We start from the raw sequence: 56,580 nt of genomic DNA, 5'->3' as shown, positions 1-56,580 counted from the left end.
CCCGCACTACGCGCAGCAGGTTATTTTGCCCGCCATCCAGCCGGAACAAGGGGGGCGTAATGATAAAAGGGGCTTTGGTGCCGTCACCTTCCTGCGCGTCGACCCAAGACTGGATCAGATAAGGCACCGCGTCCGGATTATTGATATTCAAAGCGGACTCTTTTTTGGCGCCGTCATAAATCAGGCGAGTCCCCCCCACGATCACCCCCGCCTGCGCAGGCGTCAAAAACATTGCCAACAACGCTACAATCAGCGTGAAATAACCTGCTCTCATTTTCTTGTTGCTCCGTTCGTCCATGAATAAAGAGCCAGAGAAGACTTCCTCCGGCCCAGGTCTTTAGCCGCTAAATGTCGGCTGCGCGAGCTTATGGATAAACGATCGTAAAGTTGGTGGTGGCGTCAGCTTTACCGACAGAAACGGTGCCGAAAGCATAGTAACGGGCAAAGAATTTCAGGGTGTTAGCGCCGCTTGAAACCAGAGCGTATTCGCGGGAATCACTGCCCAGATTAATCGCATTATTGCTGTCGTCCAGCAATTGAACCCCTACGCCAGTCGCCTTATCGGCAACATCGGTCAGCGCCAGCAGGCCGACCGGGCCAGGAACCCGGGTCCCGTCAAAACGCACGGTGGCTTTGGTCACGGTGCTCGGGCAATCCTTCAGTACCAGACTGAACTCTTTGCCGCCCGCAGAGCTGCCGGCACCTGTGGCAAACGCAGTTTGAGAGATCGTGCCCAGAATAACGTCCTGGTTTTGTGAAGCCGTGTCGACGGTGCAAGATTTATCGGTAATCGAGCCTTTGAAATTCACGGTGCCATCGGCGGCGAATGCAGATGCGGTAAATGCTGATGCAGTCAAAACGGCTACGGCCAGTAAATTATTTTTCATCCTACTTTCCTTAAAAGGTATGCAAAATATGCATTGATTTATTTCCGACATAACCCTATGTCACTCCTTTCATTTAGCTCAGCAGTCAAGATGTACTCTTAGACAGAAACTATTAATTGTCGTGAGCCTACCCATCCAAACGATTCATTTTGAACTAAAGTGACTCCTTTGGTTTTTTTAACTAAAATTTTATTTATCTTTAGATTTTAATTCTTACGACAGGAAACTTATTAGCCACATTAAAGAGTAAAAAACCAACCTTTCGGCAAGGGTTCTCTTTCTGGCTTAAAAATGGATAGGATGATGCCTAGGGGAGGGTAACGTGAGGAATATGATGAAATGCCTTGCATCACATTGATTTAAAATAAAAATAACAATACATTAAGAAAATGCTGATACGAGTATTGACTTTGGATTACCTCATATTTACAGTATGTTTCAGTTTAGTTCAAAGTGACTCCTTAGTCATATAAACCTAAACGTTACTTACCAAATCTCCTTAAATCTCTGAGCGTTGCTGGCCGTATATATCACGGTGTTTTGAATGTTTTTGTGCCCCAGATAATCCTGAATTAATCGGGTATCTATCCCCCTGTCTGCCAGTGCAAAACCGCACCCGTGACGCAACATATGCGGATGGGCATTTACCTCCAGCCTGGCTGCCTTGCTGTAATTACGAATCAGCCAATAAATACGTTGCCGCGACAGGCGACCACCTCGATTGGAAAGAAATAACCATTCCCCCTCAGCCCCACGGTGCTCTTTACGCTTTTCCAGCCACCGCCGCAGGCATTGCCTTTCGCGCAAATATAATGGGTGAACGGTGGAAAAACCGTTTTTCAAGCGGTGAACATAAATATTCCCCCCTTCCAGGTCGATATCCGACAAACGCCAACCACCAATTTCGCTCGCGCGACAACCATGAATAAAACACATGTAAATCAAACAATAATCGCGTTCTGGATTCTTCCCTTGCAGCGTAACCTCAAGCATTCTTTCCACTTCGGAAGGCGTCAGGTGTTTACGATTGGACATGCTACCTCTATAACTTGATCAGAAAAATGTGGCTGTCATTTTCCTTTTACATCACCACAATGGATACCCGGAGCGCACCCCGGTTTACGGATAGGTTCCTGCATCCTGCGCGGAGTATAGCGGATTTAATTGTTGTGAACAGTCCAACGCCAGGCCGACCGACGAAGTATTCTCAGAAGGAAATCGAGACGGAAACCAATATAAAAAAAGTAAAAAACCAACGTTTTTAACGTATAGAAATGATCATGGACACCTAAAAAAACAAATATAAAAACTCTAATCAATCGATTTTAATCGTGTGGGAAATGATTATTCAAATGAAATTAAGGTTATTCCTAAACACAAACCACATCAAAACTGAATCACCACATACTTATTAGAATACAGTTTCCATTTATCTGAATTTATTATATTTATTTCAATGAGGTGCTAAAGATGGCATTGAGGCAAGTCGTCGCATAGGGTATTCAATCAGGCCCTGAGATAATTCGCCAGAGCCTGATGTCAATAGCCTATTGCATGGACATATAATGGCACAGTTCCCCTAATGTCATATCCGGCTGCTCGAGAAACATTTCCGCACTTAGCGAAATACCGAACTCTCGTCTCGCCAAAAGTATCAGTTCCACATAATCCAGACTGTCCAGGCCCAACTGCTGGAGCGGCACATCCGCAGACAGAGAGGTTAGCCTCAACTCCCTGGCCTCATACAGCATCGTGCAAATCCTTTCATACAGGATTTGATACTTTTCCATCATAGCTCCTTGTCCTCAATATCGTGCTTGCCGAATACCAGTACCGCGTTCGCCCCGCCAAAGCCAAAGCTGAGGTTCATGACATTCCTCAAACGCCCGTGGCGGTGTCCTTCAGGGATATAGTCGAGATCGCAGGCCGGATCTGCTTCATTCAAATGGCAGGTAGCCGGCATTATCTGCTGCTGCAATGCCAACAGGCAGATAATGGACTCAAAGCTGCCGGAGGCTGCAATCAGATGGCCGGTGTAAGATTTGGTGCTCGAAATCGGGGTTTGGTAGGCATCCTGACCCAAAGCCAGTTTAATCGCTTCCGTTTCGTTCAGATCATTGAGCAGCGTTGAGGTCCCATGCGCGTTGATATAATCGACCTCGTGATTGCGCAGGCCCGCCTGATCCAGTGCCTGGCATATGCTTTTCACCCTCGCCTGTTTATCTTCCGCCGGTGCGGTAAGATCAAAGGCATCCGAACAATTACCGTAGCCTTTGATTTCGCCCAATATCGCCGCACCACGCGCCAGAGCGGCATCACGCTCTTCCAGGCACAGTACCGCCGCCCCCTCCGCCAGTACAAAGCCATTGCGATCACGGCTGAACGGACAGCTGGCTTTGGTGACATCATGCTGTTCCTGAGCCAACACGCGCAACACATCGATATTCCAGAGTGCACCATTACCGCTCAGCGATTCCGCAGCGCCAGCCAGCATCACTGAGGCCCGGCCGCTGCGAATAACCTCAAACGCGTCGCCAATGGCGATACTGCCGGTAGCGCAAGCCGCCGCAGGTGAATTCTGATATCCCCTCAAAAGCCAGCGCTGGCTGCAGATCGCCGTCGCAATGTTGGGCATCGAGTGGAAGGCACCGAACAGTTGCCCCAATCCGGAACGCAAATAATCCGCATTGCTAAGTAATATTTCGTCCTGCCCACCCCATCCGCTGCCGATAATAACGCCGCAGTCCAGCGAAGGGTAAAAATGAGCCGGCCCAACCGAGGCCGAGGAGAATGCCATTTCGACCGCCTCCGTCGCCGCTGCCAACGCCAACCGGGCAAAACGCGGCAACCGCCGGCGAGTGGACTGAGAGATCCCATCCAGAGGCGGCTCTTGGTCCATCAGCGCAAAAAAGCGCGAGCGTATTCCCGCCGCCGACTTATCATGATAGCGATACGCCAGACGATATTCCATGATGGCCTGCCAGTTTTGCTGCACATTCATGCCCAGGGCAGTCACCGCACCATAGCCGGTGACTACCACCCGCTTCGGATGTATTTCCTTATCCATGCCGATCCCCTTTTTCTTTATCATCGCCGGATGCCACGCCGCCCAAAGCCAACCAAAGCTGCATGGTGGCGTTCAGATAACGGTACTGCAGCTCCGACAACGTATTTTCGCCGGACAGCAGCGCGTCCTGAGCATCCAGCAGTGTCTGCAGCGACACGGCACCAGACCGATACTGGCGCTGCGCTAAAAGCACCCCTTGCCGGCTCATCGCCAGCAGCTCTCGCTGATTGCCGATTTGCCGCTGCGCATCCAGACGCTGCTCCATAGCGTTATCCACATCTGCCAGGGCGCGATAGGCAGCATCACGAAACTGAATCTCCGCCTGCTGTGCCTGTAGCAACGCTTTTTCACCGGTCAGCCGCATCTTGCGCCACTCGATAAACGGCAACGTCAACGCGCCGCCCACCGTCCCCGTCGGATCGCCGAACCATTGCCTGAATACCTGGCTACCGGCGTCCAGAGCGGCAGACAGACTCAGTGCCGGATAGAAACTTAGCCTGGCCACTTCCGCTCCCGCCAACGCTGCTCGCAATCGGCGCTCTGCCGCCTGCACGTCGGGCCGCTGCGCAATCACCGCCACCGGCTGACGTTGAACAATCGCCACGCTTTCGATTGCCAGCGACTGCCGCTCCCAACGCCGCATCAACGGCGATTGGCCAAACAGCAGTGCCAGCGAATTGCGCGCATCCTCCCGCTGCCGGCGTAGATCGCTCAGTTGATTTCCCCGCTCCAGCACCCTTTGCCCGGCCTGCAACAGCTCAAATTGCCCGATGTCACCCGCGGCATGACGCGCCTTCACCAGTTGCAAGGTGTCTTGGGCGATCGTTAACGCAGCCTGTTGATTGCTGCTTTGCCGGTTTAGATTGGCTATCTGCCAATACAAACGGGCGCTGGAGCCGATCAGCACCAGCGCCGTGTTTTGCCGATCCAGCTCAGAGGCATTGGCCTGCCATTCCGCCTGTTCGCGAGCCCGCGCCAGTTTGCCCCATAAATCCAGTTCATAGCTCAGGGACAACGTGCCCCGATAACTCTCTTGCCGCACGGCGTTGCGTAATGCCTTACTGTGGCTACCGCTCAGGCTTGCCGTCAGATCCGGAGTCAGATTGCCGCTCACCAGCCCGGCATCCAGCAGAGCCATGCGCAATTGCAATCCGGCCAGCGCCAGGTCCTGATTGCTTGCCAGTACGCTGCCGATCAGCGCCGACAACTGGGGATCGTTAAAATTATCCCACCATGTCGCATCTCCACGCACCGCGCCGGCACTCTCGTCGTTAACGCGCCATTGTTGCGGTAGCGCAATCTGTTGCCGTGCTCCCACGCCCGGCGATCGCTGGCCACAGCCGCCGTTCAGCAGCATCACCAGAGCCAAAATTAAAAATCTGTTCATTCGCGCGCCAGCGCCTCTACAGGTTGCAAACGCGCTGCGGTACGCGCGGGGAAGAGGCCAAACCCAACGCCAATCAACGCTGAAAAACCGCAGGCGAGCAGCAATGGCGGCCAGGTGAACACCATGACCATCTGGGGTGCCAGCCAGGCGAGCGCCAGGCTGGCCAATGCAGAACAGGCAATACCCAACGCGCCACCCAAGCTGCAAATCACCACTGCTTCAACCAGAAACTGACGCTGGATGTCCTTTTCTCTGGCACCGACCGCCAGTCTGATGCCTATTTCATGGGTTCGTTCGGTAACCGATACCAGCATAATGTTCATCACGCCTACCCCCCCTACCAGCAGTGAAATGCCGGCAATGGCGGTAATCAGCCAGGTCATGGAGTCAGATGCACTCTGTATGGCCTTTGTCATCTGATCGTCGGTAAGCGTGAAGAAATCCCGTCGTCCATGTTCCAACATCAGACGTTGCGTCACGTCGCGCTGAGCATTCGTCAAGGAGAGTCCTTCACTCACCCGCAGCACGATCGACTCCAGCGGCGTATCGCCCGCAATACGACCTTTCAGGGAGGTATAAGGCAGCCAGGCAAGCGGCTGGGCACCGGCATAGTTGGCCCCCTTGCGCTCAGCCACGCCGATCACCCGATGGGGGATACCCGCTAACTGAACAACCTCGCCTGCGGGATCCTGTTGGGGGGAAAACAGTGCCTGCCTGAGCTGCGTATCGATAATCGCCACCGGCTCGCGCTCGTCCAGATCCTGCGGAGTAAAGATGCTGCCGGAAATCAGACGGATACCTTGCGTACGGAAATAACCGCTGCCTACGCCCATCACGGGAAGCTGTACCTGCTTCCCCTCCCGAACGGCCAACACCTGAGCGCTGGCAACAGGAGAGACGCTGTCGACGTAAGGTAATGTCGACAACAGCGTGACGTCCCGCAGGCTCAGTGAACGCTCGAAATCCGGCCGGGTTTTCTCCCATCCGAGACCCGGCCTAATTTCAAGGGTACTGGTGCCAAGCCGGCTTATTTCATCAAGAATATTTCGCCTGGCCCCTTCACCGATGGCGATCGAAGAAACCACCGCAGCGATACCGATGATAATACCCAGCATCGACAGTAGCGCCCGCACCCGATGCCCCAGCAAGGAACGCCACGCCATACGGATCGCCCCGCTCAATGCCGGCCCCAAATGCGCCCTGCCAAGCGGTGTAGGCAGAGTCGGTGGCGATTTACCGGCCAAGACCGGCCGCGCGCTCTTTCGATGATCGCCGACGATCTCCCCGTCACCAATCTCAATGATCCGTTGCGCCTGTTCGGCAATCTGACGATCGTGCGTCACCACGACAATGGTATGTCCGGCGGCATGCAACTCATGCAGGATACCCATCAATTCCTGACCGCTGACGCTGTCCAAAGCGCCGGTGGGCTCATCCGCCAGGATGATCTCCGCGCCGTTCATCAGTGCTCGGGCAATGCTCACTCGCTGCTGCTGCCCGCCGGAAATCTGGGCCGGGCGATGTTCAGTTCGCGCAAACAGCCCCAGACGGGCCAGCAGATGCCGCGCCCGCCGCCGACGCTCGGCGGCCGGCATGGCGGTATACAGCGCAGGGATCGCCACGTTTTCGCTGGCCGTCAGATAGGGCACCAGATGGTAACGCTGGAAAATAAAGCCGATATGGCGACTGCGTAACTGCGCCAACCGATCGCCGTCGGCCTGCTGAATCGCCACATCGTTGATACGCACCGAACCCTGAGTGGGCTGGTCCAGGCAGCCGATAATATTCATCAGCGTCGATTTTCCGGAACCGGAGGCGCCGACGATCGCCACCATTTCGCCGCGATCGATACGCAACGAAACCTGATTCAATACCCTTATCCTTTGCTCGCCGGCAATAAAATCACGGGAAACATTCTCCAGAACAATGACTGCGGCTGCGTTAGTGGTCATGGTTCTCCCCCGCATCTGCCTGCGGCGCCAGCAGCACCCACTCCCCTTCGCTCAGGCCCTGCACAACTTCAGCGTAACGACGATCGTGAATACCAATGAGCACCCGACGCGCCAGAACCTGCTTTCCCTGCCGTACCTGTACCAAATACCGATCGGTTCCCTGCGGTTCGCCAAGCGCCGCCATCGGCACCCGCACGACGCCCGTTGCACGGTCGGTAATAATAAACACCTGCGCCGTCATGGCGGTGCGTAGCCGACGATCGCCATTGGCGATGGCAAAAACGCCGTTGTAATACACTGCCGACGCCTGTTGGCTCAGATTTCTGCCCAGAGGATCCGCCTCCAGCGCTTCGGCCGGCGCCTGCTGTATAACCCCCATGGCACTGTCAAAGCGCCGTTTGGGATCGGCCGCAACGTAGAACCACAGCGGCTGCCCGGTACGCACCTTAAGGATGTCGGTTTCCGATATTCGCGTATGCACCATCATGGTATCTACGTTGGCCAGTACCAAAATGGTCGGCGCACTCTGCGAAGACACGATGGTTTGCCCTTCCTGAGTCACTATGCCCAGCACTTCTCCGTCAATCGGTGCCACGATGCGAGTGAAGGCCAGGTTGGCCTTGGCGGTTTCCAGCGCCATTTCCGCCTGGATGATTTGCGCCTCATTCACCTTGAGTTGAGCCAGTTGAGCATCCCGCTGCGCTCTGGCCTTCTCCAAATCGCTGGGCACCCCGGCGCGATCGCGATGCAGCGCGGTCTGGCGTATCAATTCCAGCCGATACTGCGTCAGTTGCGCCTCGCTCGCCAGTTTCTGCGCCTGCGCGCTTTGCAGCTCAGCTTGTGATTTACGGAGTTCGTTATGCTGCAAGGTCGGATCTATTTCAGCCAGCAACTGCCCCTGAACAACGCGATCGCCTTGTTTGACATACAGTTTTTTCAACTGCCCATTAACCTGTGCGCCGACGTTGACCTGCTGAACCGGTTTCAAAATGCCGGTGGCCAATACGTTTTTCTCTATGTCGCCGCGATCGATGCGTACCGCAGCCGGCAGCTCGACCGCAGTCGGCCGGCTGAGCAGCGCCAACATTCCGGCAATCGGTACCAAAATGGCTATCGCAATAACCAGACGCACAACCGTTTTTTTCCGCGGCATCTTACTCAACCGCCGCATGATGCTTCAACGCCGCCTCAGCACAAGCCACGGCTTCCAATCGCCCCTCAGTCATGTGCAAAACCCGATCAAACAAAGGGAGCAACCGCCGATTATGGGTCACGGTGATCAGCGTCTTGCAATGCTCCCGACAATGCGCCAGCAAGGCAGCCACCACCTGGCTGGCAGTCTCTTCATCCAGATTCGCCGTCGGTTCGTCCAGTACCAGTACCGGGTTATTGCTGTACATCGCCCGCGCCAACAGCAGACGCTGCCTCTGCCCCAGCGACAAACCGGCATGGCTCTCGCGCACCAGTGCATTCACGCCTCCCGGCAGCTTCGCTACCGCCGCAGCCAAACCCAGCACGCGCAGCACCTGCTCTACTCGAACCAACTGGCCCGGGACCGATGGCGCAAACAACGTAATGTTCTGCAGCACCGAGGCGTTGAATAAAATATCCTCCTGGCTTTGCAGGAAAAACAATCCCTGCGCCGCACTGCTCTCTATCGGCTGACCATCCAACTCCATCTGACCCTGCTGCGGCGTCAGCAAGCAGGAAATGACTTTCAGCAAAGTGCTCTTGCCGGCACCGGAACCGCCGGTAATGGCGATACACTCCCCGCGCGTCAACGCCAACGACATATCGCGCAGAACCGGCTGGCCGGCATCATAGGCGAAGGTCAGCGAGCTGTAGCGCAGCCGGGCGTTAAAATCCTTTAACTGGCAGGTACTGCGTCCTGCGCCGGCGGGGGGCGTGGGGAACAGATCGCGCGCACGCTCATCGATTACATGCAGTTGGTTTTTGTGCAGGACGGAAAAAAAGATCTTGCTGGTATAAGAAGTGAAAATCTCACGGATAAAGCTGTAGGCAAAAAACGCCCCCAGGCCAAGCGCACCACTTTTCAGCAGCGGCAGTGCCAACAGCATGAAAAGCACCATCTCCAGGCTGCCGATCAGTTGGTAAATACTGCCTTTCACCTGTTCATAGACCTTTTGCCGCTGCAGACAGGTAAACAGTGAAAGGGCGTGAGCGGCGAATCCTTCTCGCCGCTGGCCGGCAAGCCCGGCGGATTTGATGGTTGAAAACCCCTGGATGGTCTCCAGAATAAAGTCATTTTGCGCTGCGCCTTTCCCCTGTAACTGCTGGGTATAGTGACGATCGCGATAAACGGCCCAGATGCTGACCATGCCCATTAGCAACATGCCGGCCACCGGAACCAGTGCCAACATCGGGTTCAGATAACACATCGCCACCAGCGCAATCGCACCGATAATCCAGTCGGTGCGCAGGCTGTTATCCAGCTCTATCTTTTGCCCGGCGGCCATTTGCCAACTGACAAAACGGCTAAAAATTTCGCCAGGAGCGCGTTTATTAAAGAAATTCAATGAATTATCAAGTAAACGGGAGAAACCGGCCGCACTGTGCAACAGCACGAAATTCTTGATGAAACGCTCGATAACCATCCGAGCCGCCAGCGCCAGAACGGTGGAAACTACGAACGCCAGCAGATAATAGAAATAGGGGAAGTCCGTTTCTCCCGCAGTGGAAAATACCTGATTAACCGCATTGCCAACCATCACCGGCATGATGAATAACGTCAGCGAGATAAAGAACGTCATTGCCGCCAGACGGTAAATGCCGGCGATAGCGGCGGTATCTTTCATGCTCAGGCTGGAAAAAATGTGCCAACGCCCGCTCCGCTTGACGTGGGTAGCGGCGACCGGCGCGTTATCGCGATCCAACACCAGCGCGTATCCGCTGATTTCCGCTTTCAAAGCATCGAACGGCAAAAGTTGCTGACCCAGCGCCGGATTCATTACGCACACATAGTCGCCCTGCCGATAAGCCAGCAGCACATAGTGACCGGCACCGTAATGCAGGATCGCCGGCAAAGGCAACGCCGCCAGATCCTGATGCTCAAACGCGACCGGATAGGTGGGCACGGTCAGCTCCGACAGAATTTCGCACAGCGCCGCCAGCGAAGTACCGTGCTGAGAAGCCGGATAACGATCCCGCAGCTCCGTCAGTGGCGCGCTGATCCCTTGGGTTTCCGCCAACATAGCGATGCAGGCCAATCCGCACTCGTTGATTTCACTTTGAAAGACCGGCGTTGGAATAATATTTCCCATGCTTTTTCTACATCCCTGACTTATTCATTAATAAAAAACAATGAATGTGAATGCCATAACAACCAGTCGTCCGCGTGGCGAACCATTGCGCGTTCAACTATCCCTGGCAAAGCGTGACTGACATTTTCCGCAGAGACCGGTTCATCGATATGAATGTGGACCCCGTGGTCGTAATACAGCGAATAAAACACCACCTGCGCCCGCAACGCACGCGACAGACGGACAATGCCGCTGTGCAACTGCGCCGGACGTTCGAACAAAGGGCACGCCTGTTTGGCCGACGGATCCTTATTGCCGTGCAGGGTGTAATCCGGCGTGATATCCGGGAACAGAATGATATTGCGCCCGTGATCCGCAGCCTCCAGCACGGCCTGCGCCAGTTTGCCGGCAATCAGCCGCCGATCGTCGTGAATCGAGCAATAGTCGAGGTGTTGTTGCCATTGATGCGCCGGTGCCTGCCGCACATACTCTTGCGCATCCCCCGAAACAATCACCGTGGCCCGTCCCGGATAGACGCCTGCACCGACCAGCGTGGCAAGCACGTCGGAAACCGTATGCATAGGTGCCAGCAGCACCGGGTCGCCGGCCCGATGCAGTGGCTCCACCACCCGATTGAGCTGTGCTGAGCACCGGGCGATCTGGCCCAAAAGTTGGGCGTTGTGCGCATACACCGCGGCCAGATCCAGTAACCGTCGTCGTTGCATCAACCACGTAAAATCCTGTGGATTGCGGCTTCCCAGCAAGCTGTAGCGATTCGCTGCGGCCACTGCGCCTCGGTTGCGCAAACCGCGCGGCAATAGCCGGCGGCAGTGCAGCCGACGCCGAACGCCTAACCAAAGGCGGTAGTCGATATGTCGCAGTAGGAAGCACGACAGTCTGTCGCCCAGCCCGGTCACGGCCAGGGTATAGCGAGCCATACCGTCGAGAGCGTTTTTCCACGCCAGATACACCCGGACCGAAAACAGGCGCATCAGGGCTCCAGCGGCTTATCGTGCTGCAACAGGGACAGCAGTTGCTTGTTAAAAGCCGGGAACTCACGATCCTGCACCGCCAACCACTTCCTGTTGACAATAAAGCTGGGGGTAGCGTTAACCTGGTAATAGCGACTCACCGAGGTCAGGTACGCCAGCAGCGCCTTTACCTGTTCTGAATCATGGGCTTTATCATATTCGGCCTGATCGATGCCATTGGCCTTCAGCCAGCGGTTGAGGTAGTTTTTATCCGCCAGATTATTGTTTTCTTCGATGATTGCCTGGTAGGCGGCGGAACGGTGCTGCGCCTCAATCCCCATAACCGTCAGAGTGGCAAACAAGGGGGCAAACGCCGCCAGACCGGCTTGATCCTCATTATTGATATGCAACTGTATCAGCCTGGCACCGGCGGGCAGCGCTTTTCCCAACCCGGCAATATTCGCCTCATTCGTCTCGCAATAATGACAACCATAAGAAAATATTTCGACAATGACATTGTCGTCTTTCAGCGGGCTACCTATTACTTTTTCAGGCGAGATAAAGCTCAGCGTTTTCTCTTCGGGTTGAGGAATGACGTAATGATAAAAATATGCCGAGGTACAAAAGCAAGCCGCAACGATAATAAAAAGTGTATAACTGACAAGTAATAACAGGCGTTTATACATGAGCGCATCCTGCGAACGGACCAACATTCTCGCCAGTCAGGCGGACATGATTACCGGGGAGTTAATATCGGGAGGAACGACGAACGTGTAGGCACAGTGAAGTTCCATCGAATTCAAGGCGGGGCGGCGACCAGCACCGCCCCGCTTGATAACTGTTAACCTAAAAACGGGTGTTTAGCCCATCTCAGTTAGGGGTCACAGCCAATGGAGTGCAGCTGCCGACGGGGGCTGAACGGTAGGTTTTTTTCACATTACCGAATTTATCAGCACAGACGGTTACCAGATTACAGGTTTTGCTGCTGCCAGAACCCACCCACTCAAAATTCCGGGAGCAAGCAAAAGTACCACCGACAATTTTTCCTGCTTCAGACAGATTGATCTTTTTCATTACAATATCCTTATATACATTAAAATTAAAATCACAACACGTGCTCTGCATTAAAAACAGAGCAACTCTAAAATTGGAAATTACGACAGTAAATATTAATAACAATGAAAACGCCTGAAAAGAATAGCCATCTAAAAAAAATAGATCAATACAATTATTTACATTAATCCATAGCGTTAGTTGAACCTTCCAGTCAGAAAGGTAAGATTATTCCATTAATTCCCCCCATTAAAATTAAGAATTAAAATATAACCCAGTAAACACTCGAATTATGCGAAAGGAAATATCTCATATATGCCGTTTTAAAAGTCAGAAAAAATCAGATCTTACCAGTTACCACCTTGGTGCCAACGGACGAAAAGATTGCTTCCTGGCCAACTGGATTTACACTGATGGGCTTAACCGGCCTTTGCAATACAGGACGCTGATGCTAGCCACACACGAATACGCCAATGACCTGCTGCTCTTTGCCCTGATTGTTGACTGCGGCTCATTCAGCAAAGCCGCCGAAACCGCCGGCGTGACCGGTTCGGTGGTCAGCAAACGCATCGGGCGTTTGGAAAAGTCCCTCGGTGCACGCTTGCTGTACCGCACCACCCGGAGTCTGACGCTCACGGAAAGTGGCCAGGCACTCTACCTGCAGGCCAAGGACATCAGCGCCAAAGTGCAGGATGCGCTATACGCCATCAGTGAAAAAAGTGAAGAGCTGACCGGCACCATCCGTATGTCGGTGCCGACCATTTCGGGCGAACTGTTGCTGAGCGAAAGCGTGGCGGAGTTCTGTGCGCAGCATCCAGGCCTGAAGGTGGAAATGCGGCTGGAAAACCGCTTTGTCGATTTGGTCGAGGAAGGCGTGGATCTGGCAATCCGTACCGGCACTCTGCCGAACTCCAGTCTGATAGCCCGGCCGATCCTCGACTCTCGCTGGGTGATCGTCTGCTCGCCAGGTTATCTTGAGCAACATTCGCAGCCAGATTCCGCCGCGGCGTTACTCAATCATAATTGCCTGACTTATACCTACCAGGAAAGCGGCACCGATAACTGGCTGATGAAACAGCCGGATAGCGGCGAGATCTATGAACTGCAGGTCAATGGCAACCTGTCCGCCAATAACGCCCGCGCGATCCGCAAAGCGGTCATCGGCGGTCATGGCATCGCCATGGTGCCGCGCTGTATGGTGTACGAGGATTTACAGGAGGGTAAGCTGACGGAAATTCTGGCCGGCCACTGCGGCAAGATATTGGGCGTTTACGCCGTCTATCCTTATACCCGCAATTTACCCTTGAAAACCCGTCTGCTGATCGAGCATATCATCGGTTCCTACCAAAATATCAGTCATTACTTTTGAACCCGATCACATTATTTTGGCGGGCCACGACGGCGATTAAGTCATATTTGGAAATAATCCATGGCCTGTTTTCACCTAATGGGTTTTCTCTTGTTCCCCATCGTCGACAAAAATCATAATCAATTGATTTAAATAAATAAAAAAATAAACTCTCTTATAATGCCCAGGTATTAAACAGTCGTGTCGATAAGAACCATAAAAAGCAGCGTGGTATAGCGCCGCCTGTTATGCCTAGAATGCTTCACTCTGGTTATTCACCTTTTCGCTACATTTATAATCGGTATCGGCGCACACGCGCTTCGATCTCCGGCGACCATTATAGAGAGCAAAAAATGATTATTTCCGCGTCAACCGATTACCGGGCCGCTGCACAGGCCAAGCTCCCCCCTTTTCTGTTCCACTATATTGACGGCGGAGCTTACGCCGAACATACGCTACGGCGTAATACCGAGGATCTGGCTAACATTGCCCTGCGCCAGCGCGTGCTGCGCAATATGTCGGATCTTAGTCTGGAAACCAGCCTGTTCGGCGAAAAGCTGGCGATGCCGGTAATACTGGGGCCCGTCGGGTTAACCGGCATGTATGCCCGTCGCGGCGAGGTGCAGGCCGCCCGCGCCGCGGCGCAGAAAGGCATTCCTTTTACCCTTTCCACCGTCTCGGTCTGCCCGATCGAAGAAGTGGCGCCGGCGATCGATCGGCCGATGTGGTTCCAGCTATACGTGTTGAAAGACCGGGGTTTCATGCGCAACGCGCTGGAGCGGGCCAAAGCCGCCGGCGTGAAAACGCTGGTGTTCACCGTCGACATGCCGGTGCCAGGCGCACGCTACCGTGACGCCCATTCCGGCATGAGCGGCCCTAACGCCGCCCTGCGCCGCATGTTGCAGGCATTTACTCATCCGCAATGGGCCTGGGACGTCGGCCTGCGCGGCAAACCGCACGATCTGGGCAACGTATCGGCCTATCGCGGCCAGCCCACCAGCCTGGAGGATTACATCGGCTGGCTGGGGACGAACTTCGATCCCTCCATCTCCTGGAAGGACCTGGAATGGATCCGCGAATTCTGGGAGGGACCGATGATCATCAAAGGCATTCTCGATCCGGAGGACGCCAAAGATGCGGTGCGCTTCGGTGCCGACGGCATCATCGTTTCCAATCACGGCGGCCGCCAGTTGGACGGCGTGCTGTCGACAGCACGCGCCCTGCCGGCGATCGCCGATGCGGTGAAAGGGGAGATTACCCTGCTGGCCGATTCCGGTATCCGCAGCGGTCTGGACGTGGTGCGCATGATAGCTCTCGGCGCCGACAGCGTGCTGCTGGGTCGCGCCTTCGTCTATGCGCTGGCCGCCGCCGGCGGTGCCGGCGTCAGCAATCTGCTGGAACTGATCGACAAGGAAATGCGCGTCGCCATGACGCTCACCGGCGCGAAAACCATTGCGGAGATCGGCGCCGGATCGCTGGTGGCCGGGCGCTGATTACAGCGGCTGTACTCCGTCGGGATAGGGGTTGTAGCTCATTTTGTGAATAAATGCGCCGGCAGGTGACACCAGTACCTTGCCGGCAACATCCAGGCCAAGAAATATCCCAGTGCAACGGCCAAGGATAAAATCAAAGAAGAACACGGAACAAACCGGGATGATCTTTTCCCGGAAGGTGAACAGAAACATCTCGTCCTCAAACTTGTAGTAGGTGGCATAGTCCATATCGCCATGGCCGAACTGCTCGCCGCGCAGGTTTTGCCAGGCATAGCGCTCAGTATTGACGTAAAAATGCTCGTAATAATGATTAGGACTGTAAATATTCAATGTACGGTAGCCGAGCAGCTCACGGGTAAGATGGGGAACAATGCCGCCCGGCGCTGTGTCCAGGATTTGGCCAACCATAAACGTTTGGCTTAGCCGCGAGCCTTTTTCTGTCTGTTGCTCAGGCAACAGCGTGCTGCGCACCATCAGTACCCTGCCGCTTTCGCCATTAAGCACCAGCGTCAGGCATTCGTTGCCCGGTGATTGCAACAAGATGTTGAAGAAATAGCGCGAGGGAGAAGTACGCACTTCTTCATAAACATCGTCACCGCTCTCCCCTTGCAACGCCCACAGCAACCGCTGCCGATCGACGCTGAAACGCAGCGTCATCTCCACCCCGCCCTCAAAGACAATCTGTAACGTCTTGCCCCGCCAGTCTTGGGTGCCCGGCAGGCGGTTGGTGTCGATGCCACGGGCAAAATCGTCGTAATTTTTCCAATCCGGTTCGGCATTCTGATTTAATACTGACTGTTCTGCAGACATGTTCACTCTCCTTGATTGATTAGGCATAAGAACTGCGTCAGACATCGGCGATGCCTTCGGTTTTCAACGCCCGTCGGCTAACCACTGCGGGTGCAGTTTCATCGAGAAAACAACTCAATACGCAGGCACAGGCGGCACCGATGGCCGCCAGCCACATCACGCTGACCAGGCCGTAACGATCGGCGATCAAGCCGGCCATAAAGGGCGCCAGGCAACCGCCAATGACTTCCCCAATTCCCATAACCAGCCCCAGTGCGGTGGCGATACGCGCCGGCGATACCGTCTCGGACGGAATGGTGGCCATAAACAGCGTAAAGCAGCCAAGGCCGGTGTAGGACAGGAATACCAGGCCACCCAGCAGCCACAGATTGTCGACGTAACTCAGGAACAGCGGGCAGCAAATCGCCAACAGCGAGAAGACAATCAGCGTTGGTTTGCGGCCAACGCGATCGGAGATCGCCGGCACGGCGACACCCCAGAAAACCCATGCAACGCCGATGGCGCTCATGATGCCCCCCATGGAACGCTCGCTGAAACCGCGGGCAGTAACCAGAAAGCTGGGCGTGAAGGTAATAATGACCATAAACCAGGTGACAAATACGCAGGAGATCAAAATACAAAGCGCCACGTTTTTGATTTTGAATAATTCGGCGTAGCCGGCTTTCTCCGACTGTTTTGCCGCAGCCGGTCTGGTGGTAAAAGCCGGATCTTTTTTGCCATTAACATATCGATAAATCAGCCAGGCCAGAATAATGCCCGGCACTGCGGTCAGATGAAATGCCATACTCCAGCCCCATTTCTGCGCCAGATAAATAATCAGCGGCGGGGCAATGATGCCGCCCAATAATCCCGGCGCAGCGCCCTGGATCAGGCCCATATTAAAACCGCGTCGTTGCGGTTGGGATTTTTCCACCATCAGCGACTGGGCAATGGGCAATACCGGCCCTTCGGCGATCCCCATCAGCGCACGGAATATCAGCAGCATGGCAAAACCACTGACCCATCCCGACAGCGCGGAGAACAGGGAAAACACCACGATAGAGCCGATCAGCATGGGTTTGCGGATATTATAACGATCGGCAATAGCCCCCAATCCGGTGCCGGACAGCGCCCAGGTCAGCGCCAATACTGCTGACAACGTGCCAAGATGCACGTTGCTTAGCTGTAAATCGGCAGCGATCATCGGGAATAAGAAAGAAATGGTTAAACGATCAACAAACACGCAGCCAAAGACGAAAAACAGAATAACCAGCAATCTGTTTTCCTCGCTCAATATCGAACCCTGCCCCGCCGATTTTTTCATGCTGTTATCTGCCTGTGAGTAAATTAATGAAGATGAAATCCCTTTCCCTTGTTCCTATTGTCTTAACGGGACTTGTTAACATGTTAACGATTTAAATTTATCCCAACTGAACAGGCTGTCAATCGGGCTGCGGCGGCAGTCAAGAAACCCGGTTTCGGGTACATTACAGCGGAGGTATTATTCTCATCGTTAAATTTACGACACTGTTATTACTACGTTAATGTCAATAACCAGGCACTTCCCATAAAAACAAAAGGTGTATTTTCATCGTCATCATAAAAATATGAGCATTTCATCCGTTAATTTTATTTATTGCTGCCTAAAAACAACCGATTCACCATTGCCATTTTATCCATTGAATTCTTTAATTTTTTTCGCCCACTTATTTCCCCGTTAACCCTATTGGGGGAATCATTTCCCTGGCATTACATTACTCTAATTGAATCATGAAAAAACGCGTAACGTGATACCAATCACATTAACCCTCTCAGCCCCGCCACGTTTTATCGCCACAACGACAACTGTCAATTGAGATTAGGGCGATTGATCGCAATTTTTCCGCGAGTGAAAATTCGGCTCATCCAATTCAGGGGCAATGCCCCTTATCGGCGTTACTGATGAACTTCACCGGACTTTTGCAAGATGCGTTGTCCATCGAAGGGAGAGTAAAACGCCTCAAGACGTCACCGGCTTCATGACGTAGCGATGCAAATCCTTATGCAGGCTGACCATATACAGCACGATCACCGCCGAGAACGGCAGGCCGCACAGCACTACGGCGGTCTGCATCGCACTGAAACTGCCTGCATACAACAGGCCGATGCATACCATTGTGGTCACCGCGGCCCAGAAAATGCGCAGCCAGGCCGGTGCGTCATCCTGCGCCGAACCGCCCTGACAGGACAGGTTGGCGATCATCAACGTGCCTGAATCGACCGGCGTCAGGAAGAGTACAAAGCTGATTAGCACGGTGAAACCGGCGGTGAGTTGGGTATAGGGCAGGTATTCGAACAGCTTGAACACCGCCATCGGCGGATCGTTCACCGCCACCCGGCCGAGGATCGCCTGCCCGCTTTCCAGCACCAGACTGATGGCGGTGTTACCGAAGATCGACAGCCACGCCAAAGTGAAGCCCAGCGGGATCAGCAGCACGCCGAAGATCAATTCACGAATGGTGCGCCCTTTCGAGATACGTGCGATAAACAGGCCGACAAACGGCGCCCACGCCACCCACCAGGCCCAATAGAACAGCGTCCAGGCCCCCTGCCACTGGCGCGCCTTGCCATACAAGTACATGTCAAAGCTTCTGCTGACGATCGAGGTCAGGTAGTCCCCCACGTTCTGCAGCAGGCCATTGACCAGGTTTAGCGTCGGGCCGGCCAGAAACACGAACAGCAGCAGCAGGCACAGGAAGCCGACGTTGATGTTGGACAGCATCGCGATCCCCTTCTCTACACCGGTCACCGCAGCCAGCGTGGCCACCACCATCATCACCACGATCAAAGCCAACAGCACGCCGTTGCTTTGCGGAATATCGAACAGGTAAAACAGCCCGGAGTTAACCAGCAAGGCGCCGATCCCCAGATTGGTCACCATCGAGATCACCGTGACCAAAATACCGAAGCTGTCCACCAGGTGGCCGATGCCGCCGTGAATGCGCTCGCCGAAGATCGGATACAGCGCCGAGCGCAACGCCAGCGGCAAGCCGCGGCAGTAGGCGAAATACGCCAGCGCGGTGGCGATCAGCGCATACAGCGCCCAGCCGTGCAGCCCCCAGTGCAGAAAAGTAAGCGCCATCGCCTGGCGCGCGGCCTGCACGCTGCCGCCGCTGCCTTCCGGCGGCGACAGGAAGTGATCCAGCGGCTCGTAGGCGCCGTAATAAACCAACGCAATGCCGATGCCCGACGAGAACAGCATCGCCACCCAGGAGGGATAACTGAACTGCGGCGGCTCGTCATCCGGCCCAAGGCGAATCTGGCCGAAGCGCGATAATGCCAGCCAAAAAACAAACGCCATACAGGCGACCATCAATAACATGTAGTACCAGCCAAACACATCGGCTACCCAGCTTTGGGCCAGGTTAAGCCACTGCTTGCTGCCGGCCGGGAACAGCACGATCAAAACGCCCAGCAGCAGGATCACCGCCGCCGAGCTGAAAAATACCGGTGCATTTAACCTAATCGGTTGCTCACCGTGCGATGGGAGACTTTTCACTGTCATTGGCAGGGTTCCATGATGCAAAAGACAGACGATTTAAATGCAACCCTTGGTTAACATTGCATCGCCATTTATTTGACATTTTTGCAGCATATAGAGTATTGATTGACCGTTCAATCAATCAAATTAAAACTGTGATTTGCCTATCAGTCGGGGAAAAAATGTACCGTAAAGACATTCCGGAGCAGCGTAAGGAACAGCTGATTAACGCGGCCTTCGAGGCCATTAACGTCGTCGGTCTGGCCGGCGTCACTCTGTCGCAGGTAGCAAAAGAGGCAGGGCTGTCGACCGGTATCGTCAGCCACTACTTTGGCGATAAAGAAGGATTACTGAGCGCCACCATGCGCAAGATCTTGCGCGATCTGCGCGACGCGGTCGCCGAATGCCGCAGCCAGGCGGCCGCCGACAGCCAATCACAGCTATTTGCCATTATTCAGGGCAATTTCCATCCCAGTCAGACCAATGCGATCTCCATGCGCGCCTGGCTCGATTTCTGGGCGGCCAGCATGCACCAGCCGGCGCTGCGCCGCTTGCAGCGCGCCAACGATCGCCGGCTCTATTCCAATATCTGCAGCCAGTTCCGCCGTGAGTTGCCGCAACAGCAGGCCCGCGATGCCGCGCGCGGACTGGCCGCAATGATCGATGGGTTGTGGCTGCGCGGCAGCCTGTCCGGCGATGAGGCGGATCTCCGGCAGGATTGCCGTATCGCCTGCGACTATGTGATGCTTATTTTGGGTACCGGTCAACCGGCGGCAAACCCTTCGGCAAAAGCGCCGCGCAAATAGCTGCTGAATTCCGTTACCGCACGCGACACCTGCGGCGCATAGGGCCGCACTACGTGAAGACTGTCGGCAAAGGCGCCAATCGGGCGCCAGGCCGGCAGCACCTCAATCAGCCGCCCGTCCGCCAGCGCCTGTTGCGCGCTGAAATCCGGTAGCAGAGCAATGCCCAGCCCTTCCGCCGCCGCGTCGCGTATCGATTCGCTGTTGTTAGTGGCAAACGGGCCGCTGACCGGCACGCGGACCTTGTCCACTTTCCCCTCCGGCGAATGCCTGGCGACAAAGCTCCAGCCCGGTTGCTCACTCCCCCGAGGATAGTAAAGGCACTGATGCCGTTGCAGCTCAGCGGGAGATGCCGGCATGCCGTGCCGTTTAATATAGTCCGCCGACGCCACCGCCAGTGTTTCCGTCGGGCACAGCCGCCAGGCGACGTGCGTATCCGGCAGGTTGTCGCTGTGGCGGATCGCCAGATCGAACCCCTCGGTGGTCAACGATACCAACCGGTCCGACACCTCAAGCTGTACCCGCACCTCCGGGTTGGCGCGCAGAAAGCCAGTGATCCTTGGCACCAACTGCTGGCGGGCAAACGCCACCGGCGCCGTTACCCGCACCGAACCGCGCAACGGCCCGGCGGAATCGCAGATGCCGGAGAAACTCTGTTTAATCTGCGCGAAAGGCTGGCGCAGTTCCTCTACCAACCTCAGCCCGGCATCGGTCAGCCGGACGCTGCGGGTTGTGCGCTGCACCAGCGGCACCCCGGCCAGCATTTCGATCTCTTTGATTTTCTGGCTCATGGCCGCTTTACTCACGTCCAGCCGTTCCGCCGCACGGGTAAAACTGCCCTGTTCGGCCAGCACGGTAAGCCAGTGCAAATGGGTCCACAGGGTGTCAATTTTTGGGTTTTTCATCATCAACTGTTCATTTATATAAACAATGAGTTCAAGTATAGCGCTTCTTCCCCAGCAGCGGCTTGGCTAAGATGGGTTATCGGAAGCGATGCGAAAACGCTGCCCCACGCACCTGAAAACTCCATTAACTCACTGACAGGATTATGCAAATGCCATTACTTATCTTCGAAGTCATCGAGGGCCGCAGCGAGGCCGAACTGAAAACCCTGCTCGATGCCGCCCACCGTGCCGTGCTGAGCGCCTTTGAAGTGCCACAGCGCGATCGCTACCAGATTGTTCATGAAAACAAGGCTCACCATATGGTGATCGAAGACACCGGCCTTAACCTGACGCGCACCCGGGATCTGGTGGTGGTGCGAGTGATCACCAGCCCACGCGCCGAAGAACAGAAACAACGGTTTTACGCCGATCTCAGCCGCGAGCTGAAAGAAAGCTGTGGCATTGAAAGCAGTGACCTGATGGTATCCATCACCACCAACAGCAAGGGCGACTGGAGTTTTGGCAACGGCGTGGCGCAGTATCTGACCGGCGAACTGTGATGCTCGCGGCTAACGTCCTGTTCGTGAGTGCCCGGACGTTAGCCGGCAAGATTATGACTCCTCGCTGTACTGGTTTTGCCACATCGCAGCGTAACGGCCATTGTTTTGCAGCAGTTCCTCGTGGTGCCCACGTTCAACGATTTCCCCCGCCTCCAGCACGATGATTTCGTCGGCGTCCACCACCGTCGACAGGCGATGGGCAATCACCAACGTCGTATGATCACGGCTCACTTCGCGCAGATGCGCCTGGATCTCACGTTCGGTTTGGGTATCCAATGCGCTGGTGGCTTCGTCGAACACCAGGATCGCCGGGTTTTTCAGGATGGTGCGGGCGATAGCCACCCGCTGCTTCTCGCCCCCGGACAGCTTGAGGCCACGCTCGCCAACCCGGGTTTCATAGCCGTCAGGCAGGCCGACGATAAACTCGTGGATATGCGCCAGCTTCGCCGCCCGTTCGATCTCTTCATCGCTGGAACCGGTTTTGCCGTAGCCGATGTTGTAGCGCAGGGTATCGTTAAACAGCACCGTATCCTGCGGCACAATACCGATCGCCTGCCGTAGGCTAGCCTGGGTCAGTTGGCGAATGTCCTGGCCGTCAATAGACACCGAACCGCCATTTACCTCGTAGAAACGGAACAACAGGCGGGACAGCGTGGATTTGCCGGCACCGGAAGCGCCGACCACCGCCACGGTGTTACCGGCCGGAATGGTGAAGCTGACGTCTTTCAAAATCGGCCGACGCGCATCATAGCCAAAGCTGACCGAGTCAAAACGCACTTCGCCATGGGTCAATGCCAGGGCTGCCGCATCAGGGCTATCGACAATTTCCTGCTTTTCCTGCAGTAAATCGAACAGGTTCTCCATGTCGATCAGCGCTTGCCTGATTTCGGCATAAATAAAACCGAAGAAATTCAGTGGTTGATACAACTGAAGCAGATAAGCATTCACCAACACAAAGTCACCGACCGTCATCCGCCCCTGCACAATGCCCTGCGCCGCCATCGCCATCATCACTATCAATCCAATGGAGATAATGGCGGTTTGCCCAAGGTTGATGGCGGTAAAACTGAACTGGTTTTTAATGGCGGCATATTCGTACAGCCGGCGGGACATATTGAAACGCTCGGCCTCGAACTCTTCATTACCGAAGTACTTTACGGTTTCATAGTTCAGCAGGCTGTCGATGGACTTGCTGTTGGCATCGGCATTGGCCTTGTTGAGCTCACGCCGAAAACGGGTGCGCCAACTGACCGCGATCACGGTAAACAGGATATAACCGCCGACGGTGGCCAGTATCGCCAGCGCAAACCAACCGTTCAGCATATGCCACATGATCACCGCGACCAAGGTGAGTTCGAACAAGATAGGCACAATAGAAAACAACAGCCGCGACAACACGGTAGCCACCGCCTGAGTGCCACGCTCAATCGATAGCGACAGCCCGCCAGTCTGGCGTTCCAGGTGAAAGCGCAGGCTCAGCGCATGCAATTGCCTGAACACCCGCAGCCCCAGCAAGCGGGTGGCATTCTGGCTGAGATGAATGAACATCACGTTGCGCAGTTCTTCAAACAGCGTGGCACCGACTCGCGCGACACCGTAGGCGAGGATCAGCCCCAGTGGAATGGCCAGCATTTTCGCAGTATCCGCGCTCAGCGCGTCGACCATCGCCTTATACGCCAGCGGCACCAGCGAAGTACTGACCTTGGCGACCACCATGAAAATACAAGCGATAACCAGATACCACCGCAGTTTGGGGTTATTTTTCGGCCACAGGTAAGGCAGCAGGAAGGTTAGTAAACGGGAGCGATCCATAAGGTAATATTTATCTTCTCAGTCAAAGTAACGACGTCGGCCAGTGATCCATTTTGGCACGTATGGCGGCTAAACCCTTATGAAATCCGCCATCGCCGCCTTTTTTGATCTCTTAGCCGGCATCCCTGGCCCGCCTTCCTGCGCCCAATTTATTCTTAAAGTGCGATCTTTCAGGCTCGCCGTTAAAATTTGTTGTCGATAAGTTACCACCAAGTTAATATCCGAAAAAATTATTAAACAATGAATTATTGGTTACCGATCAATAATCAAAAGTATCTTTATTTCATCATCTTGTATTCAGTATCTGCCCTACCTTCGCCTACTCAGGCTTTAACACCAGTTGCGAGAAATTCACCATGAGCACTGTATTACCCAGCGAAAATTCGCGTTCGGACAAAAATGGAACCGGTTTCAGAAGAAGAGACGTGTTGTTAGGCATGGCTTCCGTCCTTGTCGCCACCTCCCTGCTTGGCTATCCATTTCTGACCCAGGCCGAGCAGCAAACCGCGGCAGCCAACCCGCTTGTCTTTGCACGTTTCTTCACTCTGTCCCGGACGATTACCGAACATCAGGACATCGACCAGGGCATGTCGGCGCGAATATTCACCGCCCTGAGCGCCAGCATCCCCAATTTCTCTGCTCAGATTAAGCAGCTAAGCGCCTTGCTGCAGCCGGAGCAAAGTGCCAAACAGCTGCAAACGCTGGCAATCCAGGCCGGCCTGCAGGATCTGCTCACCGCCATTATCAGCGCCTGGTATACCGGCACCGTCGGGCATGGTCAGCAAGCTGTGCTGATCGCCTACAAGGATGCGCTGATGTACCGCCCTGCCAGCGATGCGCTGATCGTACCGACCTATTGCGGCAACGGCCCGTTGTGGTGGACCGCCGCTCCGCCGATGACCATGACCCCCGTTCGCTGAGATTATCCTGATGAAAAAACCTGAATTTACCGCCAATGGCGACGCATCGGCCGACATCGTGATCGTCGGGTCCGGCATTGTCGGCGGCATCATGGCCGACCAACTGGTCAGCCTCGGCTATTCCGTCCTGGTGCTGGAGGCCGGCCTGCGCATCGATCGCGCCCAAGCGGTGGAAAACTGGCGCAATATGCCGTTCGATAACCGGGCGGGCTCAGATTTCCAGGGGCTGTATCCACAATCTGAATACGCCACCGCACCGCTCTACTTCCCGGAAAACAACTACGTAGCCCTCAGTGGCCCCAGCGCCGGCAGTTTCAAACAAGGCTATCTGCGCACCGTTGGCGGCACCACCTGGCACTGGGCAGCCTCTTGCTGGCGCCATCTGCCGAGCGATTTCCAGATGAAAACCCTGTACGGCGTCGGCCGCGACTGGCCGATTTCGTATAACGATCTCGAACCCTACTACTGCCGCGCGGAAGAGGAAATCGGTGTCGCGGGCCCCAACGATCCGGCGCAGCAATCGCCGGTGGAGCGCAGCAAACCTTATCCGATGGACATGGTGCCCTGGGCCTATGGCGACACCCGCTTCGCCGAAGTGGTCAACCCGCACGGCTACCGATCGGTGCCAATCCCGCAGGGACGCAGCATCCGCCCGTGGAAAGGCCGCCCGACCTGCTGCGGCAACAACAACTGCCAGCCGATTTGCCCGATTGGCGCCATGTATAACGGCATCCATCATGTCGAACGCGCGGAAATGAAAGGCGCAGTGGTGCTGGCAGAGTCGGTGGTCTACAAAATTGATACCGACGACCAGAATCGCGTTACCGCCGTGCACTGGTTGGATAATCAAAAACGCTCGCATAAAGCCAGCGCCAAAGCCTTCGCGCTGGCCTGCAACGGCATCGAAACGCCGCGTTTGCTGCTGCTTGCCGCCAATAAGCAGAACCCCAACGGCATCGCCAACTCTTCCGATCAGGTTGGGCGCAATATGATGGATCACTCCGGCTTTCACTGCACCTTCCTGGCTAAGGAGCCACTGTGGCTCGGCCGCGGCCCGGCGCAAAGCAGCTGCCTGGTGGGACCGCGCGACGGCGAGTTCCGTAAGGACTATTCTGCCAACAAGATGATACTTAATAATATCAATCAGATAGTTCCCGCAACGCAAAAAGCGCTGGCGCAGGGCCTGGTAGGTAAAGTGCTGGATGAAGAGATCCGCCGGCGCGCGGCCTATGGCGTTGATTTGTCGATTAGCCTGGAACCGTTACCAGATCCGAACAACCGCCTGACGCTGAGCGCCAACCGCAAGGACGCTCACGGCCTGCCGTGTCCGGATATTCATTACGACGTCGGCGATTACGTGCGCAAGGGCGCCGAGGCCGCGCATAAACAACTGGAGCATATCGGACGCCTGTTCGATGCCGATGAGTTCAAAATCACCACCAACCTGAACGCCAATAATCACATCATGGGCGGCACCATTATGGGCAGCGATCCGCATGATTCGGTGGTGGACGGCAACTGTCGAACCCACGACCATGCCAACCTCTGGCTGCCCGGTGGCGGTGCCATTCCTTCCGCCAGCGTCGTCAACAGCACGCTAACCATGGCAGCGTTGGGCATCAAGGCCGCCGACGACATCGCCCAATCGCTGGCGGTAAAATCATGAAGAAACAACTTGGATTGGCCCTGTTGCTGGGGCTGAGCGGCACCGCCCTGGCGAACGACGATGGCGCGGCGTTACTTAAACAGGGTGAGCAGCTTGCCGTAGCTTCGGATTGCCAGGCTTGCCACACCCAACCGGGCGGCGGCAAACCCTTTGCCGGCGGCTACGGCATCAACTCGCCGATGGGCGTAATTTACTCCACCAATATCACCCCTGCGGCGCATGACGGCATAGGTGGTTACACGGAACAGCAGTTCGCTCGCGCACTGCGCGATGGGGTACGCGCCGACGGCAGCTATCTCTACCCGGCAATGCCCTATACCTCCTACAGCAAATTGAGCGATGCGGACATCCACGCGCTCTATACCTACTTTATGCAGGGAGTGAAACCGGTAGAGCTGAAGAATACGCCGACTGCACTGCCCTTCCCGTTCAATATGCGCTTCAGTATGGCCGGCTGGAACTTGCTGTTTCTGGATAAGGGCCGCTTTCAACCCAATGCCGAGAAAAGCGAGCAGTGGAACCGCGGCGCCTATCTGGTTAACGGCCCTGGGCATTGCGATACCTGCCATACGCCACGCAACCTGCTGATGGCGGAAAGCGCCGATAAACCGCTGGCGGGGGGCATGGTGGGAAGTTGGTATGCACCGAACATTACCTCGGACGCCGTCAGCGGCATCGGCGGCTGGAGCAATGAAGAACTGGTGCAATATCTCAAAACCGGGCGGGTCGCCGGGAAAAATCAGGCCGCCGGCGGCATGGCGGAGGCAGTGGAAAACAGCCTGCAATATCTGCCTGAACAGGATCTGATGGCCATTGCCGTCTACCTGAAAAGTACCCGACCGATCCGCGATGCTCAGGATAAGCAGGCGGCGGACCGCTTTGGCCAACCGCTGAACGTAGAACCGATGCTACGCGGCCTGCACCCGTCCAATGCCAATAATACCGTCAACGACGGTGCGGCCTTATTCAGCGGCAACTGCGCCAGTTGCCACCAACCGGACGGCAGCGGCAGCAAAAACCAGGCCTATCCTTCGCTGTTCAACAATACCGCCACCGGTTCCGGCAACCCAGCCAACCTGATCTCCGCCATTTTGTTCGGCGTGCAGCGCAAAGCAGGCAACGAGGACGTGCTGATGCCGAACTTTGGCCCGCAATCCTACGTCAATCCATTAACCGATCGGCAAATCGCCGCCATCAGCAATTATGTGCTGAAAAACTACGGCAACCCTGAGGTGACGGTAAGCGAGGAGGACGTAGCGATGCTGCGCACCGGCGGCCCGGTACCGCTGCTGGCGAAGCTGCAGCCTTATATGGCTCCGGCCATCGGCGTTGCGGTGGTGGTGCTGTTGGCGTTGATCTGGCTATGTGGAAGGAAGCGGAAATAGCCCGCGATAGGGGCCCGCTCCCAGACGGAACGGGCCGTTATCTCCACGCTTAACAGGACGGCGAAGCGCCCTGCGGCGGCAGATAGCGCTGCGGATCGAGTGCGGAGGCGCGATAGCGGATCTGGAAATGCAGGAACACCGAGTCGGTACCCGTGCTGCCCATGGTGCCGATCTTTTGCCCTGCCTTCACATCCTGACCGTTACGCACCAGCGTGGTGTCGTTATGCGCATAGGCGGTGATGAAGTCTTCGCCATGCTTAATCATGATCAGGTTGCCGTAGCCGCGCAGCTGGTTACCGACGTACACCACCTTGCCTTTGGCGGAAGCGAAGATCGGCTGGCCGCGAGCGCCGGCGATATCTATGCCTTTGTTGCCGCCGTCTGCTGTGGAATATTTTTGGACAATCTTGCCGGTAGCCGGCCAGCGCCAGCAGCGGGAAGCCCCCGGCGGCGGCGTCGATTTAGCCAACACCGCGCCGGAAGAGGTATTTTTACGCCGGTTTGACGCCGTTTTGGTCGGGGCGCTGCCGCTCAGCCGCAGCTTTTGCCCGACTTCCAGCCCGTAGGGCGGGCGTATCTTGTTGATTCGGGCCAGTTCGCTGACTTCGCTGTCAGTGATCCAGGCGATGTAATACAACGTATCGCCACGTTTGACGGTATAGGATTTGCCGCTATAACTGCCCTTCGGCAGCTTGTCGTAGTCGCGGTTATAGCTGTTTTTGCCCGAACAACCGGCCAACAGCAGGCTCAATGTCAGACACGCTGCGGCGCGGCGCCACCACGCAAGTTTGCTTCCTGTGCTCAAATCCTGTCCTCAATCATATTTCCGGGCGCTGATACGCGTCAGGCGTCAATAGTAACATTTGCGCCGGGGCAGTCAAAAAGCGCCAAAAGGACTATGCTAAACAAGTAGGGATTACTGGGTACCAGACGACAAATGGAGAACTGTCATGTTAAGTTTTGACCATAAAAATCTGCCCCTCCTGAGTGAAGAACGTCTCAAAAAGCAACGCACTGCTCTGCTGATCATTGCCTTCCTGCTCTTGGTGGGCGGTATATTACTGGGCGTGGCTTATCTGATTATCGGTTACCTGTTCATCACCAGTCCATTAGCCGGCATAAGGGGGGTGTTATCGTCCCGGCTTTTTCACTCATTGGCCGCCCGGCCGCACAATTATGTCGATGTCCCGGTGGCAAGTGTCTTACCATGAGTAAGGTTTCATGCAATGCAGGCTCAGCCATTCCCTCAGATGAAAGATTGAAATGAGATGATTACGCTATGGAATTCAAGGACTATTATGCCATTTTAGGGGTTAAGCCATCCGACGATCTCAAGGCTATCAAAACGGCCTATCGTCGTCTGGCGCGAAAATATCACCCCGACGTCAGCACCGAATCGAATGCCGAAGCGCAGTTCAAGGAAGTCGCGGAAGCCTATGAGGTGTTAAAAGACGATGAACGCCGCGCCGAATACGATCAATTAGTGCAACACCGCAACGACCCCAATTATGGCCGCCAGGCGCAGCACGGCAACGCCAATAACGCCGAAGATTTTTCCGATATCTTTTCCTCAATGTTTGGCGAACATGCGCGTTCACAACATCGCCGCCAGAGTCGCGCCATACGCGGGCAAGACATCGAGATGGAAGTGGCGGTTTTCCTTGAGGAAACGCTGGCCGAGCAAACCCGGACCATCCGTTATAGCCTGCCGGTTTATAACGCTTTCGGCATGGTGGAGCAGGAAATACCCAAAACCCTTAATGTGAAGATCCCCGTCGGCGTGGGCGATGGCGAACGCATCCGCCTGAAAGGCCAGGGTGCGCCGGGTACTGACGGCGGCGCCAACGGCGACCTCTATCTGATCATCCGCATCGCGCCGCACCCTCTGTTCGACATCGTCGGCCATAATCTGGAGATCGTCCTGCCGGTAGCGCCATGGGAGGCGGCGCTCGGCGCCAAGGTACCGGTTCCGACCCTGAAAGACGCGATTCTGCTGACCATCCCTGCCGGCAGCCAGACCGGCCAGCGGCTGCGTATCAAGGGGAAAGGCTTGGTTGGCAAGAAAGAAACCGGGGATTTATATGCGGTGATCAAAGTCGTGATGCCACCGAAGCCGGACGAAAAAAATGCGGCGCTGTGGCAACAACTGGCGGAGGCGCAACCCGCTTTTGACCCGCGCAAAGAGTGGAGTAAGCAAAATGGCTAACGTAAAAGTAACTTTAACCATTACCGAATTTTGCCTGCATACCGGCGTTTCAGAGGAAGAATTAACGGAAATCGTCGGGCTTGGGGTGATAGAACCACGTAACCCGACGGCTGCGGACTGGATATTTGACGATCAGGCGCTGACCATTTTTCACCGCGCTCAACAACTGCATCGCGAATTGGCGCTGGACTGGCCCGGTATCGCGGTCACCTTGACGCTGCTGGAGGAAATTGAGCAGCTGCGTAAAGAAAACAGCCAATTGCACCAACAGCTTGCACGGTTCGTCATCAGGTCCTGATATCCTGGGATCGGCCCGTTGCGCCGGCAGCGGGCTAGCTTGATATTACCCAACCTTCTGCCCGGCCCCTGCAGAAAAAATTCAGACAGAATAAATAAAAAAATGCAAGTTGATGAAAAACAGGCTCTCAACGAAGTTTTAAATAGAGCCTGCATGAACACTGTAAATAAAAACATGTCATTAAAAACATGTCATTAAAAACAGTATTGACACCCCTTTAAAAACCCGTAGATTGGTAATCAGCAGCAGCGAAATGATAGCTGACTGTTATTACCAAAAGTGTTAGTTAAGTTGATTTAAATTTATTTTGCGATAAAGGCCACGAAGTATTTTTTGTATGGGCATCAACGCCGAGAAAAAGTGACAACCTCGCTTGATGACGCTTTAAGGCCACGTAGTCAGTATCTACAATCGCAGGGTGTGGACCAAAACGCGATGATGTAAGGCCATGATTCAATTGTTTTTTGTTTGCGATTGATTTTCAAGAGAGTGTAGAAAACAGTGCAACAAGATCGCAATGGAAGTGAGGCTACGCATCAAGAGTCTATATCGCGAGGGGAGATGTACTTGTTTAAAATGCCAGCCCCTGGAATAGTCATTCGGGTTGGTGGATGAAGCGAACTGGTAAATATAGGGGAGGATTGAGTTAGTATTAACACCCAATATTATCTGTGATAAACCTGTACATTTAAAACGCAGTATCTTAGTAGCAAGAAATTATTAAGTTCATTAATGTCAAATCTGAAGTCAATAGTACCATAAAAGCCCTGGCTGCAACGGTCAGGGCTTTTATCTTTTATGCATCAACCAGATTGCGATAAAAAACCCCTTCCCCAGTCAATCGCACTAAAATCATCGCACCGCGTCAGGAATATGTTGGCCTGCCAATGACATTAATAAATTTAATCCTTGCTTAATAAATCAAACCAAGCCTACTATGGCGTCATCGGTTTGGAACACAGACCTTATGTAAAGCAGTTTTAGTAAAGCAGCCCTCAGTTCAAGCGTTATCTCTAGATACCCCTTCTTCATGAGCCTCCTCCTAAGTGCCCCATAAGTAAAACTCTGCAAAACAGGCCATGCTCGCCACTAAGTGGCTCAAAATTGAAAAAGGATGTATCTATGTCTACTAAAATGACTGGTTTAGTAAAATGGTTTAACGCAGATAAAGGTTTCGGTTTTATCACTCCACAAGATGGCAGCAAAGATGTATTCGTACATTTCTCCGCTATCCAGAGCAGCGATTTTAAAACCCTGGACGAAGGTCAGAAAGTGGAGTTCTCTGTTGAGAGCGGCGCTAAAGGCCCGTCTGCCGTAAACGTTATCGCGCTTTAATCGCCGATAATCTCGCTAAAACTTACAATCGCGATGAAGGCAACGGCCTGAGCAGTTAAGTCTTAGTGATCACAAAAACCCGCTTATGGCGGGTTTTTGCATTTCTATAATATCGAAAAATGCTTCGAAACCAATAAAATGGAACCTGCGGTTTCACTATTCCCGCTGAAAAGCGAACCAGAAACCAAAAGTGCAAAGCCAGTCATCGCAAGGCCAATCCCCTACCATAAGCCCACCTGCGCTCCCGTCATATTGATCATGCTTTATTAAGATTTTTACCAAAAAAAACGCATTAAATTTAATAACATTAAGATTCGTCTTAAAATACGCCCGCAGGAATTCAGGGATGTTAATTTCCAGGGAATGTGATGAAAAGAAAGGATTTCAGACCCGATTATCAGGTTGAATACGGCGAAGAATGGAAGCCGGAAAAAACCTCTAAATGGTTTTGGGTCGTGTTGATCGCAATTATCGGTTTTTTGATCGCCATTTCATAAAACTGACCGGCAGGTAAGTGTGATACGACAAAAGGAAGTTTGGAGAAGGGCTTGGAGCGGGTGAAGGGAATCGAACCCTCGTATGCAGCTTGGGAAGCTGCCGTTCTACCATTGAACTACACCCGCATCGGTGTGCGACTGGCATTATAACCGGTTATCCACGCCGGGCAAGCGGAGATAGCGCGTAACTGCCGATGTTTTAAGCAGTTAGCCGCATCGGCCCCCTGTTTCCTTCCAACAAGCGAAAAAAAACCGGCGCAGTTGCCTGCACCGGTTGATGTTCACTTCACAAAAGATTATTTCTGCGGGCGCATTGCCGGGAACAAAATCACATCGCGAATGGTGTGGCTGTTGGTGAACAGCATGACCATGCGATCGATACCGATGCCCAAGCCTGCAGTCGGCGGCAGACCGTGCTCCAGCGCAGTGACGTAGTCTTCGTCGTAGAACATCGCCTCGTCATCGCCTGCGTCTTTCGCATTTACCTGGTCAGCAAAGCGCTGCGCCTGATCTTCCGCGTCGTTCAGCTCGGAGAAGCCGTTACCGATTTCACGGCCGCCAATGAAGAACTCGAAACGGTCGGTGATTTCCGGGTTCTCATCGTTACGGCGCGCCAGCGGGGACACTTCCGCCGGGTATTCGGTGATGAAGGTCGGCTGAATCAGATGGCTTTCCGCCACTTCTTCGAAGATCTCGGTGACTACGCGGCCCAGACCCCAGCTCTTCTCGATCTTGATGCCGATGGATTCGGCGATAGCCACCGCCTTGCCCATGTCGGCCAGATCGGCCAGATCGGTTTCAGGACGGTATTTTTTTATCGCTTCGGTCATGGTCAGTTTTTCAAACGGTTTGCCGAAGTCGAACACTTCATCACCGTACTGCACCTGAGTTTTGCCCAGCACGTCCTGAGTCAGGGTGCGGAACAGCGACTCGGTCAGCTCGATAAGGTCTTTGTAATCCGCGTAAGCCATATAGAGTTCCATCATGGTGAACTCTGGGTTATGGCGCGGAGAAACGCCTTCGTTACGGAAGTTACGGTTGATTTCGAATACCCGCTCGAAGCCGCCTACGACCAAACGCTTCAGGTACAGCTCAGGGGCGATACGCAGGTACATATCGATGTCCAGCGCATTGTGGTGAGTCACGAATGGACGCGCAGAAGCGCCGCCCGGGATCACCTGCATCATTGGGGTTTCGACTTCCATGAAGCCGCGTTCCACCATGAAGTTGCGGATCCCCGCCATCACCTGAGAGCGCACCTTGAAGGTGTTGCGCGATTCATCGTTGGCAATCAGGTCCAGATAACGCTGGCGGTAACGGGTTTCCTGATCGGCCAGGCCGTGGAACTTGTCCGGCAACGGGCGCAGGGCCTTGGTCAGCAGGCGCAGTTCGGTACAGTGGATAGACAGTTCGCCGGTCTTGGTTTTGAACAGCTTGCCGCGCGCGCCCAGGATATCGCCCAGGTCCCACTTCTTGAACTGCTCGTTATAAATGCCTTCCGCCAGATCGTCGCGCGCGACGTACAGCTGGATACGGCCGCCAACGTCCTGCAGCGTCACGAATGACGCTTTACCCATGATACGGCGAGTCATCATGCGGCCGGCAACGGTGACTTCTACACCCAGCGCTTCCAGCTCTTCGTTATCTTTATCGCCGTACGCAGCGTGCAGCTTGTCGGACGTGGTGTCGCGACGGAAATCATTAGGGAACGCAATGCCGTTCTCGCGCAGCCCGGCCAGTTTCTCACGGCGTGACTGCAACTCGTTATTGAGTTCCAACGCCTGATCGGCGCCCTGTGGTTGTTGCTCAGACATTTCTGTTCCTCATAACCCGGCTTTCAAACTTGCCTCAATGAATTTATCCAGGTCGCCATCTAATACGGCCTGCGTGTTACGCGTTTCAACGTTGGTGCGCAAATCCTTGATACGGGAATCATCCAGCACGTAAGAACGGATTTGGCTGCCCCAGCCGATGTCGGACTTGTTGTCTTCCATCTGCTGTTTATCAGCATTTTTCTTTTGCATCTCAAACTCGTACAGCTTGGCTCGCAGCTGTTTAAACGCTTGATCCTTGTTCTTATGCTGAGAACGGTCGTTCTGGCACTGCACCACGATGTTGGTCGGCAAGTGGGTAATACGTACCGCCGACTCGGTTTTGTTGACGTGCTGACCACCCGCACCGGAGGCGCGGTAAACGTCAATACGCAGATCTGCCGGGTTGATGTCGATATCGATATCGTCATCCACTTCCGGATAGATAAACACCGAGCTGAACGAGGTATGACGGCGGCCGCCGGAGTCGAACGGGCTCTTGCGCACCAGGCGATGCACGCCGGTTTCAGTACGTAACCAGCCGAACGCGTAGTCGCCGATAATCTTGATGGTGGCGGATTTCAGCCCCGCGACGTCGCCGTCGGACTCTTCAATCACTTCCGTTTTGAAGCCCTTGGATTCCGCCCAGCGCAGGTACATGCGCAGCAGCATGCTGGCCCAGTCCTGTGCTTCGGTGCCGCCGGAGCCGGCCTGGATGTCCAGGTAGCAATCCGCGCTGTCATATTCACCGGAGAACATACGGCGGAACTCTAATTGTTCCAGCTTGGCAGACAGTTGATCGAGTTCGGCAACGGCTTCGTTAAAGGTTTCTTCATCGTCGGCTTCAACCGCCAGTTCCAGCAGACCGGCGACGTCTTCGCCGCCCTGTTCCAACTGATCGATGGTTTCCACGATGGCTTCAAGCGCCGCACGCTCTTTACCCAGCGCCTGCGCGCGCTCGGGTTCGTTCCAAACATCAGGCTGTTCCAGCTCGGCGTTGACTTCTTCTAGGCGTTCTTTCTTGGCATCATAGTCAAAGATACCCCCTAAGAACGGCAGTCCGCTCGGACAGGTCCTGAATTCGGTTTTTTACCGGATTAATTTCAAACATGGTTTTTAGCGTTCTTTTACGTTGATGTCGTCGATGGCGAAATGCCATTAGAACCGGTAATTCTATCGGATCCGGGCGTCAGTTTATAGCGAGTTGGTCAGTTTTTGTGGGGGAGGAATGCGTATCTGAATCAGACGCGGCATCGCCGCGCCCGTTCAGGAAAAATCAACGCGGCCAGAGGTGCTGAATCAATAACTGCACGTTGCGATTACCGCGGAACTCATTGACGTCGAGCTTATAGGCCAGCTCCACTTCACGCACGCTGCTGTCGGGCCACAGGGTGGTGTCCACGTTGAAGGCGATGCCATCAAGCAGCGGGCCGCCGCCAAGCGGCTCAACCATCAGCTTCAGGTGTTTCTCGCCCACCAGCCGCTGTTGCAGGATGCGGAAGCTACCGTCGAAAGTCGGCTCAGGGAACGCCTGCCCCCACGGCCCGCCCTCGCGCAACAGCTCCGCCGTTTCCAGAGAAAGCTCCTGCATCGCCAGTTCGCCGTCGGACCAGATCACCCCTTCCAGCATCGCCGGATCGAGCCATTCCCCGACCAGATCGCCAAAACGCTGGCGGAATTCGTCGAATTTGGCCTCTTCCAGCGACAACCCGGCCGCCATCGCATGGCCGCCGAACTTCATCATCAAGCCCGGATTCAGCGTATCCAGCCGCTCCAGCGCATCGCGCATGTGCAGGCCGGCTATCGAACGGCCGGAACCTTTCAGAATGCCCTCGCCCGCCGGCGCAAAAGCAATCACCGGGCGGTGGAAACGTTCTTTGATGCGCGAAGCCAGAATGCCCACCACGCCCTGATGCCACTCCGGATGATACATCGCCAACCCATACGGCAAAGCGGTGCTGCTGCGCTCCAGTTCGTCGCACAGCTGCAAGGCCTCGACCTGCATACCCTGCTCAATCTCACGCCGTGTCAGGTTCAGCGCATCGAGATCGTTGGCCAGCATGCGTGCCTGCGCAATGTCATCGCTCAGCAACAGCGCCACGCCAATCGACATGTCGTCCAGCCGCCCGGCGGCATTGAGCCGCGGCCCCAGCGCAAAGCCAAGATCGTTAGCCGCCAGTTGGCGTGCATCGCGATTGGCCACTTCCAGCAGCGCCCGGATGCCCGGCCGACATTTGCCGGCGCGAATGCGATTCAGGCCCTGATACACCATAATGCGGTTGTTGGCGTCGAGCGGTACCACATCGGCAACCGTACCCAGAGCCACCAGATCCAACAGTTCAGCCAGATTCGGCATCGCCAACGCACGTTGTTCGAACCAGCCGCCGTCACGCAGCCGGGCACGCAACGCCAGCATCAGATAGAAAGCCACACCGACACCGGCCAGGGATTTTGAAGGAAACTCGCAGCCGCGCAGGTTCGGGTTGACGATCGCCTCCGCCGCCGGCAAGGTTTCCCCCGGCAGGTGGTGGTCGGTAACCAGGACCTGCATGCCCTTGGCGTGCGCCACGTCGACGCCCGCGTGAGAAGAGATGCCGTTATCCACGGTCAGAATCAACTCTGCGCCGCGCGCCGCCGCCTGCTCGACCACTTCCGGGCTCAGGCCGTAGCCGTCCTCGAAGCGGTTCGGCACCAGGTAGTCGACGGCAGTGCCGCCCATGCTGCGCAGCGCCAGCACCGTCAACGCGGTACTGGTGGCACCGTCGGCGTCAAAGTCCCCCACCACCATGATGCGGCGATTCGCGGCCAGCGCCTGTTGCAGAATGCCCACCGCAGTATCGATGCCGTCCAACTGCTGCCAGGGCAGCAAACCTTTGACGCCACGCTCCAGTTCCCTCTCAGCCTTAACGCCGCGCAGCGCGTATAAACGACGCAGCAGCGGATGCAGGCTGGCGGGCAGATGGCTGTCGTCCGTCGCCGCTCGGCGGCGTAGTTGCGTTTTGATGCTCACCGGCGATTAACCACCGGTTTTGGTTGCGGTCTGATGCGCATCCAGCATGGCGGCCATCTCTTTCGGCCCCTGGTAACCCGGGATCATCATGCCGTTTTGCAGAATGATGGCCGGAGTGCCCTGAATGCCGAACTGTACGCCGAGCGCATAGTGTTTGCTGATGTCGGTTTTACAGGTCGCCGGGGACACCGCATCGCCTTTCATGGCGGAATCGAATGCCTTGGCTTTATCGGCGGTACACCAGATTGACTGCATGTCTTTCTCGGCCTGGGAGTTCAGCCCCTGGCGCGGGAACGCCAAATAACGGACGGTAATGCCCAGATCGTTGTACTCTTTCATCTGCTCGTGCAGCTTGTGGCAATAGCCGCAGGTGATGTCGGTAAATACGGTGATCACGTGTTTTTCTTTTGGCGCTTTGTAGACGATCATCTGATCTTTCAGCGCTTCCAGTTTTCCGGTCAGCAGTTGGTTGGTGACATTCACCGGTTCTTTGCCGCTGACGTCGTACAACGGGCCTTGCAGAATGTGTTTGCCGTCTTCGGTCACATACAGCGCGCCGTTATCGGTCAGCACGGTTTTCAGGCCGCTAACCGGTGAAGGCTGTATTTCGGCCTGCTGAATGCCCAGGCTTTCGAGCGCTTTTTTGATTGCCGCATCGTCGGCCTGGGCCGTACCGGTCACCGAAGCCACCAGCAGAGAGAGCAGCATTAAACCTTTTTTCATTCTTCCAATCCTTTTGATCCCGGCGTGTCAGGCACGCGGGTGATGCTGTTGATGTAGCTGTTTAAGTCGTTCGGTCGCTACATGCGTATAAATTTGTGTGGTAGAGAGGTCGCTGTGCCCCAATAACATCTGTACGACACGGAGATCGGCCCCATGGTTCAGCAAATGGGTGGCAAACGCGTGGCGCAACACATGCGGTGACAGCCTCTCGCTATCAATGCCCGCTAGGATCGCATAGTGTTTGATGCGATGCCAGAACGTCTGTCGGGTCATCTGCTGGCAGCGGTTGCTTGGGAACAGCACATCCAGCGCCTGCCCGTTGACCAACCACGGGCGGCCGTGCTCCAGATAATTTTCTATCCAATACACCGCCTCCTCGCCCAGCGGTACCAGCCGTTCCTTGTTGCCTTTACCGATCACCCGCACCACGCCCTGGCGCAGGCTGACGTCGCTGATGGTCAACCCGACCAGTTCGGATACTCGCAGGCCGGTGGCGTACAGCACCTCCAGCATAGCCTTGTCTCGCAGCTCCAGCGGCTGATCGACGCATGGCGCCTGCAACAAGGCATCGACCTGCGCTTCGCTCAGATCTTTCGGCAGCCGCTGCGGCAACTTCGGCGAGGCGAGCAACGCGGTCGGATCGTCTTCCCGCAGATTTTCGCGGTACAGATACTGGAACAGGCGGCGCATGGCGCTCAACAAACGCGCAGAGCTGGTCGCCTTGTAGCCGCCCTCCACCCGCTCGGCGAGAAACGCCTGCAAATCCAGCGCCTGCGCCTGCAACAGCGAGGTATTTTGATGGTTCAGCCAGGCGGTCAGCGCCTGCAGATCCAGCCGGTAAGAGGCCAGCGTATTTTCTGCCAGATTGCGTTCGAGCCACAGCGCATCCAGGAATTGCTCAATCAGCGCACTCTCTTGCTGTTGCACGCGGTCCTCTCTTTGTTAGCTTTCCACCTGCGCCATTATGCCTTAAGCCGGCGCAAATCTGGTACACTCGATGCCATTCCACGAACGGTAACATAACGGTTTAAAAATGAAGATTGGTCTGTTTTACGGCTCCAGCACCTGCTACACCGAGATGGCGGCAGAAAAAATCCGTGAGATTCTGGGCGAAGACCTGGTCGACCTGCACAACCTGAAAGACGTGTCCCCGCAGTTGATGGAAGAGTATTCCATCCTGATCCTCGGCATTCCTACCTGGGATTTCGGTGAATTGCAGGAAGATTGGGAAGCCGTCTGGCCACAACTGACGACGTTGGATCTGAAAGGGAAAATCGTCGCCATGTACGGCATGGGCGATCAGCTCGGCTACGGTGAATGGTTCCTCGATGCGCTCGGAATGCTGCACGATCACATTGCCCCGCTCGGCGTGCAGTTTATCGGCTTCTGGCCCATTGAAGGCTTTGAATTCACCAGCCCGAAACCGCTGAGCGCCGATGGCAAACACTTCGTCGGCCTGGCGCTGGATGAGGTGAACCAATACGACATGAGCGAAGACCGCCTGCAACAGTGGTGCGAACAGATCCTGCTGGAAATGGAACCGCTGCTGTAATGCCAATGGGCGCGATTGCCGCGCCCAACGCCTCTGCTTATTTCCACAACCGGAAGCGGTTTTCGCCGTCGCCGGTCGGCGTTTCGCCGCTCAACCGCGCCGGGTCGGCCACCTGATACCAGTCCAGCTTACGCGTCAGCAGCATGATCCCCGCCAGAATAACGAACAACAGCCCTGCCCCCAGCACCAGCGCATTGTCTTCAGACTGCAACAGCAGGTACAACACGCCATAAAGCATCAGCAGGCTGCCGGCGAACATCGCCCCGCGCCGCTTACCGCGCAGCACCGCGCTGAGATAAAAGGCAATCAGGCCGCTGCAGGCCACGCTGGCCAACAGGTAGGCAGTGGCGAAGCCGAAATGTTCGGAGAACGCCAGCAGGATCAGGTAGAACAGTACCAGCGCGGCACCGACCAGCAGATACTGAATCGGGTGTACCCGCAAGCCGGTCAGGGTTTCGAACAGGAAGAACGCCATAAACGTCAGCCCGATAAACAGCACCGCATATTTCACCGCACGCTCGGTCAGTTGATAGTGATCCACAGGTTCAATCAGGCTGGTGCTGAAGGCCGGCAGCTTGTCTTCGTCAATGATCCCGTCGTCATAGTGAAACGCACTGTTGATGTTGTTGGCGAACCAGGTGCTGCGCCAACGGGCGCTAAAGCCTTTTTCCGTCACCTTGCGCTCATCCGGCAGGAAATTGCCGAGGAAATTGGGGTGCGGCCAGTTGCTTTGCAGCGTCAATTCGCTGCTGCGGCCAAGCGGCACCAATGACAAGCTGCTGGTGCCTGCCAACGTCAGGGTAAAATCGGCATCCAGCCCCTCTTTTTGCAACGCGGCAAGCTGCAGCGGCGCATGAATGCCCTGCGGCAATGTATCCACGCGCGTGCCCGGTTCAAAGGGGGTTGGCGGCTGGGCGCTGGCAAGCGGCGAAATGCTCTTGATGCCACGCGAGTCGCTGAGGGCGATCAGCAAGTAAGGCTGCTCAAGGGCCACGTTGCTGCGCTGCAAATCAGCCAAATCCGGCTGACCGAACTTCACCTGAAACTTTAACGGCCCCTGATATACCTGGGTTTGATAGATACCCAGCTTGCGCACCTCGACATTCGGCTTGCCGCTGACCTGTAAAGTCTCCGGCAGCAGATAACGATAATGCCTCACTCTCTGCACTACCGGTTGCCCCTTGTCATCCTTCTTCTCTTCCCGCTCGATATAAGGGATGACAATCAACGGCCCCAAAATACGCTGCGCCCGGCTGGTGCTTTCGCTCACCTGCCCAACCACGCTCTGGCGATAGCCGCTGCGCTCCTCAATTACGTTCATCAACTGCGTCACCGGGATAATCATTAAAATCATCAATCCCAGCAGAGTGGTTATTTTCCAAAACAGTACCGATTTCATCATCGCTGCGCGCTCCTTGTAGGTAATGGCGCCACGATAAAACCGGCAGGTGAAAACAGGATGTGGTTATGTGAAGAGACGGTGAAGTCAGAGCGATAAAGTGAAAACGGCTACCACGCCGTGCGGTTGGCGGTTGTGCAACTGAATGCCGCCCCGGTGCAATCGCGCCACTTCCTGCACAAAGTTCAGGCCCAGCCCGCTGCTTTTGGGTTTATCTGCCCGCGCCAGCGAATAGAAACGCTCAAACACTTTGTCCAGCGCGTAGTCCGGGATGCCGCTGCCGTTGTCGCTGACGGTGATGAGGTAATGGCTCTCCTGGCGTTCGCCGCACACGCTGACGGCGCCGCCCGGCGGGGTGAAATCCAGCGCGTTGTCGAGCAGATTGGTCAGCGCCTGGCTAATCAGCAGCCCATCGCCGGTCAGCGTGATCGCCGCCAGCGCATCCACCTGCAACACAACGCCGCGCTGCGCCGCCTGAGCCTCTTTGCCCGCCACCGCCTGGCGCACCAGCGTCGCCATCGCCAGCGGCGCCAACTCCAGGCCGGGCCGGCTCTCGAGGCGCGCCTGCACCAGCAGCTTATCCACCAGTTGCTGAATACGGGCGCTTTGCTGTTCGATATTGGTCAGAAACCGCCGGGCAGTCGCCGGTGGCGGCAGTTCCTGCAGCAGCTCGGCCGCACCGCGGATCGCCGCCAGCGGGCTTTTCAGTTCGTGGGTCAGGGTATGCACATACTGTTCGATATAAGCTTTACCTTCCAGCTTCATCCGCATGCTTTCCAGCGCTTGCGCCAATTGCGTCAGTTCGTGGCTGCCCATTGTCGGCAACGGCGCGCTTTCGCCCTGCGAGACACCGTCGGCATAGCGCACCAACCGGCCAATCGAGCGGTTGATCCACCAGACGAAACCCAGCCCGATCAGCAAGGCAATGCCCAGCAGCAACGCGCCGGCCCACAAGATCCTCCGCTCGCTGCGCTTGATCACCGGCGCCATGGTGCTGTTAGGCTTACCTACGCTGAGCACGCCGATAATATTGCCTTGCTCGCGCACCGGCGCGGCGACATACATCACCGAGCTGTTTTCATCCTGTGGATTGCTGCGCGTACTGCGCGCGCCATATTGGCCGCGCAGCGTCAGATAAACGTCATTCCAGCGTGAGTAGTCCTGGCCGACCGCCTGGCCGGCGGAGTCAAAAATGACCCTACCGCGCGCATCGGTCAGATAGACGTGATATTCGCTGCGATCCTTGCGTATACCGGCAATATTGGCGCCAATCGGCCGTTGATTCAGTTGGGTGAACGCCTGCGCCAGTTGCCCGTGCGCCACGTCGTCGCGCTGCATATCCAGGCGCGCTATTTGCGCCAGCAGATTGGCGGTGTCCACCAGGGTGCCTTCGGTCGCACGCCGCACGCCGGGTTTCACTTCCTGTACGAAAATGCTCAGCACGAAATAGCCCGCCACCGCCACAATCAGGAAATACCCCAGCAGCAGGCGCAGGCCGATTCTCATGATTGGCGGCTCACGCTATAGCCCATGCCGCGATGGGTATGAATAGGCGGCTCACCGGGATCGATCGCGCGCAGCTTGGCGCGCAGCGTTTTGATGTGGGTGTCGACAGTGCGATCCAGGCTCTCTTCCGCCTGCGCCCAAACGCTGTCCATCAGTTGCTGGCGTGAAAACACCCGGCCGGGCGCCAACAGCAGCGTTTTCAACAGCAGAAATTCGTAGCGGGTCAGCGGCAGCGGCCGTTGGTGGTAATAAATGGTCGCCGCGGGTTCGTCCAGGCCAAAAGGGCCAAAGGTGTACAGTGCAGGCTGCTGCAGGCGCTGCTGTTTTTGCAGGCGACGCAGAATGGTACGCACGCGGGCGCTGACTTCGCGGGGAGAAAAAGGTTTGGCGACATAATCGTCGGCGCCAATCTCCAGCCCTATCAGGCGATCGACTTCGCCGCTGCGGGCGGTGAGAAACAAAATGGGCAAATCCGCCGACTGCGACAACAAACGGCGGCACAGTTCAAAACCGTTGATATCCGGCAAACCGACATCGAGGATCACCAGCGCGGGCGCTCCTTGCGCCAACGCCTGTAATGCCGGCTCGCCGCGTTCGAACCAGCGTACCTGAAAGCCTTCGCTCTCCAGGGTATAAATCAGCGTATCGGCAATGCTGGGTTCATCTTCCACCAGCCAAAGCGTCGGCTTCATCAGGGTTCCTCGTCATCATCGGCCGACGGGTACTGCAACAGCTGGCGCAGATGCCGCCACTCGGCTTTGCCCATGCTGTCGGAGGCCAGCCACAGCCGACGGAGCTTTTTGCCCGGTATCGGCTGCAGCGTCAGCAGAATGCCGTAACGCGGCATCCAGGGCTGCTTTACCAGCAACCATTCCTGTCCGTGCCAGCTCAAACGCTTACTCGCCAGCAGGCGCAATTCGCCCTGCCGTGACGCAATGCGCTTTTGGCTGCGAATACATTCAAACACCACCAGCGTCAGCAGTACCAGCCAGATCGGGCCGTAACCTTCCGGCCAGGGTGCAATCAGGATCAGCAGGATCAGAACGCCATGGGTCAGCAGCGAGAGTAACTGGGTGCGCCAGGAAATGCGGACATTACATCGCCACTGGGCCACGGTCTTTATTTCGCGTCTGGATCAGTGTCACCATTCTCTGCAGTTCACTGTCTTGCGGAGCGCCATGATTCATCAGCCAGTTGAACAGATCGGGATCGTCGTTCTCGAGCAGGCGGATAAACAGGGCTTTGTCTGTGTCATTCAACTGGTCGTACTCATACTCGAAGAACGGCATGATTGAGATGTCCAGTTCGCGCATACCACGGCGGCAGGCCCAGTGAATACGTGCTCTATTATTAATATCCATGTTGTTATGACTAACCTCTTTTCGGCGTGGCAAAAGCCATCGCAGGGTTCAACCGACACACTGTATGGCAACGCCTGCACGATATAATTCCATCGGCCAAAGATCTGTCTGCAAGGGTTACCTTTGACCATAAGCCCATAGAGTAACAATTTGACATACTCGCCGGGAAGGACGTTCTCTGCGTAAAGTGGAATAAAGCGCTAAATGTCAAAAAAAGCGCTGCCGGGGAGGCAAGCGCGAATAACAGTTTGCAAAGCCCGCCGCCTCTTTTACCATGGGTTCAATACCCCTGAGAACCTGTCCCAATAGGCGTGTGGAATAGGTTCTAAGTTAAACGTTAAGCAGGAACTTATTATGGCGTATAAAATTCCATTTCCACCCCGTCAGCCTTCCGCCTCCTCCCATTTGCCCCTGACCCTGATCTCTCTGGAAGACTGGGCGTTGGTGACGTTGAACGGCCCGGACCGGGTGAAATACCTCCAGGGCCAGGTGACCGCCGACATCGAAGCGCTGGCGGACGATCGTCACGTGCTGTGCGGCCACTGCGACGCCAAGGGCAAAATGTGGAGCAACCTGCGTCTGTTCCACCGCGGTGAAGGCTTTGCCTATCTGGAACGCCGCAGCGTGCTGGACAGCCAACTGGCGGAAATCAAGAAATACGCGGTGTTTTCCAAACTCACCATTGCCGTCGACAACGAAGCGGTGCTGCTGGGCGTAGCCGGTTTTCAGGCGCGCGCAGCGTTGGCAGGCGTATTCAACAGCCTGCCGGATGCTGAGCATCAGGTGGTACAAGACGGTGAAACCACCCTGCTGCATTTCTCCCTGCCGGCGGAACGTTTTCTGCTGGTGACCACTGCCGCCGTGGCCGAACAATTAGTGGGCAAGCTGAACGAGCAGGCAGAGCTGAACGACAGCCAACAATGGCTGACGCTGGATATCGAAGCCGGTTACCCGGTGATTGACGCCGCCAACAGCGGGCAGTTGATTCCGCAGGCCACCAACCTGCAGGCGCTGGAGGGCATCAGCTTCAGTAAGGGCTGCTATACCGGCCAGGAGATGGTCGCTCGCGCCAAGTTCCGCGGTGCCAACAAGCGTGCGCTGTACTGGCTGGAAGGCAAAGCCGGGCGGGTGCCGCTGGCCGCAGAGGAGCTCGAACTGCAGTTGGGCGAGAACTGGCGCCGGACCGGTACGGTGCTGGCCGCCGGCAAGCTGGCCGATGGCCGGCTTTGGGTGCAAGCGGTGTTGAATAACGATTTGGACGCCGACAGCCAGCTGCGGGTACGTGACGATGCCGGCAGTCAGTTGACGATCAAACCCTTGCCGTATTCGCTGGAAGCGTAAGGGAGCAGCACGCAGAATCCGTGGGCGCAACCTGTTGCGCCCTACACCCCCTCGCTATTCGTCCAACTCTCCGTCACGCTGAACCAGATAGATCAGGACTAAAAGAAGAGTTACAAAGAAACGAAAGGCATCAGGCACGCCGTTCCACTGTTTCGACATCCACATACCGAACCACTCTCCGCCGATCGACATAAAGCCAACTTGCCAGGTCAGGAACCCGAGCGTCAGGCCGGCTACCGCCAATTTCTTACGGCCATTAAACGCTGACGACGGCAGTTTCAGGCCAGCCAACAAACGCAGGCCGCCGATCCAACACAGCAACGCGGTCAGGCTTTCCAGCAAAATAATGACGATATAGCCTGCGTGATGCAGCCAGGGAGTTTGTATCGAGCGGTAAGCGATGGTCGCATCGGGGAAAATAGTGTCCATCATAAAAACATGGCGCACAAAGGCGAAGTTGGAGCCGTAATCCGTAATATTGCCAAAGGCAACCAGGGTGGCGAACAGCGCCATGGCACATACCAGCAGCGTTTTAGATAAGCGAACGATCATAGCGATGATTCCTGAAAAAGTGATAAGCGCACCGAAAGTGCAAGAGTGCGGGCTCAGGAATGGGAAAGGGGCTTGCTGGATACCCGTAAGAAACAAGCGCTCCCTTTTTAGCCTAAAAGAAACGCTTGTTCAATATGGCATTAACACCTGCGGGGTCGACGCTTAAACGTACAGATAAATCGCCATAAAATGGCACAGGCTGCCGCCGAGTACGAAACCATGCCAGATAGCGTGGCCGAAGCGGAACCGTTTGGAAGCGTAAAAGATCACCCCCAGGGTATAAACCACGCCCCCCACCGCCAGCAACGTTACGCCGCCGAGAGCCAGGCGAGTCGCCAACTGGTAAATCACGATCAATGACAGCCAGCCCATCGTCAGATAAGTGACCAACGACAACGCCTCAAAGCGATGGGCGAACGCCAGTTTGAACAATACCCCCAGCAGCGCCAGCCCCCAGATAACCGCCATCAGCCCTTTGGCCAGCGGCGAGTTTAGTCCCACCAGCAGAAACGGCGTGTAGGTGCCGGCAATCAAGAGGTAAATGGCGCAATGGTCAAACTTCTTCAGCCAGTGCTTGGCTTTCTGATGCGGAATGGCATGGTACAGGGTGGAGGCAAGGTACAGCAGGATCATGCTGCCGCCATAAAGACTGTAACTGGCGATGGCCGTCATACCGGCGCCGGTATCCACCGCCTGCACCAGCAGCAACACCAGCCCGACAATGCCGAAAACCAGTCCGATACCGTGGCTGATGCTATTGGCTATTTCTTCCGCCCACGGATAGGTCGCAGCGGTATTTTTGTCGTCCTCGGCTTTCATCAATACGCCTGAATTTCCCATAAATCACAAACCCTCAAACGCCCAATATTGTTCGAAATTACCGCAAGCAAGCTTAGCTGAGAACAATTCCAGTGTACACGTGTACGCTAAAATAAAACTGTGAACGCGTGTAACGCCACAAACATCGAAATCCCCTGCCCACTGGTCTACAATCGACGGGCTTCACCCATCTACTTCGAGGTTTACACCATGTCATCCGCTGTACCCGCGTTAGATTTCGGCTCCATGACCCAGGTCGTCCAGTTCCTGATGGAAATCGACAAGTTGAAAAGCGTGCAACGCCGCACCAAGGTTCTCGGCACTCAGCGCCAGGAGAACTCCGCCGAGCACAGTTGGCACTTTGCCATTGCCGCTCTCAGCCTGGCTGAGTACGCCGGTGAAAGTGTGGATATCCAGCGAGTGATCCAGATGGCGCTGCTGCATGACATCGTGGAAATCGATGCCGGTGACGTGCTGGTTTACGATCTGGCGGCGCGCGCGGCAATTCACGATCAGGAAGTGGCGGCGGCACGGCGGCTGTTTGGCATGCTGCCGACGGCACAGCGCGAGTATTTCACCGCTTTATGGCAGGAGTATGAAGATGGCGAAAGCGCCGACGCGCGCTTTGCGCTGGTGCTGGACCGCACCATGCCGATGCTGATGAACCTGCATAACGAAGGCCAAAGCTGGGTCGAGAACGGCATCAGCCTCGAACAGGTGCTGTCGCGCAACGCGATGATCGCTGAAGTCCACCCGGAGCTGTGGAAACACCTGCTGCAACACCTGCAGGATGCGCAGCGCAAAGGCTGGCTGAAGTAATGCCTCAGCCGCAGCAAGCCGGGTGAATCTCTCACCCGGCCTTCCTTACAAGGGTTTGTGCGCCGTCTCCTTGGCGGCAATCACCGCCCACAGCGTGATCAGTAACGCCGCCACGACATACGCCGAGATCGCCAGCGTGCTGTCGTAGGATTTGAACAGCGTAGCGATAATCAGCGGCGCGAAGCCGCCACCCAGAATGCCGGCCAGCGTGTAGGCCAGCGACGAACCGGCATAACGTACCCGGGTCGGGAACTGTTCGGTGATAAATGCCGCCTGCGGGCCGTACATCGCCGCATGGATCAGCAAGCCGATCACCACCGCCAGACAGATCAGCACCGGCTGGCTGCTGTCCAGCAGCACAAAGAACACGAACGCCCAAACCATCGCCGCCAGCGCTCCGCCGATATACACCGGCCGACGGCCAAAGCGATCGGACAGCGCGCCGAACATCGGCACGGTAATGGCATTGCCAATCGCCCCCAGCATGGTGGCGGTCAGCGCCAGCGGGCGCGGCAGATTCAGCACCGTAGTGACGTAGGTCAGGGTAAATACCACCACCAACGCATACAGCACGTCGGAACCGATACGCGATCCGCCGGCGATCAGCAACGGCCGCCGGTGTTGAGCAAATACTTCGCGGATCGGAGCCTGAGTCACATCCTTAGACGCCTCCAGTTTCAGGAATGCCGGCGTTTCCCCCACGCCGCGGCGCAGCCACAAGCCAAATATCACCAGCACCAGGCTGAGCAGGAAAGGAATGCGCCATCCCCACTGCTGGAAATCATCCGCCGACATCGCCACCGTCACCAGCGTGATCAAACCGGTGCCGATCAGCGTGCCGCAGGAAGGGCCAACCTGAGCAAACGACGCGTTGCGTCCCCGCTGATGCGGCTTACCATGCTCCATCGATAACAACACCGCACCCGCCCATTCGCCCCCCAGCGCGATGCCCTGAATAAAGCGCAGCGTCACCAGCAGCAGCGGGCTCCAGACACCCCAAGTGGCGTAACCGGGCAGCAGCCCCATCAGTGCGGTGGTGACCCCCATAATCACCAGCGTGGTGACCAGCACAAACCGCCGGCCCAATACGTCGCCGAGATGGCCGAAAACGATGCCGCCGATCGGCCGCGAAACATAGCCGACCGCATAGGTGGAAAACGCCAGAATGGTGCCCACCAGCGGATCGAACGACGGGAAGAATACGTGGTTGAAAATCAGCGCCGCCATAATGTTGTAAACGGTGAAGTCATACCATTCCAGTGCGGTGCCAATCGAACTGGCGGCCGCCAGCCGGCCGGTTTTTGGCGGACGGGCAGCAGAGGCGGCGGCAGACGAATCGACGATCGGCGTTTCAGTGGTTGATGTGCTCATGATGTCAGCTCCTGCTTGGTCAGTTGCCAGCCAAGGGCATAGTGTTGAGTGGCGTCGGTTGTTGTTTTCAACTGGCGACAGGCCAGTTCATTTAACCGCTGGCCGGCGGCGGCGCTGCTGCTTTCAATCAGCAGCATCGGCGACAGGCGACGGTTTTCGCGTGATTCTTTTGGCAACGGCGAGCTGAGATCAGCGTCGGGCACGAGCAGGCAGCTGCGGACAAAACCGGGTTGTTCCGCCAGCATGCTTCCCAGATGGGTAATGGCGAGCTTAAGGCCCTCAGGTTCTGCCTGCTCAAGGGTGATGATGGCCAAATGACTGCCGCAGCCCTGCCCGGTTACCGCCTCTATCGCGCACACCCGACGCATCGGATCACGCATTTTATCGAGGCTCGACACCGACCAGGGAGTTTGCTGGGTAAAGGCGGCGCGGTAGGCCGCAGAGGTAAAACTGGCCAGGGATTCGGTTTTATACAACCCAAGGTATTTACGCCCGCCCTGCAATGCCTGGTAGCGCGTGCCCGACAAGAAACCGGGAACGCGTACCCGCTCTTCCACGTGCTCACGGTCGTACCACTGATTGAAATCCGCCTCGTCCTGCGCGGCGACATCTGTTGCGACAAACAGCATTCCGTTCGGGGAACCGGTCATGGGTACTCTCCTGTTAGCTCAAAAGTATGGCGGGGCCTTGCCCCACCGGAAAATCACGCACCGGCGAGACAGCGTTCAATCGCCAGCGCCCAACCCAGCAACGCCTCGTCATGCATAGGTAGCCCGGCCAGCATCAGGCCAACCGGCGCTCCGCCGGGCCGCTGACAAGGCAGCGACAGCGCGCAGCCGTCGAGGAAATTGATCACCGAAGGATTGCGCAGCGCGGCGCCATTGATACGGAAATAGGCGTCTTCATCCGCTTCAAGCTCGGCAATGGTCGGCGCGACCAGCGGTACGGTCGGCATCAGCAACGCGTCAAACGCTTGCACGGCAGCCGCAACCCGCCGTTGCCAATCGGCACGCAGCTGCTGTAGCCGCTGCAAATCCCCCTCTCCCAACGGCTGGCCGCGGCGAATGCGCGACAGCACCCGTGGGTCATATTCCTCGGCATGTTCAGCGATCAGCGCCTGGTGCCAGCGCCAGGACTCCAGCGCGCTAAAACCGCCGGCGGCGTTGATGGCCGCCAGTTCGGCGAATTCCGTGCAGGGAATGGTTTCAATCTGCGCGCCGGCCTGCGCCAGCCGTTGCAGGCTGAAGTGAAACGCCGCAGCGACCTCTTCATCCAGGCCGTCCAGCACCAGGGTTTGCGGTACCGCAAAACGCGCCTGGCTCACGTTTTTTAACTGCGGCTGCAACGGCCGATCGGCTATCGCCGCATCCAGGGCGAGGCAACCGGCAACGTCGTGGGCGATCACGCCGATCGAATCCAGCGACGGCGACAGCGGCAACAGGCCGCCATCGTTAATTCGCCGGGCGGTAGGCTTAAAACCGGTCAGGCCGCAGAAGGCCGCCGGGATCCGCACCGATCCGCCGGTGTCGCTGCCAATCGAACCAAAGCACATACCGTCGGCCACCGCGACCGCAGCGCCGGAGGATGAACCGCCGGGAATACGACGTGCAGCGCGATCCCAAGGGTTGGCAGGCGTGCCGTAGTGAGGGTTAATCCCAAGCCCGGAATAGGCGAACTCGGTCATGTTGGTTTTACCGATAACCACCGCCCCCGCCTGCAACAAGCGTTCCACCACGGCGGCATGTTTTGCGGCGGCCGGTGCAGCGGCCAGCAGCCGTGAGCCGGCGGCGGTGGCTTCACCGGCCACGTCGAACAGGTCTTTGACCGACACCGGCACGCCGTCCAGCGCTGACAAAGACTTCCCCTCCGCACGTCGGCGATCGGCCGCCAGTGCCTGCCGTTGCGCCCACTGCGCATACACGCGGGTAAAAACGCGCTCCCCCTCGCCCTGCTCATCGGCAATCTGCGCCAGCGCGGCGGCGGTCAGTTGCGCGGCGGTCAATTCACCGTTGGCCAGCCCGGCGGCGGCCTGTCCTAAAGTCAGTTTTTTCATCACGCCACCACCGGCAGTTCAATGCTGTGATAGCCATGAGTGATGGATCGCCCCAGAACCTCGTCCGCCAGTTCCATGCGGAATTCTGCCGCCGGCCGGATGCCGCCAATCGCCGCCACCGTACCGCAGGTCATGGCGAATCCATCACGCGGCTGCGGCAGCGTCAGCCCACCTTCCGGCAACTGCTGGCCGCCCAGATAACGCTCCAGCAGGTCGCCCGGGGTGCGCAGGCTGGCAAGGCTCCCTTGCTGATAAAGCCGGAACTCCCCGTCTTCCTTGATCCACGAACGCAGGATCAGCGAATCCCAATGCGCAACCACCTCTCGCAGCGGCCAGGCCGCGCGCGCAACCGGCTTGACGCAGATCTGTTTGGAGAGCGCTACGCTGTGCGCTTCCAGTTGACGATCGGTATGATCGGACGCCAGCGAAACGTACAGCTCGCCGCGATGGGCGAAGATCAACGGTTCCGCTTCCCCGGAGGTGGCGTTGCCGATCACTTCGATGCGTTCGCTCTGGCTCAGCTGGTTAACCGCCACCCGGTAAAACAGCGGAATTGCACTGGGTTGGGGCACGCCCAGCTCGGCCAACTCCCGAATATGGTGCAGAATCGCCTCGCGGTCGCGGCCGGTCCAGCCGGCGATCACCAAGTGATCAATTTCGGTATCCAGCGCCCCGGCGCCGCAGGATTCGGGTAAAGTGAAGGTCAATCTCATGGCATTGCGTCCCTTTGGTTAAAATACTGTGAAATTTCACTATATCTTTAGTAACCAAATAAGCGATTTCCGTGCCATGTTTTTGTGTACTATGTCTAAAAACTTTCTTCTTGCAGGAGCAGAACGTGATGACCGTTGACGCAGAGAGCCAGGCACTCCAGACGGCAGAGGAAGCCGGGCTGTCACTGAATGAACTGGCCTATCGGCGCTTCAAGCAGGCGCTGGTAACGTTGAGCTATAAACCCGGCGAATATCTCAATACCGCACAGGTCATGAGCGAACTGGATATGGGCAGAACGCCGATCAATCAGGCGATTCACCGTTTGGCCAATGAAGGGTTGCTGCAGGTGATCCCGCGCAAAGGGGTGATGGTATCGCCGCTGTCGATGGATGACGCGCTGGAGCTGATCGAAGTGCGGCTGGCCAATGAAATGCTGTGTATGCGGCTGGCTAGCAAAAGGATTACCGAGCCACAGATCGCTGCGCTGACCGCGCTCAACCAGCAAATCGAAGCCGCCTGCCAGAACCGCGACCGGGTACGGATGATGACGCTCGACCACGCCTTCCATCAGGAACTGGCGCTGATCGCCGGCAATAACATGTTGGTGGATATCTTGAGCGTGCTGCACGCCAGGGCGCAGCGTTTCTGGGCCAGCACGCTATCGCGGGAAGGGCATATGCGGGAGGTGATCGAGGAGCATCGGGCGATTATCGCTGCTTTGGCCGCCCAGGACAGCGACGCGGCGGCCAAAGCGGCAGAGGCGCATATTCTGTCGTTCCGCAGCGCACTGCTGCACGAGGGCTGACAAAACCATCACCGCCCGCCGGCAGCCTCGATAAAACTGCCGGTCACGTAAGACGCGGCATCGGACAGCAGAAAGGCGATGGCTTCCGCCACCTCTTCCGGATAGCCGCCACGCTGCATCGGCAACCCGCTTTTTACCCGATCGACACGCCCCGGCTCACCGCCGCTGGCATGCATTTCGGTATAAATAAACCCCGGTCGCACGCCGTTGACCCTAATGCCCTGCGCCGCCACCTCCAGTGAAAGCCCGGTAGTCAGCGTGTCGACCGCGCCCTTTGATGCGGCATAGTCGACATATTCGCCCGGCGCCCCCAAACGGGCGGCGGCGGACGACACATTAACGATTGCGCCCCCCTTCCCTCCATGGCGCTTGGCCATGCGCTTCACCGCCTCGCGGCAGCAGAGAAAATAGCCGGTCACGTTGGTGGTCAATACCTTGTTGATGCGCTCGGCGGTAAGTTGCTCGATACTGGCCTGCTGAAACAGAATGCCGGCGTTGTTGACCAATGCGTCGATCGGGCCAAGGGCCGCGTCCAGCGCCACAAACATCGCCACCACCTGGCTTTCGTCAGCGATATCCGCCCGCAGTGCCAGCGCCCGGCCACCCAGTGCCTCAATCTCAGCGACAACCTGCTGCGCCGCCGCTTCATCTTTCAGATAGTTAACGCCCACTGCATACCCCTGACGGGCCAGCAGCAGCGCCGCGGCGCGCCCGATACCCCGGCTGGCGCCGGTGACCAATGCAACTTTCGACATGCTGTTCCTTTTTAGGATTGGGAAATCAGAAACTGTAACTGGCGCTCAGGAAGGCAACCCCAGCCACCTTTTTCTCGACGATCGGGCTTTTGGCCGCATCGCCCAACAGAGTATAGATACCCGCACCGGCCTGGAAGGCGATTTCCGGCGTCCATTGGTAATTCAGCGCGCTACTGAGCGCCACCTGCTTAAAGCCGCTCCCCGGCCGATAGGCGGCGAAAGAGGTTTGCTGCGCCTGACGCTGCGTTACGCCGAAATAGCCGCGCTGATAGCCGCTGTTGGCCCAGGTGGTGCTCAGATCGGTCGACAGGGTCAGCGCCTCGCTCAGCGGATAAACCGCCGCCACACCCAGATCGACATAGGCGGTATGCCCCAGATCTTCATCTCCATAACGACGTGCCTTGGTCGCCTGCATCCCTCTTACATAGGTATGGAAAACATCAAATTTATAGCTCAGCTCAATGCCCGCCTCAAAAGCGCCCTCGAGATCACCCATGCCTTTTAGCCGCTTATTGCGGCCGCTCAGCGTTTTCACCTCTTCATCCCGCCCGGCGTCATAACCGGCCAATAAAGCGATGCCAAACGGCCCTGACAAGGGTAACTGCCAGCGTGCCCCCTCATGCAGGCCCAGACTGAAATCACCCCAGGCCGATTTAGCGTAGCCGGCCTCAATATCGTACAACGGCTCGGCGCTATAGCTGGAAGCCCCCTGATAAACCGGCGCCACCGCCATGCCGCCGCCGAGTTTCAATGAAGCTTCCCCGCCGTCTTGCGTAAAGCCTTGCAGGGGAAAAAGCATCAATAATGTCGCTGCGGAATAACCCAGAGTATTCTTCACCTTCTCTACCTTATTATTTAATGGGGATCTTATAGCGCCGCCAGGCGCCGTAATTGTTTTTTAATACGGGGTTTGAAGCTGTTAAAAATATCCGGCATCGCCGTATGCGAGCTACGCTGCATGCCCGGCGGGTGCGGTGCGGGTACGTTTTCGCCCCAGACGCCGGCATTAAAAAGCATCGAGGCCAGAGCTACGAATAAAATCGCGCGCGGGCGGGTAATCCCCCCGGTGATGGTTGAATTTGAAGCGTTTCCGGCATGCATTTTTTTACCCTGAGGTGATAGCTGTGCTGGAAATCCTACCCGAAACCCCGAGCACCTCCCTTAACGTGAAATTAACGCCAGATTAAGGTTTGCTTAAGAAGGGGCGTGCGAACCGCCACACGGCGTTGTCTTCCTCCGAAGGTTGTAGTTATATAGCCGCCAGCGCAGTGACATAAACCGGATATCAAGTGAACATATTGCTTGTGGAAGACGATCTGCAATTGGGTAAAGCCCTGTGCCGCGCATTGGAACTGGCAGGGTTCGACCTGTGCTGGGTACGGCTGCTCCATGATGCACAACATAAATTATCGCAGCGCAGCTTCGATTTAATGCTGCTGGATCTGACGCTGCCCGACGGCGACGGATTGACGAGACTGGTCGAATGGCGCGCCACCGGACAAAATATTCCAATCATTATTCTGACCGCCCGCGATCGCATAGAGAGCCTGGTCAATAGTCTGGACTCCGGCGCAGACGACTTTCTGGCCAAACCTTTTGCACTGCCGGAACTGATTTCACGCGTGAGGGCGGTGAACCGGCGTATGGCCGGGTTTGCTTCCCAAACCTGGAGCCTCGGCAATCTGTATCTGGACCCGATGAACCATCAGGTGACATTGGAGGACGAACTGTTGCTGCTGTCGAAAAAAGAGTACCGATTGCTGCATGAACTGATGCGCTGCGCCGGCACTGTGGTGCGCAAGGCCGCACTGGAACAGCGGCTGTTCGGCAATGGCGACTGTGTGGAGAGTAATTCTCTGGAGGTGCATATGCATAACCTGCGGCGCAAGATCGGCAAGGAAAGAATTATTACCGTGCGCGGCATCGGCTATTTGTTAAAAAAAGAGACGCAGGGATGATTAGCTTCAAGTCTTTTTTTATGCGCACCATTGTTTTTCAGGTTATGGCTATTTTATTGCTGTGGGGAATATTGCTTGGTTGGGTTAAATACCTGTATTACCCCGATGCGGAAAAGTACTTTGACAACCAACAACGTATTGTCGCACATGGCATTGCCAACATTCTCGATAAGACCGACATTACCAACGATAATTATCTCGAGATCATCAAAGATATCGAGATAATGTATATTGATTCGATCAAAAACGGTGTACAGGACGAAATAGACTATCGTCCGTTATTTGTGGTTTACGACCACAATAATCAGATGATCTACACGTCGCCACCGCAGGAAAAACCCTTGCTCCTGCCCCCATCTGTCCTGTCCGGCACCATCAGCTATGCCAACGTAAAATGGCACATCGCCGGCAGTTGGAGCGATAAACGGCGGTTTCGGGTGATCGTCGGCGAGTCCTTTGACAACCGCACCACCATTTTCGGCAACCCGGCGGAAAGCACCGCGATCCCATTACTGGTGATCCTGGCTGCGATCATTGTCACCTTGCTGATCACCGCCTATTTCAGCCTGCGGCCGCTGCGGCAAATCGCCAGAATGATCTCCGATCGCAAACCCGGCAATTTATCGCCGATCAACGTCCGCGAGCAATACCAGGAAATCCGGCCGGTAGTACTTGAAATCAATAAGTTGATGACGCGTATCGATGCCTCCAATCAGCGTGAAAAACGCTTTATGGCCGATGCCGCGCACGAACTGCGCACCCCGATCGCCGCCGTGCTGGCGCAGTTGCACTTGTTGACCCAGGTAGCGGACAAGACCGAGCGGCAGGAAATTATCGAAGATATGCAGCAGGGGCTGGATCGCGCTGCATCGCTGTCACGCCAGCTGATTGATCTGGCCAAGCTGGAATCGGAAAACTTTCCGCTGAAGATGGAAGCGGTGGATATCTACGCCGAAATCAGCAAGTGCATTGCGCAGCACGTGCCCTATGCGCTGGAGAAAAACGTCGAACTTTCGCTGGATGGCAGTGAAAGTGTGGTGATTGAGACTGACCGCCACTCGCTGATTGCCATATTCACCAACCTGCTGGATAACGCCATCAAATACGCGCCGGCTGGCGGTCGCATCGAAGCCAATATCCGTTCGCTGTCACCGATGGGTTGCTATATTAGCCTGCGCGACAACGGGCCTGGAGTGAATAAGGAACATTGTAAACGCCTGTTTGAACGCTTTTACCGCGTGCCGGGCACCCAGCAGATCGGCAGCGGCCTGGGGCTGGCGATAGCCAAGAACCTGGCCGATAAAATCGGCGCGCAGCTGCGGATCACCGAAGGGCTTGACGATCGCGGTATCGGATTTGTGATCGATCTGCCAGAAAATTACCCGATCACACAGGGAAAAGAATAAGGGATCGGGTCCATTTTTTGGGGACGGTGCTGTGGCTCGGGCTGGCCATCGGGGGGTGGCGCTGGCCCGTTTTTTCCTGGCGACCCAACTGGCCGCCAGGGCTCACGCCTAACGCGAAATGCGGATCACCGAACGAACATCGCTTTTCTTGTTCAGATCCCAGACCGCGGCAATCTCGGACAAGCCATGCTCCTGCGTCTCGACGGTGATCTTGCCTGCCGCCGCCAGGGCCAGGATCTGGTTGGCATATCTTTGCATTTCCGCCACCGGTGGGAAATTACCGGTGCCACTGCCCATAATCTGCAGCTGATTACTGCGCAGCACCGCCGCCGGCAACCGGATATCCGGCCCGGCCATTGAGCCGACGTTAACCAGCCGGATGCCGCGCCCACCGGCGTAGGAAGAGAGATCGTGGTTGTTCAAGGTGGCGAGCAGCGCTTCGGTGGCCGCTCCCCAGATATAATCGACAATCACGTTGTAACCTGCCGGGCCGGCTGCATCGGCAAAGGCCTGTACCAGCTCAGCGCCTGCC

Annotated in this window: 54 protein-coding genes, 1 tRNA gene and 1 pseudogene (2 of these 56 cut by a window edge); 18 read left to right on the top strand and 38 right to left on the bottom strand. The window is 56.2% G+C overall.

What is annotated here, in order from left to right; translation table 11 throughout:
* The 12 genes from JK621_RS20920 to JK621_RS20865 all read right to left on the bottom strand — a co-directional run.
* Positions 1–274 carry the 5' end (the start) of a fimbrial biogenesis chaperone gene (locus JK621_RS20920; protein WP_212557482.1) on the bottom strand. 404 nt of this gene lie to the left of the window's left edge, so 274 of the gene's 678 nt are visible here — the first part of the coding sequence; its start codon is at positions 272–274; the stop codon falls past the left edge of the window.
* Between the two features lie 91 nt (positions 275–365).
* On the bottom strand, positions 366–887 hold the full coding sequence (locus JK621_RS20915) for a fimbrial protein (protein WP_212557481.1): 522 nt from the start codon (positions 885–887) through the stop codon (positions 366–368).
* A 486-nt stretch (positions 888–1,373) separates the two neighbouring features.
* On the bottom strand, positions 1,374–1,922 hold the full coding sequence (locus JK621_RS20910) for a tyrosine-type DNA invertase (protein WP_212557480.1): 549 nt from the start codon (positions 1,920–1,922) through the stop codon (positions 1,374–1,376).
* Positions 1,923–2,434: 512 nt separating this feature from the next.
* Positions 2,435–2,677 carry an acyl carrier protein gene (locus tag JK621_RS20905; RefSeq protein WP_212560260.1) on the bottom strand — a complete coding sequence of 81 codons (243 nt, stop codon included), beginning with the start codon at positions 2,675–2,677 and terminating at the stop codon, positions 2,435–2,437.
* Positions 2,677–3,954, bottom strand: a complete 1,278-nt coding sequence (locus JK621_RS20900; RefSeq protein WP_212557479.1) for a beta-ketoacyl-[acyl-carrier-protein] synthase family protein — start codon at positions 3,952–3,954, stop codon at positions 2,677–2,679. Before JK621_RS20900 ends, JK621_RS20905 begins: the two co-directional genes overlap by 1 nt.
* Positions 3,947–5,341 (bottom strand): efflux transporter outer membrane subunit, encoded by a 1,395-nt coding sequence (locus JK621_RS20895; RefSeq protein WP_212557478.1) that lies wholly within the window; start codon positions 5,339–5,341, stop codon positions 3,947–3,949. The genes JK621_RS20900 and JK621_RS20895 overlap by 8 nt, the downstream gene beginning before the upstream one ends.
* Positions 5,338–7,293: an ABC transporter permease gene (locus tag JK621_RS20890; RefSeq protein WP_212557477.1), complete on the bottom strand. Its 1,956-nt coding sequence runs from the start codon at positions 7,291–7,293 to the stop codon at positions 5,338–5,340. The genes JK621_RS20895 and JK621_RS20890 overlap by 4 nt, the downstream gene beginning before the upstream one ends.
* On the bottom strand, positions 7,283–8,464 hold the full coding sequence (locus JK621_RS20885; protein ID WP_212557476.1) for an efflux RND transporter periplasmic adaptor subunit: 1,182 nt from the start codon (positions 8,462–8,464) through the stop codon (positions 7,283–7,285). The genes JK621_RS20890 and JK621_RS20885 overlap by 11 nt, the downstream gene beginning before the upstream one ends.
* Entirely contained in the window at positions 8,448–10,574 is a 2,127-nt protein-coding gene (locus JK621_RS20880; protein ID WP_212557475.1) for a peptidase domain-containing ABC transporter, read from the bottom strand. The genes JK621_RS20885 and JK621_RS20880 overlap by 17 nt, the downstream gene beginning before the upstream one ends.
* A gap of 20 nt (positions 10,575–10,594) precedes the next feature.
* The gene (locus JK621_RS20875; protein ID WP_212557474.1) at positions 10,595–11,545 is read right to left on the bottom strand and encodes an ABC transporter; all 951 of its coding nucleotides are present in this window, start codon (positions 11,543–11,545) and stop codon (positions 10,595–10,597) included.
* Positions 11,545–12,210 (bottom strand): DsbA family protein, encoded by a 666-nt coding sequence (locus JK621_RS20870; protein WP_212557473.1) that lies wholly within the window; start codon positions 12,208–12,210, stop codon positions 11,545–11,547. Before JK621_RS20870 ends, JK621_RS20875 begins: the two co-directional genes overlap by 1 nt.
* 184 nt (positions 12,211–12,394) lie before the next feature.
* Positions 12,395–12,598: a DUF4762 family protein gene (locus tag JK621_RS20865; RefSeq protein WP_212557472.1), complete on the bottom strand. Its 204-nt coding sequence runs from the start codon at positions 12,596–12,598 to the stop codon at positions 12,395–12,397.
* Between the two features lie 427 nt (positions 12,599–13,025).
* Here JK621_RS20865 and JK621_RS20860 point away from each other — a divergent pair, with 427 nt between their 5' ends.
* Together JK621_RS20860 and lldD are read left to right on the top strand one after the other, a co-directional pair.
* Positions 13,026–13,946 (top strand): LysR family transcriptional regulator, encoded by a 921-nt coding sequence (locus tag JK621_RS20860; protein ID WP_212557471.1) that lies wholly within the window; start codon positions 13,026–13,028, stop codon positions 13,944–13,946.
* 332 nt (positions 13,947–14,278) lie between these two features.
* Positions 14,279–15,418: an FMN-dependent L-lactate dehydrogenase LldD gene (gene lldD, locus JK621_RS20855; RefSeq protein WP_212557470.1), complete on the top strand. Its 1,140-nt coding sequence runs from the start codon at positions 14,279–14,281 to the stop codon at positions 15,416–15,418.
* On the opposite strand, the gene JK621_RS20850 is transcribed toward lldD, so the two are convergent.
* The 3 genes from JK621_RS20850 to JK621_RS20840 form a co-directional block, all read right to left on the bottom strand.
* Positions 15,419–16,228, bottom strand: a complete 810-nt coding sequence (locus JK621_RS20850; protein WP_212557469.1) for a MoaF C-terminal domain-containing protein — start codon at positions 16,226–16,228, stop codon at positions 15,419–15,421. It lies immediately after the preceding gene.
* 37 nt (positions 16,229–16,265) lie between these two features.
* Positions 16,266–17,531: an MFS transporter gene (locus tag JK621_RS20845; protein ID WP_249337102.1), complete on the bottom strand. Its 1,266-nt coding sequence runs from the start codon at positions 17,529–17,531 to the stop codon at positions 16,266–16,268.
* 675 nt (positions 17,532–18,206) lie between these two features.
* A complete protein-coding gene (locus JK621_RS20840) occupies positions 18,207–19,751 on the bottom strand; it encodes a BCCT family transporter (RefSeq protein WP_212557468.1) in 1,545 nt (514 codons plus the stop codon).
* Between the two features lie 158 nt (positions 19,752–19,909).
* On the opposite strand from JK621_RS20840, the gene betI reads away from it, so the two are divergent.
* On the top strand, positions 19,910–20,533 hold the full coding sequence (betI, locus tag JK621_RS20835) for a transcriptional regulator BetI (protein ID WP_212557467.1): 624 nt from the start codon (positions 19,910–19,912) through the stop codon (positions 20,531–20,533).
* On the opposite strand, the gene JK621_RS20830 is transcribed toward betI, so the two are convergent.
* Positions 20,491–21,435: a LysR family transcriptional regulator gene (locus JK621_RS20830; protein ID WP_212560258.1), complete on the bottom strand. Its 945-nt coding sequence runs from the start codon at positions 21,433–21,435 to the stop codon at positions 20,491–20,493. The two genes, betI and JK621_RS20830, sit on opposite strands and share 43 nt — an antisense overlap.
* Before the next feature lie 149 nt (positions 21,436–21,584).
* On the opposite strand from JK621_RS20830, the gene JK621_RS20825 reads away from it, so the two are divergent.
* Positions 21,585–21,974 carry a tautomerase family protein gene (locus JK621_RS20825; protein ID WP_004952346.1) on the top strand — a complete coding sequence of 130 codons (390 nt, stop codon included), beginning with the start codon at positions 21,585–21,587 and terminating at the stop codon, positions 21,972–21,974.
* Between the two features lie 51 nt (positions 21,975–22,025).
* Here JK621_RS20825 and JK621_RS20820 read toward each other — a convergent pair whose 3' ends face one another.
* Positions 22,026–23,786: an ABCB family ABC transporter ATP-binding protein/permease gene (locus JK621_RS20820; RefSeq protein ID WP_212557466.1), complete on the bottom strand. Its 1,761-nt coding sequence runs from the start codon at positions 23,784–23,786 to the stop codon at positions 22,026–22,028.
* A gap of 356 nt (positions 23,787–24,142) precedes the next feature.
* Here JK621_RS20820 and JK621_RS20815 point away from each other — a divergent pair, with 356 nt between their 5' ends.
* From JK621_RS20815 to JK621_RS20805, 3 genes are read left to right on the top strand one after another with little or no spacing between them, the layout of a single operon-like run.
* Positions 24,143–24,706, top strand: a complete 564-nt coding sequence (locus tag JK621_RS20815) for a sorbitol dehydrogenase family protein (RefSeq protein WP_212557465.1) — start codon at positions 24,143–24,145, stop codon at positions 24,704–24,706.
* Between the two features lie 10 nt (positions 24,707–24,716).
* Positions 24,717–26,372, top strand: coding sequence for a GMC family oxidoreductase (locus tag JK621_RS20810; RefSeq protein ID WP_212557464.1), 1,656 nt, complete (start codon positions 24,717–24,719; stop codon positions 26,370–26,372).
* On the top strand, positions 26,369–27,757 hold the full coding sequence (locus tag JK621_RS20805; RefSeq protein ID WP_212557463.1) for a c-type cytochrome: 1,389 nt from the start codon (positions 26,369–26,371) through the stop codon (positions 27,755–27,757). The genes JK621_RS20810 and JK621_RS20805 overlap by 4 nt, the downstream gene beginning before the upstream one ends.
* Positions 27,758–27,806: 49 nt before the next feature.
* On the opposite strand, the gene actS is transcribed toward JK621_RS20805, so the two are convergent.
* Positions 27,807–28,562, bottom strand: a complete 756-nt coding sequence (actS, locus tag JK621_RS20800; RefSeq protein WP_212557462.1) for an amidase activator ActS — start codon at positions 28,560–28,562, stop codon at positions 27,807–27,809.
* Positions 28,563–28,707: 145 nt separating this feature from the next.
* Between actS and JK621_RS25430 the strand changes: the two are divergent.
* The 5 genes and pseudogenes from JK621_RS25430 to JK621_RS25490 all read left to right on the top strand — a co-directional run.
* Positions 28,708–28,878, top strand: a pseudogene (locus tag JK621_RS25430) (acid-resistance protein); the annotation flags it as partial.
* A 158-nt stretch (positions 28,879–29,036) separates the two neighbouring features.
* Positions 29,037–29,963 carry a curved DNA-binding protein gene (gene cbpA, locus JK621_RS20790; RefSeq protein ID WP_212557461.1) on the top strand — a complete coding sequence of 309 codons (927 nt, stop codon included), beginning with the start codon at positions 29,037–29,039 and terminating at the stop codon, positions 29,961–29,963.
* The gene (cbpM, locus tag JK621_RS20785; RefSeq protein WP_212557460.1) at positions 29,956–30,261 is read left to right on the top strand and encodes a chaperone modulator CbpM; all 306 of its coding nucleotides are present in this window, start codon (positions 29,956–29,958) and stop codon (positions 30,259–30,261) included. The genes cbpA and cbpM overlap by 8 nt, the downstream gene beginning before the upstream one ends.
* A gap of 1,122 nt (positions 30,262–31,383) precedes the next feature.
* Entirely contained in the window at positions 31,384–31,596 is a 213-nt protein-coding gene (cspE, locus tag JK621_RS20780; protein ID WP_004952373.1) for a transcription antiterminator/RNA stability regulator CspE, read from the top strand.
* 368 nt (positions 31,597–31,964) lie between these two features.
* A complete protein-coding gene (locus tag JK621_RS25490; RefSeq protein WP_283249341.1) occupies positions 31,965–32,093 on the top strand; it encodes a hypothetical protein in 129 nt (42 codons plus the stop codon).
* 52 nt (positions 32,094–32,145) lie between these two features.
* Here JK621_RS25490 and JK621_RS20775 read toward each other — a convergent pair.
* From JK621_RS20775 to xerD, 6 genes are all read right to left on the bottom strand, one after another.
* Positions 32,146–32,219, bottom strand: a tRNA-Gly gene (locus tag JK621_RS20775).
* Positions 32,220–32,389: 170 nt separating this feature from the next.
* Positions 32,390–33,907 carry a lysine--tRNA ligase gene (gene lysS / locus JK621_RS20770; protein WP_062868484.1) on the bottom strand — a complete coding sequence of 506 codons (1,518 nt, stop codon included), beginning with the start codon at positions 33,905–33,907 and terminating at the stop codon, positions 32,390–32,392.
* 9 nt (positions 33,908–33,916) lie between these two features.
* A protein-coding gene (gene prfB / locus JK621_RS20765; protein WP_212557459.1) for a peptide chain release factor 2 occupies positions 33,917–35,015 on the bottom strand; the annotation gives its coding sequence in 2 pieces (ribosomal slippage) (positions 33,917–34,939 and positions 34,941–35,015; 1,098 coding nt in all).
* Positions 35,016–35,180: 165 nt separating this feature from the next.
* Positions 35,181–36,914, bottom strand: a complete 1,734-nt coding sequence (gene recJ / locus JK621_RS20760; protein WP_212557458.1) for a single-stranded-DNA-specific exonuclease RecJ — start codon at positions 36,912–36,914, stop codon at positions 35,181–35,183.
* Between the two features lie 6 nt (positions 36,915–36,920).
* Positions 36,921–37,637 carry a bifunctional protein-disulfide isomerase/oxidoreductase DsbC gene (gene dsbC, locus JK621_RS20755; RefSeq protein ID WP_212557457.1) on the bottom strand — a complete coding sequence of 239 codons (717 nt, stop codon included), beginning with the start codon at positions 37,635–37,637 and terminating at the stop codon, positions 36,921–36,923.
* 27 nt (positions 37,638–37,664) lie between these two features.
* The gene (gene xerD, locus JK621_RS20750; RefSeq protein ID WP_212557456.1) at positions 37,665–38,564 is read right to left on the bottom strand and encodes a site-specific tyrosine recombinase XerD; all 900 of its coding nucleotides are present in this window, start codon (positions 38,562–38,564) and stop codon (positions 37,665–37,667) included.
* 106 nt (positions 38,565–38,670) lie between these two features.
* On the opposite strand from xerD, the gene fldB reads away from it, so the two are divergent.
* Positions 38,671–39,189: a flavodoxin FldB gene (gene fldB, locus JK621_RS20745; RefSeq protein ID WP_126528686.1), complete on the top strand. Its 519-nt coding sequence runs from the start codon at positions 38,671–38,673 to the stop codon at positions 39,187–39,189.
* Positions 39,190–39,226: 37 nt separating this feature from the next.
* Here fldB and creD read toward each other — a convergent pair whose 3' ends face one another.
* The 5 genes from creD to sdhE form a co-directional block, all read right to left on the bottom strand.
* Complete coding sequence (gene creD / locus JK621_RS20740; RefSeq protein ID WP_212557455.1) at positions 39,227–40,591, bottom strand: cell envelope integrity protein CreD; 1,365 nt, start codon at positions 40,589–40,591, stop codon at positions 39,227–39,229.
* An 84-nt stretch (positions 40,592–40,675) separates the two neighbouring features.
* Entirely contained in the window at positions 40,676–42,094 is a 1,419-nt protein-coding gene (gene creC / locus JK621_RS20735) for a two-component system sensor histidine kinase CreC (RefSeq protein WP_212557454.1), read from the bottom strand.
* Entirely contained in the window at positions 42,091–42,786 is a 696-nt protein-coding gene (creB, locus tag JK621_RS20730; RefSeq protein WP_212557453.1) for a two-component system response regulator CreB, read from the bottom strand. Before creB ends, creC begins: the two co-directional genes overlap by 4 nt.
* A complete protein-coding gene (locus JK621_RS20725) occupies positions 42,786–43,208 on the bottom strand; it encodes a protein YgfX (protein ID WP_212557452.1) in 423 nt (140 codons plus the stop codon). Before JK621_RS20725 ends, creB begins: the two co-directional genes overlap by 1 nt.
* On the bottom strand, positions 43,189–43,455 hold the full coding sequence (gene sdhE, locus JK621_RS20720; RefSeq protein ID WP_212557451.1) for an FAD assembly factor SdhE: 267 nt from the start codon (positions 43,453–43,455) through the stop codon (positions 43,189–43,191). Before sdhE ends, JK621_RS20725 begins: the two co-directional genes overlap by 20 nt.
* A 354-nt stretch (positions 43,456–43,809) precedes the next feature.
* Between sdhE and ygfZ the strand changes: the two genes are divergently transcribed.
* Positions 43,810–44,796 carry a tRNA-modifying protein YgfZ gene (gene ygfZ, locus JK621_RS20715; protein ID WP_212557450.1) on the top strand — a complete coding sequence of 329 codons (987 nt, stop codon included), beginning with the start codon at positions 43,810–43,812 and terminating at the stop codon, positions 44,794–44,796.
* Positions 44,797–44,850: 54 nt separating this feature from the next.
* Here the strand turns inward: ygfZ and JK621_RS20710 are convergent, their stop codons facing one another.
* Together JK621_RS20710 and trhA are read right to left on the bottom strand one after the other, a co-directional pair.
* Complete coding sequence (locus tag JK621_RS20710) at positions 44,851–45,348, bottom strand: DUF2165 family protein (RefSeq protein ID WP_212557449.1); 498 nt, start codon at positions 45,346–45,348, stop codon at positions 44,851–44,853.
* Between the two features lie 162 nt (positions 45,349–45,510).
* Positions 45,511–46,188: a PAQR family membrane homeostasis protein TrhA gene (gene trhA, locus JK621_RS20705; RefSeq protein WP_212557448.1), complete on the bottom strand. Its 678-nt coding sequence runs from the start codon at positions 46,186–46,188 to the stop codon at positions 45,511–45,513.
* Positions 46,189–46,377: 189 nt separating this feature from the next.
* Here trhA and JK621_RS20700 point away from each other — a divergent pair, with 189 nt between their 5' ends.
* Complete coding sequence (locus tag JK621_RS20700; protein WP_212557447.1) at positions 46,378–46,986, top strand: HD domain-containing protein; 609 nt, start codon at positions 46,378–46,380, stop codon at positions 46,984–46,986.
* 45 nt (positions 46,987–47,031) lie between these two features.
* Here the strand turns inward: JK621_RS20700 and JK621_RS20695 are convergent, their stop codons facing one another.
* The 4 genes from JK621_RS20695 to JK621_RS20680 are packed head-to-tail and all read right to left on the bottom strand — an operon-like array spanning position 47,032 to position 51,123.
* A complete protein-coding gene (locus tag JK621_RS20695) occupies positions 47,032–48,357 on the bottom strand; it encodes an MFS transporter (RefSeq protein ID WP_212557446.1) in 1,326 nt (441 codons plus the stop codon).
* Positions 48,354–49,007, bottom strand: coding sequence for an antibiotic biosynthesis monooxygenase family protein (locus JK621_RS20690; RefSeq protein WP_212557445.1), 654 nt, complete (start codon positions 49,005–49,007; stop codon positions 48,354–48,356). Before JK621_RS20690 ends, JK621_RS20695 begins: the two co-directional genes overlap by 4 nt.
* A 53-nt stretch (positions 49,008–49,060) precedes the next feature.
* Positions 49,061–50,410, bottom strand: a complete 1,350-nt coding sequence (locus tag JK621_RS20685) for an amidase (RefSeq protein ID WP_212557444.1) — start codon at positions 50,408–50,410, stop codon at positions 49,061–49,063.
* Positions 50,410–51,123, bottom strand: a complete 714-nt coding sequence (locus JK621_RS20680; protein ID WP_212557443.1) for a DUF2848 domain-containing protein — start codon at positions 51,121–51,123, stop codon at positions 50,410–50,412. The genes JK621_RS20685 and JK621_RS20680 overlap by 1 nt, the downstream gene beginning before the upstream one ends.
* A gap of 128 nt (positions 51,124–51,251) precedes the next feature.
* Between JK621_RS20680 and JK621_RS20675 the strand changes: the two genes are divergently transcribed.
* Entirely contained in the window at positions 51,252–51,929 is a 678-nt protein-coding gene (locus JK621_RS20675) for a GntR family transcriptional regulator (protein ID WP_212560257.1), read from the top strand.
* Positions 51,930–51,937: 8 nt separating this feature from the next.
* On the opposite strand, the gene JK621_RS20670 is transcribed toward JK621_RS20675, so the two are convergent.
* The gene (locus tag JK621_RS20670; protein WP_212557442.1) at positions 51,938–52,684 is read right to left on the bottom strand and encodes an SDR family oxidoreductase; all 747 of its coding nucleotides are present in this window, start codon (positions 52,682–52,684) and stop codon (positions 51,938–51,940) included.
* Between the two features lie 25 nt (positions 52,685–52,709).
* Positions 52,710–53,522, bottom strand: coding sequence for a MipA/OmpV family protein (locus JK621_RS20665; RefSeq protein ID WP_212557441.1), 813 nt, complete (start codon positions 53,520–53,522; stop codon positions 52,710–52,712).
* A 451-nt stretch (positions 53,523–53,973) separates the two neighbouring features.
* Here JK621_RS20665 and JK621_RS20660 point away from each other — a divergent pair, with 451 nt between their 5' ends.
* Complete coding sequence (locus JK621_RS20660) at positions 53,974–54,642, top strand: response regulator (RefSeq protein WP_212557440.1); 669 nt, start codon at positions 53,974–53,976, stop codon at positions 54,640–54,642.
* Entirely contained in the window at positions 54,639–56,048 is a 1,410-nt protein-coding gene (locus JK621_RS20655) for an ATP-binding protein (protein ID WP_212557439.1), read from the top strand. Before JK621_RS20660 ends, JK621_RS20655 begins: the two co-directional genes overlap by 4 nt.
* 108 nt (positions 56,049–56,156) lie before the next feature.
* On the opposite strand, the gene JK621_RS20650 is transcribed toward JK621_RS20655, so the two are convergent.
* On the bottom strand, positions 56,157–56,580 hold the final stretch of the coding sequence (locus JK621_RS20650) for a quinone oxidoreductase family protein (RefSeq protein WP_212557438.1). 542 nt of this gene lie beyond the right edge of the window; the window shows 424 of its 966 coding nt (coding positions 543–966); its start codon lies beyond the right edge, outside the window; it ends in the stop codon at positions 56,157–56,159.

The sequence above is a fragment of the Serratia plymuthica genome, assembly GCF_018336935.1.
GTDB classification, from domain to species: domain Bacteria; phylum Pseudomonadota; class Gammaproteobacteria; order Enterobacterales; family Enterobacteriaceae; genus Serratia; species Serratia plymuthica_B.
Note: the sequence above shows the minus strand (reverse complement) of the source record. Positions and strands in the feature narration are given on the sequence as shown.

What these genes read in the sequence shown, in the direction of transcription:
- JK621_RS20915 (WP_212557481.1), bottom strand. Translation starts at nt 887, where the DNA reads ATGAAAAATAATTTACTGGCCGTAGCCGTTTTGACTGCATCAGCATTT.
- JK621_RS20910 (WP_212557480.1), bottom strand. Translation starts at nt 1,922, where the DNA reads ATGTCCAATCGTAAACACCTGACGCCTTCCGAAGTGGAAAGAATGCTT.
- JK621_RS20905 (WP_212560260.1), bottom strand. Translation starts at nt 2,677, where the DNA reads ATGGAAAAGTATCAAATCCTGTATGAAAGGATTTGCACGATGCTGTAT.
- JK621_RS20900 (WP_212557479.1), bottom strand. Translation starts at nt 3,954, where the DNA reads ATGGATAAGGAAATACATCCGAAGCGGGTGGTAGTCACCGGCTATGGT.
- JK621_RS20895 (WP_212557478.1), bottom strand. Translation starts at nt 5,341, where the DNA reads ATGAACAGATTTTTAATTTTGGCTCTGGTGATGCTGCTGAACGGCGGC.
- JK621_RS20890 (WP_212557477.1), bottom strand. Translation starts at nt 7,293, where the DNA reads ATGACCACTAACGCAGCCGCAGTCATTGTTCTGGAGAATGTTTCCCGT.
- JK621_RS20885 (WP_212557476.1), bottom strand. Translation starts at nt 8,464, where the DNA reads ATGCGGCGGTTGAGTAAGATGCCGCGGAAAAAAACGGTTGTGCGTCTG.
- JK621_RS20880 (WP_212557475.1), bottom strand. Translation starts at nt 10,574, where the DNA reads ATGGGAAATATTATTCCAACGCCGGTCTTTCAAAGTGAAATCAACGAG.
- JK621_RS20875 (WP_212557474.1), bottom strand. Translation starts at nt 11,545, where the DNA reads ATGCGCCTGTTTTCGGTCCGGGTGTATCTGGCGTGGAAAAACGCTCTC.
- JK621_RS20870 (WP_212557473.1), bottom strand. Translation starts at nt 12,210, where the DNA reads ATGTATAAACGCCTGTTATTACTTGTCAGTTATACACTTTTTATTATC.
- JK621_RS20865 (WP_212557472.1), bottom strand. Translation starts at nt 12,598, where the DNA reads ATGAAAAAGATCAATCTGTCTGAAGCAGGAAAAATTGTCGGTGGTACT.
- JK621_RS20860 (WP_212557471.1), top strand. Translation starts at nt 13,026, where the DNA reads ATGCTAGCCACACACGAATACGCCAATGACCTGCTGCTCTTTGCCCTG.
- lldD (WP_212557470.1), top strand. Translation starts at nt 14,279, where the DNA reads ATGATTATTTCCGCGTCAACCGATTACCGGGCCGCTGCACAGGCCAAG.
- JK621_RS20850 (WP_212557469.1), bottom strand. Translation starts at nt 16,228, where the DNA reads ATGTCTGCAGAACAGTCAGTATTAAATCAGAATGCCGAACCGGATTGG.
- JK621_RS20845 (WP_249337102.1), bottom strand. Translation starts at nt 17,531, where the DNA reads ATGAAAAAATCGGCGGGGCAGGGTTCGATATTGAGCGAGGAAAACAGA.
- JK621_RS20840 (WP_212557468.1), bottom strand. Translation starts at nt 19,751, where the DNA reads ATGACAGTGAAAAGTCTCCCATCGCACGGTGAGCAACCGATTAGGTTA.
- betI (WP_212557467.1), top strand. Translation starts at nt 19,910, where the DNA reads ATGTACCGTAAAGACATTCCGGAGCAGCGTAAGGAACAGCTGATTAAC.
- JK621_RS20830 (WP_212560258.1), bottom strand. Translation starts at nt 21,435, where the DNA reads ATGAAAAACCCAAAAATTGACACCCTGTGGACCCATTTGCACTGGCTT.
- JK621_RS20825 (WP_004952346.1), top strand. Translation starts at nt 21,585, where the DNA reads ATGCCATTACTTATCTTCGAAGTCATCGAGGGCCGCAGCGAGGCCGAA.
- JK621_RS20820 (WP_212557466.1), bottom strand. Translation starts at nt 23,786, where the DNA reads ATGGATCGCTCCCGTTTACTAACCTTCCTGCTGCCTTACCTGTGGCCG.
- JK621_RS20815 (WP_212557465.1), top strand. Translation starts at nt 24,143, where the DNA reads ATGAGCACTGTATTACCCAGCGAAAATTCGCGTTCGGACAAAAATGGA.
- JK621_RS20810 (WP_212557464.1), top strand. Translation starts at nt 24,717, where the DNA reads ATGAAAAAACCTGAATTTACCGCCAATGGCGACGCATCGGCCGACATC.
- JK621_RS20805 (WP_212557463.1), top strand. Translation starts at nt 26,369, where the DNA reads ATGAAGAAACAACTTGGATTGGCCCTGTTGCTGGGGCTGAGCGGCACC.
- cbpA (WP_212557461.1), top strand. Translation starts at nt 29,037, where the DNA reads ATGGAATTCAAGGACTATTATGCCATTTTAGGGGTTAAGCCATCCGAC.
- cbpM (WP_212557460.1), top strand. Translation starts at nt 29,956, where the DNA reads ATGGCTAACGTAAAAGTAACTTTAACCATTACCGAATTTTGCCTGCAT.
- cspE (WP_004952373.1), top strand. Translation starts at nt 31,384, where the DNA reads ATGTCTACTAAAATGACTGGTTTAGTAAAATGGTTTAACGCAGATAAA.
- JK621_RS25490 (WP_283249341.1), top strand. Translation starts at nt 31,965, where the DNA reads ATGAAAAGAAAGGATTTCAGACCCGATTATCAGGTTGAATACGGCGAA.
- lysS (WP_062868484.1), bottom strand. Translation starts at nt 33,907, where the DNA reads ATGTCTGAGCAACAACCACAGGGCGCCGATCAGGCGTTGGAACTCAAT.
- dsbC (WP_212557457.1), bottom strand. Translation starts at nt 37,637, where the DNA reads ATGAAAAAAGGTTTAATGCTGCTCTCTCTGCTGGTGGCTTCGGTGACC.
- fldB (WP_126528686.1), top strand. Translation starts at nt 38,671, where the DNA reads ATGAAGATTGGTCTGTTTTACGGCTCCAGCACCTGCTACACCGAGATG.
- creD (WP_212557455.1), bottom strand. Translation starts at nt 40,591, where the DNA reads ATGATGAAATCGGTACTGTTTTGGAAAATAACCACTCTGCTGGGATTG.
- creC (WP_212557454.1), bottom strand. Translation starts at nt 42,094, where the DNA reads ATGAGAATCGGCCTGCGCCTGCTGCTGGGGTATTTCCTGATTGTGGCG.
- creB (WP_212557453.1), bottom strand. Translation starts at nt 42,786, where the DNA reads ATGAAGCCGACGCTTTGGCTGGTGGAAGATGAACCCAGCATTGCCGAT.
- sdhE (WP_212557451.1), bottom strand. Translation starts at nt 43,455, where the DNA reads ATGGATATTAATAATAGAGCACGTATTCACTGGGCCTGCCGCCGTGGT.
- ygfZ (WP_212557450.1), top strand. Translation starts at nt 43,810, where the DNA reads ATGGCGTATAAAATTCCATTTCCACCCCGTCAGCCTTCCGCCTCCTCC.
- JK621_RS20710 (WP_212557449.1), bottom strand. Translation starts at nt 45,348, where the DNA reads ATGATCGTTCGCTTATCTAAAACGCTGCTGGTATGTGCCATGGCGCTG.
- trhA (WP_212557448.1), bottom strand. Translation starts at nt 46,188, where the DNA reads ATGGGAAATTCAGGCGTATTGATGAAAGCCGAGGACGACAAAAATACC.
- JK621_RS20700 (WP_212557447.1), top strand. Translation starts at nt 46,378, where the DNA reads ATGTCATCCGCTGTACCCGCGTTAGATTTCGGCTCCATGACCCAGGTC.
- JK621_RS20695 (WP_212557446.1), bottom strand. Translation starts at nt 48,357, where the DNA reads ATGAGCACATCAACCACTGAAACGCCGATCGTCGATTCGTCTGCCGCC.
- JK621_RS20690 (WP_212557445.1), bottom strand. Translation starts at nt 49,007, where the DNA reads ATGACCGGTTCCCCGAACGGAATGCTGTTTGTCGCAACAGATGTCGCC.
- JK621_RS20685 (WP_212557444.1), bottom strand. Translation starts at nt 50,410, where the DNA reads ATGAAAAAACTGACTTTAGGACAGGCCGCCGCCGGGCTGGCCAACGGT.
- JK621_RS20680 (WP_212557443.1), bottom strand. Translation starts at nt 51,123, where the DNA reads ATGAGATTGACCTTCACTTTACCCGAATCCTGCGGCGCCGGGGCGCTG.
- JK621_RS20675 (WP_212560257.1), top strand. Translation starts at nt 51,252, where the DNA reads ATGACCGTTGACGCAGAGAGCCAGGCACTCCAGACGGCAGAGGAAGCC.
- JK621_RS20670 (WP_212557442.1), bottom strand. Translation starts at nt 52,684, where the DNA reads ATGTCGAAAGTTGCATTGGTCACCGGCGCCAGCCGGGGTATCGGGCGC.
- JK621_RS20655 (WP_212557439.1), top strand. Translation starts at nt 54,639, where the DNA reads ATGATTAGCTTCAAGTCTTTTTTTATGCGCACCATTGTTTTTCAGGTT.